This window comes from Paenibacillus sp. A3 (assembly GCF_001399685.1).
Taxonomy (GTDB): Bacteria; Bacillota; Bacilli; order Paenibacillales; family NBRC-103111; genus Paenibacillus_G.
The window spans coordinates 1-57,671 of record NZ_JTHN01000084.1; the positions used below are offsets into that span (position 1 = coordinate 1).

The following is a 57,671-nucleotide window of genomic DNA, read 5'->3' on the forward strand; positions in this document are numbered from 1 at the left end:
AATTATAGCGGAGGAGTGCTGGCCACCAAACTGCTTCTTAGCAAAAAGTGCAGAAAAATCGCTTATTTAAGCGGAAACTTGCGGCTAAATCTGTTGGCCAAACAGCGGCATGACGCATTCATTGAACAAGTGAGCGGCAAAGACGTCGGTTTTGTGGTTAAACAAACGGATTTGAACGGTTTTAAATATAAGGAATACGAAAATTTGGTTCGTGCATTATTTGAAGAACATCCCGATATTGACGGCGTATTTGCAAGCAGCGATATTCTGGCGCTGCAGGTCATCAAGGAATGCCGGAGACGCGGCAAGGCCGTACCCGAGCATGTGAAGGTCGTAGGCTATGACGGAATTCAAATTGGCGGTACGGACGATTTGTCGACGGTAGAGCAGCCGGTCAAGAAGATGGGGGAATTGGCGGTCAAATACCTGCTTCGGCAAATTGCTGGCGAAGATATACCTCTGGAAACGATTCTTCCGGTTAAATTGTTGGAAAAGGGAACAACATAGGTTCTTTTCTGAAAGAAGTGGACTCGGTGTTTCCCGCAATTAAATTAACGTAGCCGCAGGAGGAAGTTATTGTGTTTGAATTTAAGCAGGTCTTGGATTTTGAGGATAGACAGAATGATGTTTTGATGGCCGGGGAGCTTCTGATCGATCTGATTTCCGCAGATTACGATGATGCTTTTGAAGGAGCTGCGTACCATAAGTTTTTTGGCGGATCGCCGGCGAATATCGCGATGAACGTCAAAAAATTAGGGGGCCGTTCGCAGATTGCAGCAGCCGTAGGAGAAGACAGATTAGGCATGTTTCTGATCAACCAATTGCGCATAGCGGGGATTGAGCCGGAGTACGTTGAAACCGTTGAAAATTCAACGAGTCTGGTCCTTCTTACAAAAAGCCAGTCGACTCCGGTTCCCGTCTTTTATCGAAGTGCGGACTATCAAATTTCCTATACTTCTAAGCTTGAAGAAGCCCTGCTCCGGTCAAAGATCTTGCATTTCTCTTGCTGGCCCATTTCCATGCTCCCGGCCCGCGATACGATCGAAAAAATGCTGGACCTTGCCGCAAAGCAAAACGTGCTGATCGGTTTTGACCCTAACTATCATCCGGTATTATGGCAAAAGGGCGAAGATGGCGCAGCCTATGTAAAATCCATCATCGGTAAGGCCGATATCATTAAGCCGTCGGGCGACGATGCGGAAAGATTATTCGGCAAAGATACGCCCTATAACCACATTAAGAAGTTTTTGAGTCTCGGCGCCAAGCTGGTGATCCTGACCTTGGGAAAGTACGGCGCTATAGTATCCAACGGAAGCGAGACCGTTACCTTCAAGACTCTGGCTACGGAGGTAGCGGATACGACCGGAGCGGGAGATGCGTTCTGGTCCGGATTTTATACGGCGCTGGTGAAAGGATATTCCATTCATGAAGCCATTTCTCTCGGATTCGCCGTTAGCGCTTATAAGCTGAAATATACCGGCGCGGTGGTAGATTTGCCTGAACTCGAAGCGATAAAAAACTTATACGAACTGTAGGAGGTTCCATATGTCCGTCAAAAATCAAGTGCAGCTGATTACGTATCCCGACTCCCTTGGCGGAGATTTAAAAACGCTCCATCGCGTGCTGAATACGTATTTTTCGGACGTCTTCAAAGGTGGTATTCACATTTTGCCGCCTTTCCCCTCCACCGGAGACAGGGGATTCGCGCCGCAAACTTATCTGGAAATTGATCCGAGCTTTGGCACGTGGGAAGATATGAAGGCCATCGGCGAAGAGTTCGATGTTTTGGTTGATTTGATGGTTAACCATATTTCCCGGCAATCGTCATACTTTCAAGACTTCCTTGAAAAGGGGAGGGAGTCCGAGTACGCGGACTTATTTATCACATTAGATAAAATTTGGCCGGATGGTCAGCCAGTGCAGCAAGACATCGATAAAATGTTCCTGCGCCGGCCGCTGCCTTATTCGACCTTCACTATTGCGAAGACCGGTGAAGAGGAAAAGGTATGGACCACATTTGGCAAAACGGACCCATCCGAGCAGATTGATCTCGATATGAAGTCGGAGAAGGTTAAGCAGCTTTTGACGGACTTCTTTCTAAACTTTAAGAAGAACAATGTAAAAATTGTCAGGCTTGATGCTGTCGGTTATGTGATCAAAAAGCTCGGCACCAGTTGCTTTTTCGTGGAGCCGGAAATATATGAGTTTCTGGACTGGGTGATGAAGCTTGCCGCATCGCTTGAAATTGAGCTGCTGCCGGAGGTTCATGCGCACTATACTACGCAATACAAGCTCGCCGAGCATGGCTGCTGGATTTATGATTTTATCCTGCCATACCAAATTCTTGAAGCTTTGATCAACCAAAACAGCGGGGATTTGGTTCATTATTTAAAGACCCGGCCGAAGAACCAGTTTACGATGCTGGATTGCCATGACGGTATTCCGGTAAAGCCGGATTTGGATGATTTGATCGATACGAGAGAAGCGAGAAAAATTGTGGATGTATGCGTGGCTCGGGGAGCCAACCTCAGTCTGATCTTGTCGGATGAACATAAAGCGGCGGATGGATTTGATGTCCATCAAATCCGGTGTACCTATTATTCCGCATTAAATAGCGATGACGACGCCTATTTGACGGCACGCGCCATTCAGTTCTTTACGCCCGGCATTCCGCAGGTGTATTATGTGGGGCTGTTGGCCGGCGAGAACGATTATGAACGTGTAAAGAATACCGGAGAAGGCCGGGAAATCAACCGCCACAACTTCTCTCTGGAAGAGATCGAGCGGTCTCTGGAGAAGGAAGCGGTGCAGCGGCTTTTGAGGCTGATCCGTTTCAGGAACGAATATGAAGCTTTCCAGGGAGAATTTGAGGTTCTTGATTCGCCGGCGGATGAGCTTCGTCTCAAGTGGACAAAGGACGATAAGAGTTGTATGTTGCTAGTCGACTTGAGAGCAAGCCTTGCCGAGATTTCCTATGTCGATGAAAGAGGATTTGCCGATCATTTTGCAGTGTGATTAAGCTTGGGGAAATTTCATCATAATTGGAGGTATGGATATTGGACTTCATAAACAGAGTGGCTCCGGAATTAAAGCAAGGGGTAGAGCTTTTAACGCCTCTTCATTTGCCCGATGATCTGGCTATGGAGAGGCAGCGCCCTTTGTCTCCCACGAAAAGCTCGAAATCCGTTCAAATTACGGAATGTTATATATCCGGCGGAGATTCAAAGGAAATGCTGGTCAAGATTTATGAACCGGTCCGGAGAGAGGATCAAAAGCTGCCTGCTTTTCTTTGGATCCATGGCGGGGGATATGTGTTGGGTCACCCGAGTTCCGATGACGTTCTCTGCGAATGCTTTGTAAAAGCGGCCAATTGCATCGTTATTTCGCCCGACTATCGCCTTGCCCCCGAGCATCCGTTTCCGGCGGCCATTGAAGACTGCTACGCTGCATTGGAATGGATAACAAACCGCGCGGAGGAAATGAATATCGATTTGTCGCGGATTGCGATTGGCGGGGCAAGTGCGGGAGGGGGGTTGACGGCGGCATTGGCGCTGATGGCTCGAGATAAAGGCGGACCGGCCATTTGTTTTCAAATGCCGTTATATCCGATGATCGACGATCGTAACGTTACGCCCTCAAGCCATGAAATTACGCATCAAGCGGTTTGGAACAGGGCCAATAACCTGGCGGCCTGGAAGATGTATCTTGGCGAGCATGCCCAAGGAGACATTTCCCCTTATGCGGCGCCAAGCCGCGCGAAGAGCTTGGCCGGTCTGCCTCCGGTCTATACTTGCGTAGGGCAGCTTGATCCGTTCCGCGACGAGACGATCGACTATGTTGCGCGTCTTGCGCAGGCAGGAGTTGATGTCGAATTTCAGCTTTATCCTGGATGCTATCACGGCTTCGAACACGTTGTTCCGGATGCGGAGATCAGTCAACGCGCCAGAAACGGATACTTGGATGCTTTGGCGAGAGCTTTTAAGCGTTGATTCCTTAGGGAGAGCAGCAGCGCTAGTTTGGACGTAATCTTAACGAGAGAAGGGATTAGAAATGAAGGTTCAACAAGTGATTGATGCCATTTTGACGGATTCGTGTGGCGATTTTAGATTGCCCGAAACCGGAGACAGGATCATGAGCGGCAGTCCCGACACGGAGGTCACCGGAATTGTAACGACATTTATGGCAACGGTTGACGTTATCAAGCAGGCAATCGCTTGCGGGGCGAATATGATTATTACCCATGAGCCTACCTACTATACGGGAAGTGATGAAACGGACTGGCTTCAGGACGACCCTGTATATGCGGCTAAGAAAAAATTGATAGATGAGAATCGGATCGTGATCTGGCGGTTTCACGATTACATGCACATGGGGAAAACAGACAGAATCTATGACGGCCTCCTAAAAGAAATTGGCTGGGAAAACAATATGCTTGACGGAAATCCTCACACCTACCAAATTGAGGAGGTCAGTTTGGCGGAGCTGGCGAGCTTTTTTAAACGGAAGCTATCCATGGATGTGATTCAAATCATCGGCAAACCCGAAATGAAATGTTCGAGAGTCGGCATTTTAGTGGGCGGGGGCAGCTTGGGCCTGGGAAGAGAACAAATGCCGATGGAATTGATGCGAAATATGAATTTGGATGTCATGGTTTGCGGCGAAATAATGGAGTGGACGCTCTGCGCCTATATCAACGACGCCCAAATGCTTGGACTTAACAAAGCCATGATCGTTATAGGGCATGAACGCAGCGAAGAATGGGGCATGAAATTTATGGCGGAATGGCTGCAGCCTTTGGTCCATGGGATTCCGGTTGTCTTTATTGATGCAAGAGAGCCGTTTACTTATTTATAAGATAAGGGGGAAAAGATATTGAAAATCAAAGCGGGTATCAAGCTCGGAATTTGTACGGCTTTGCTGCTATCTACGTTGGCCGCTTGTTCCAATAAGGATGCATCGCCGGGAGCGGCTCAATCGGAGAAGGGCGTCAAGATTACTTTTTATACGGTGGATCAGAACAACGCTTTTACCGATTTGGTGAAGGCGTATCAGCAAGAGCGCCCGGAAGTAAAAATTGAATTATTGAATGCGCAAGCAGGAACCGATTATATACAAAAATACGAAGCGCTTCAGGCTTCCAGCAATCCGCCTACGGCCGCCATGCTGGAACAGCAAACGGTATTAAAGTTCAAAGACACATTGCTGGATTTGGAGTCGGAGAAAGCAAAATACGAAAAGTTGACGCTGCCGGGCACGATTGAAAGAAACTTATTTGAAGGCAAATTTGTGGGCGTGCCATGGACTACGCAGGGTTACGGCTTATTGTACAATAAACGGGTAGTTGAGGAAGCGATCGGAGGAACTTTTGATCCCGCATCGGTGAAAACCCGCAATGATTTGGAAGCTTTGTTCAAAAAAGTGGAAGCCGCCGGCAAGGCGCCGGTATTGATTCATGGATCGGACTGGTCTTTAGGCTCCCATTATTTATCGTTAGCCTACGGCCTGCAATCCAAAAAGGTTGAAGATAATCGTAATTTTTTGGAGGGCTTGAAAAAGGGAAGCGTGGATTTATCCGGCAATCCCCAATTCAATGGTTTGCTGGATACCTTCGACTTGCTTAAAAAGTATAATCTTCGCAAGAACGATCCGATTGTCGCCGACTTCAATAAAGACACGATAGATTTTGCCAAAGGTAACGCGGCATTCTACTTTATGGGAGATTGGGCTTGGTCCGTAATGGACCCTGTGGAAGGCCGGGACAAACAATTTGGAATCATGCCGCTTCCAATCAGCAACAACCCGGATGACTACGGGAACCAGGAGATTCCGGTTTTGGAACCGTTTCTGTACACCATCGATAAAACAAGAGCAACACCGGAGCAGCAGGAAGCAGCCAAACAATTTTTTGAGTGGATGGTCACAAGTGAACAGGGACAAAATTCCATTATTTCCAAAATGGGATTAATCATGCCTTATAAAGATTTAAAGGTAAAGGGGACGAATGCCATTTCTCCTTCAATAAGTAATTATGTTAAAGAAGGCAAGGTTATTAATCTCGGAATGTTCAAATTCCTTCCCGGGGATCATTACGCTAAGCTGGGCGCCTCCATGCAGAAATATTTAATTAACAAGATTGATCGTAAAGGGTTCATTAAAGAGATGGAGAGCTATTGGAAGTCGCAGGCTGTTAATTAAAGTTGCGGGCTGAAAAATAAAATCATGGGCGAAGGTGCATACCTTTGCCCATTAAAACAAACGACAGGTTTCTGATCTGCTTTTTCTGGCAGAGCAGGAACCTTTTTATTTTAAGCTGGTGCTTAATTTGACATCGATAGACTACAAGTGTAGTATAATATTACGAATGTAATCAAAATTAGAGAGGAGTAACAGAGTATAGGATAGAAAAAACAGCTTTTTCGTTTTCAGCTTACATAATATTTTTTGAAATGAGGTTAAATATCTTGAGTAAATCTAAACATTCTATAGTAAAAATTTGCAATAAAATTGCATTACCTCTATTGTTTGTACCCATCTTGCTCATTGGTTGTGCGAAGGCTGTCAATCCCCCTGTTACCCAGTCGACAGAGAAGACCCAGGCAGTAGTTACATCCGAGTCTGACGAGTTTATTCAACTCGAGAACAAATTTGGCGCTAGACTTGGTGTGTACGCAATAGATACCGGTACGAGTCGGACGATTGCTTACAGACCTGAGGAACGGTTCGCTTTTGCATCCACCTATAAGGCTTTGGCGGCAGGCGCAGTGCTTCAGCAAAGCTCTATTGCCAATCTCGATAAAGTAATCACCTACACCAAGGAAGACTTGGTCACTTATTCACCCATAACAGAAAAACACGTGGAAACAGGGATGACCCTTAGGGATATCTGCGACGCTGCTATCCGTTATAGCGACAACACCGCGGGGAATCTCTTACTAAAAGAATTGGGTGGCCCTAAGGGTTTTGAAACAGTACTGAAAAAGATCGGCGATAACGTTACTACGTCTGCACGTTTTGAAACAGAGTTGAACCAAGCCATCCCGGGAGACACACGAGATACAAGTACACCTATAGCACTTGCCACAACCCTTCAGGCTTTCACGGTCGGCGACGTGCTTTCTACTGACAAACGTAAGCTCCTTACAGATTGGCTGCGGGGGAACACGACTGGGGCTAAACTGATCCGTGCGGGCGCACCCGAAGGCTGGCAGGTTGGAGATAAAACCGGTGCCGCCAGTTATGGAACGCGAAACGACATTGCTATTGTTTGGCCACCGAACAGAGACCCTATCATTATCGCAATTCTCTCCAGCCGCGATAAGCAGGATTCCGCTTATAATGACGACCTTATCGCGCAGGCTGCGAAAATAGCAATGGACGCCTTCAAGTAAACTGCAATGATCAACCGTAGCGTCTAAACTCTCTCAAGGCATGGAATAAGTTGGCTTATTTACGAGCCAGCCTATTCCAAATCAGTTTGATGGTAGTTGATAAAATGACAGTCAACTGCTAAAATTCAGGCTACAAGTTTTGCTTTAATGATTTCAACCGAAAGGTTGAGAGATGGAGACGAAAAGCATGTTCTTTACTCATTTCGTTATTAGCTTCATTGTGTCGTCTTTTACCATTGCCGCTATTATGCTGATTAAAAAATTGTTCCAAAAGCAACTTTCAGCGAAATGGCACTATAATCTATGGTTTCTATTGTTTATTGCATTGCTGCTTCCTTTTATATCAAGTCATTTATTTAGTTTCGGAAACAATTTCCATTTATTCAGTGTTAACCAAAGCGATGGAATAAGTCCTTCTGCTATGACCACCGGAGATCAGGAATTTGGAAATGTGAATTGGCTGCAGGACTTTTCGATATCTATAAACCGTGCTAGTCCAGCATACCTGAATATCATTTTAGCTTTGACCTGGATCGCAGGGATACTCGTAATGGCCGGTTTGACCATGCATGCCTGGCTAAAGGTAAAAAATATTAAACGCACTACGTCTAACCTGAAAAACAAAGAAGTTCTCGTGTTATTTGAACAGTGCATGCAGGATTTAAAGATATCGAGACATTTAATTGTAGGGGAATCTCCGCTTGTCAGTTCGCCGATGACGTTTGGCCTTCTGAAAACCTATGTTGTATTTCCGACTCATTTTGACGAATGGTTGTCATTGAAGGATATCAGATATATTATTTTGCATGAACTCAATCACATTAAATATAAAGATATTGTGTCGAATTACCTAATCGTTATTTATCAAGTCGTATACTGGTTCAATCCACTTGTTTGGCTTGCTTTTAGGGAAATGAGATCAGATCGTGAAATAGCTTGTGACATGGCTGTTTTACATTCATTAGATGAACGCTGCTATGCCGAATATGGGAATACCATCATTAAAGTTGTGGACAGAGCATCACATTTGAAAAATTTTGCTTTGACTAATCAGTTCAATGGTCCTAAACAGCAAATAAGGAAACGTATAGAAAGGATTGCTTCGTTTACGGCTGATTCAAAGTTATTGAAGCTGAAGAGTATCGCTATCTTTATGCTTGTGGGAATAGTTGTTGCAAGTCAGGCTCCACTCGTTTCTGTGATGGCGGATGATCATAACCGATACGATTTTACCAGTGATCGGACTATGCACGAGGATTTAAGTGATTATTTTTCAGGATATAAAGGGAGCTTTGTGTTATATGATTTGAAAGCAGATCAATATCGTATCTATAACGAAAATCAAAGCAAATTAAGAGTTTCTCCGGATTCAACTTACAAAATTTATCTTGCGTTGTTTGGATTGGATTCCAATGTCATAACGAGAGAAAATTCCTCCATGCCATGGAATGGCATACATTATCCTTTTAATTCATGGAATAAGGATCAAAACTTATTTAAAGCAATGCAAAATTCAGTGAATTGGTATTTTCAGGACTTGGATAAAATAATCCAACAGGATAAAATACAAACTTATCTGAACCAAATAGGCTATGGTAATCGCAATCTTTCAGGAGGAATCGGACAATATTGGTTAGAATCTTCATTAGAGATATCCCCCGTAGAGCAGGTACAATTATTAAAAGCTTTTTATACAAACCAATTTGAATTTAAAGAGAAGAATGTACAGACCGTCAAAGATTCGATTAGATTGGAAGAAAAAGATGGTGCGCTACTATCCGGAAAAACAGCTACAGGTACTGTAAATAAAAAAATGATAAATGGTTGGTTCATTGGATATGTAGAGACTAAGGACGACGTTTATTTCTTTGCAACAAATATACAAAATGAAGAGAACGCCAACGGAAGTAAGGCAGCAGAAATAACGTTATCTATTTTGAAGGATAAAGGCATATATGAAGGAGGATAAGAGTGTCTAATAAAGTCCCCAATATTTCAGAAGCAGAATGGGAAGTCATGAACGTGCTATGGGAAAAGGCTCCGCAAACGGCTAACGAAATTATTCTTTCTCTACAGGAGAAAACGGATTGGAAGCCGAAGACGGTACGCACTCTGTTAGATCGTCTAGTCCAAAAAAAGGTAGCAGGTGTAAATCAAAATCAGAAACTCTATACATTCTTTCCGCTTTATTCGCAGGATGAATGTCGGCAAGCCGAAACACAGTCTTTTATTAAGCGAATTTATGGAGGAGCCCTGAAGTCTATGCTGGTTCACTTCATCGAGGAGCAATCTTTGTCCGATGACGATATTAAGGAACTACGATTTATTTTGGATAATAAGCCGAAGAAAAATTAGGAGAGAGGATGCGCCGGTTAATCATGTTATAGAAGATTTTATGCTTGACATAGGGTAAGCGATCGTTATATAATTCCATTTGTCGGTTCGAAATCAATCGAATCGCGGCGAAATATGCGGTCGTGGCGGAATTGGCAGACGCGCTAGATTCAGGTTCTAGTGGTGTAACAGCCGTGGAGGTTCGAGTCCTCTCGACCGCATCATAGTAAAGAATAATAGGCTCATAAATTACTTTTTAGTAATTTATGGGCTTATTTTTATGCCGTCAGTATGTACAGAGAATTTGCTTATCATTTGAACGAAGAAATTTTCGAGATGTAGCTGATTTTTATTTGAATTGCTTTGAGGAAGACAAGGCTGTTAAAATGATAATGAAAATCATTATTAATTAGGAGGCTGTGAAACCAACCAATGGCCGCTCCGGCAATCGTCATCAGGGGCCGGGAGACCCGTCTGCCGGGCCAAGTTCGAAAGCTTCAAATCTATTGAACGGAGGAAATTTGAATGTACGTTGCATCGATCCCGAAAGAAAAAAGCTTCCTTGTTACCGTAGCGATACTGCTCATTTTGCTGCTTACTGCTTGCGGCAATTCGGAGAAAAAAAACGCGGCGGATGTGCAGAACGCAGCCGTGAATGAGGCCGCCAAAACGAGCGAGGCCGCTGGCTTTCCAAGGACCATTAAGCATGCCAAGGGAGAAACTCTTCTCAAATCCAAACCCCAGAACATCGTAGTGACCTATTTCCCGTATGCGGACCATTTGTACGCAATCGGTGAGGCGTCTGCCGTAAGCGGCGTTGTCGGCCTGCAATCGCTTCGCAACTTTCCCGTTTATGATGCCTACACCAAAGAAGGCGGAGCAAAAGATCTCGGCAGCGAGGCGAATATTGAGAAATTACTCGATTTGAAACCCGATGTGATCATCGGTTGGGGAGAGGACGCGAAAATCTACGATGAGTTGTCGAAGATCGCACCTACCATACTTATCCCGGAATCGGAGAACTGGCAGGACACGATCGGCAAAGTCGCCGAGGTGATCGGGGAAGAAGGCAAGGCGCAGCAATATGTCGAAAAGTATAACGACAGGCTGCTCAAACTTGCAGGCAAATTTGAGCAGTCAGGAGTGAAAGGCAAGACCGCCATCTTTATGATGACGTGGGGCAAAGGTTTTAATTATTACGGAGGGGTTCGCATGGAACCTTATTATAAAGGACTTGGATTTGCGAAGTTTGACGGCATGAAGGACTGGGGCGAGATTAGCCTTGAAGGGGTAGCCGCTGTCGACCCGGATTATATTTTTCTCGGGAAGGATTTCACTGGAAAGGCTGAAATGACTTTGAAGGAACTGGAAACGAATAAAGTCTGGAATAGTCTTACCGCCGTGAAAACAGGCAAACTTTTTATCATCGATACAGAGATTGTCGGACCGCTTGCTATGGGCCAGATGAAAGGCTTGGAAGTGATGGAATCGATCATGCAAAAGCTCTGATTCATTCGAACACGAAGGTCGGATTTCCGGTTCCGTTTTACCATGCAATGGAGCCGGCAGCCTTCCTTGGCGTTATTGTCAACCCGCGTGATGTATGATACAATTTCATCAGATACTTTAGTGATGAGCAAAATCCTTTTAGACAATTTAGCGTATAGTCGGGTCGATACAAGGCAAGTCTTATGGGAGCGGGAAGAAGCTTTCCCATTTGCTGTTGTAGCGTCTTTTTTATTTTTATTGTGGCTTTTCTGCAGGAAAGGGGCATGCAAGTGACGGGCCAGCAGGGGATTCCTTCTACGATCGGCAAATTAACCGCCTTATTGACGATGATGCACGATCATGCGATGGGGGCGGACATCGTACGAAAGCTGGAAGCGGACGGATACCGGCATACCGTCGGGAAGGTCGGCTCCATGGACAGCGCGAAAGTCATTGCGGCCATCGAAACCGCTGCCAAAAACAATCGGGTCATCGACGAAAAGCGGTACCGGGAAACGCACGGCTTGTACCATGCGATCCTGGAGGCTCTGCAAGGGGTGAGCCGGGGAACCCCGCAGATTCGGGACGTATTGCGCACGGTAGGGCTGACCTTCGCCATTGTTCGCGGCCCTTTGTCGACCGAACAAGGTCAACCGGACGAAGGGGAATGGATCTGCGTATGCATGTACGGCACGATCGGCGCCCCGAAAAAAGGCTTCGAGCATGAAGTTTTGGGTTTCGGCATCAATCACATTTGATGACCGGACGTTTCAATTTAATAACTTTAGACCATAGTCTTATAGTTGCGTTTAGAGGTCACGACCATTGATTTGGTGTGGCCTCTTTTTTTGTGTCCATTTCATAAGGAGAGTGATTCGTGATGATTAAAACGGCACCTATTACGATCGGCGGCGGCAAGCTGACCTTGCAGGAGGTTGTGCTTGTGGCGCGCCACGGTTACGAAGTCGAGCTTGATGTTTCGGTCAAGGCGAAGGTAACGAATAGCAGACAATATGTGGAAAAGCTGCTGGCGGAGAAAAAAGTCGTCTACGGCTTGACCACGGGCTTCGGCAAATTCAGCGACACGTACATTTCGAGCGAAGACGCGAAGATGCTGCAAGTGAATCTGATCCGCAGCCACGCTTGCGGGATCGGCGATCCGTTCCCGGCGGAAGTGGCGAGAGCGATCGTGCTGCTTCGCATCAATGCCTTGATTCAAGGTTATTCCGGCATACGCTACTCCGTTGTGGAAACGATGGTCGAGATGCTGAACAAAGGCGTCGTTCCGCTGATTCCGGAGAAAGGCTCGCTCGGCGCCAGCGGAGACTTGGCCCCGCTGTCCCATTTGGCGCTGGTCATGATGGGGGAAGGGGAAGCGTTGTTCCGGGGAGAGAAGCTGGATGGCAAAACGGCGATGGACAAGGCGGGAATCGTACCGGTGTCGCTTGAAGCGAAAGAGGGCCTGGCTCTGATCAACGGTACGCAAGTGATGACCGCCGTCGGCGCTTTGGCTTGCTGGGACGCGCTGCAGCTGGCCAAATGGGCCGATTGCGCCGCCGCGTTGACCACCGAGACTCTGCAGGGCGTAAGGCAGGCGTTCGACCCGGAAACGCACGACATCCGCCCGCATGCCGGCCAGCAGCAGGTCGCTTCGAATATCCGCAAGCTGACCCAAGACAGCCGCCTGATGACGAACCAAGGCGAGCTGCGCGTCCAAGACGCTTATTCGCTGCGCTGCGTACCGCAGGTTCACGGCGCTTCGGCCGACGCGCTTCAATATATTCACGATAAATTAGTGATCGAGATGAATTCGGTAACGGATAACCCGCTCATTTTCACCGAGCAGGAGAAAGTGATCTCGGGCGGCAATTTTCACGGTCAACCGATTGCGCTGGCGATGGATTTCCTCTCCATTGCGGTGGCGGAGCTGGCGAATATATCGGAGCGGCGGATCGAGCGGCTGGTCAATCCCCAGCTGAGCGGAGGACTGCCTCCATTTCTGACGAAGTACGGCGGCACGAACTCGGGCTTCATGATTGCGCAGTATGCGGCGGCTTCACTCGTTTCTGAAAACAAGTCGCTGGCGCATCCGGCCAGTGTCGATTCGATTCCAAGCTCGGCGAATCAAGAGGATCACGTGAGCATGGGAACGATCGGGGCGAGAAAAGCGGCCAAAATCGTCGAAAATGCGTACAACGTCGTCGCCATCGAGCTGCTCTGTGGCTCGCAAGCGGCCGATTACCGCGGGGCCGACGGGCTGGGCAAGGGAACGGCTTGGGTGTACGCGCAGTGCCGCAAGCAGGTGCCTTTTCTGGACGAAGACCGCGTAATGTACACGGACTTCCGTAAAGCCGTGCACATGATGAAGGATGCGGCGGTGCTGAAGGATATGACCGAGACGCTTGGTTTGTAATAGACGGCTTTCCGGTTCGAGTCTTGCATTTCTCCCGAAACCTTGCTATAGTAGGCGAAAAAATCGCTAGGATGGCGTGAGAGGGAGCGGGCTTTGAATGGAGATCAGACGGGCCGGACATGCGGATGTACCGCACATTTTGGATATTTATAATGAAGCTGTCCTAACGACGGTAGCGACGTTCGATACGGTTCCGCGCACGCTGGAGCAGCAGCTGGAATGGTTCGAACAGCACGGCGAAGCTTACCCTGTCGTCGTCGCCGAGGATGCCGGTCTGATTCTCGGCTGGGCCGCCGCGAACCGCTATTCCGACCGGCTGGCCTATGCGCGCACGGCGGAGCTGTCCTTATATATCCGGGACGGGCACCGCGGTCAGGGACTTGGGAAAAAGCTGCTGGAGGCCGTATTGGCCGAAGGGAAAAAGGCCGGGCTGCATACGGTGCTATCGCGGATCGTGGAGGGCAACGACAGCAGCATTCATATTCATAGGCAGTTCGGGTTCGATACCGTGGGCACAATGCGCGAGGTCGGCTTCAAATTCGGCAAGCTGCTGGACGTCGTCATGCTGCAAAAAATGCTTTAAACTCGTAAACCGGAGTGGAACCGGCGGCAGCCGGAAGCTCCGGTTTTTTGCTTTTCGCGAAAAAAAGCGACCCGCAAGCAACGGGCAGCGGGCCAAGAGAGAATCTATATGAAAAAGGGGGTCGAGCTTTATTATAGAAGCTTTACATTAAGGGAAGATGAAAAGCATATTTCAATTGGATTACAGTTGGATGACGTCTATTAATGAAATTCCACGTCGATCCGCTTTCTGGCATTGTTCAGAGCCTTGGGCATTTTCACTTCGAGAATGCCATTCTTATACGTAGCGACCGTGCCCTCGGCCTGCACTTCCGCCGGCAGCGCAACGGTGCGCTGGAAGCGGCCGGTATAACGCTCCTTGCGGTGAAATTGCTCTTCCTTCGCTTCCTGTACTCTGTGTACGGAGCCGACGATCGTGAGCGTCTGCTGCTCCACTTGGATGTCTACATCTTCTTTTTTCTCCAGGCCCGGAATCTCGCAGTGGGCGATAACCTCATTTTCGGTTTCGTAGACGTCCATGCGCGGCGCGCCGAATTCCTGCTGGAATCCGAACGCGGAAGGCAGCCCCTCGTTAAAAAACTTGTCCATTTCTTTTTTCCAATGATCCACGCGTCTGAACGGTTCAAACGGAACCAACGGCATAAACATACGCCTCCTTAATGAAAGTTTGTTTTAAATTTCCTCCCTTATTTTTTCATCAGTCTCCAAAATTCATGCAAAAATCGCGCGCATGCCGGAACGAAGCACCGCCAGACCGCCAAAATCCTTGGTCTGACGCAGCAAACCCGGCTTGACTCGGTTTTTCGCGCCCGATATAATGGAACATATGCAAAGGCTGGCAAAACCTACGTGCGACGTTGAAAAACGGCACCCCGACCGGGGTGCTTTCTTGTATGAAAGCGTACTGCGGGATGGCGGCGTTCGTTCGAAGAAAGGGGCACATCGTGTATGAATTACAAACAATGGTTGGCCGGACAGCTGGCGGCAAAACTTGAGGGAATATCGCAGGAAGCGCTGGCGGAGCTGATCGAGTATCCGCCGAATCCGCAGATGGGGGATTTGTCACTGCCCTGCTTCAAGCTTAGCAAGCAGCTCCGGAAGGCGCCGCAGGCGATTGCGGAAGAGCTGAAGGCGGGTTGGAGCGACAATGCGTCGGTTCAGCGGGTCGATGCGGTGTCCGGTTATTTTAACGTATTTTTGAACCCGGCCGCTTTCGCCAATGAAGTCGTGGGTGAAGTATTGGCGCGCCAAGACCGTTACGGCTCGCAGGAATACGGTCAAGGACGGAACATCGTCATCGACTTCTCTTCGCCGAACATTGCGAAGACGTTCCATATCGGTCATCTCCGCTCGACGGTTATCGGGAATGCGCTTTATAACATTTTCAACTTTATGGGATACAACAGCGTAGGCGTCAATCATCTCGGCGATTGGGGCACACAGTTCGGCAAGCTGATCGTCGCTTACAAGCTGTGGGGGGATCAGGCTGCCGTCGAAGCGGAAGGCATCGACGAGCTGCAGCGCATTTACGTCAAGTTCCATGACGAAGCCGACGTGAAGCCGGAGCTGGAGGACGAGGCGCGCGCCTGGTTCGTAAAGCTGGAGCAGGGGGACGAGGAGGCGCACAAGCTGTGGCGCTGGTTTGTGGACATCAGCTTGAAGGAGTTCCACAAGATGTACGATCTGCTCGGCGTCAAGTTCGATTCGTATGCCGGCGAAAGCTTCTATAACGATAAAATGGCGGAAGTATTGGACGAGCTTAAGGCGAAAAACCTGCTGGAAGAAGACGGCGGAGCGCTTCTCGTCCGGCTCGACCAGTTCAATATGCCTCCGGCGCTCATGGTGAAGAAGGACGGCGGAACGCTGTACCATACGCGCGACGTGGCGGCGGCCAAGTACCGCAAGAACACGTACGATTTTGACAAAGGCGTCTATGTGACCGATGCGGGGCAAAGCCTGCATTTTAACCAGCTGTTCAAAGTGATTGAGCTGATGGGCTACGATTGGTCGAAGCAAATGCTGCATGTGCCGTTCGGCAAAGTCAGTCTGGAAGGCGCGAAGCTGTCGACCCGGAAGGGCAACGTTATCAACCTGGAGGATCTGCTCGGCAAAGCGATCGAGAAGACCCGCGAAATTATCGAAGAGAAAAATCCGAATCTTGAAAATAAAGACGAAGTCGCCCGCAAGGTCGGCGTAGGGGCGATTATTTTCAACGATCTGAGCAACAACCGGATTAAGGATATCGTCTTCTCCTGGGACGAGGCGCTGAATTTCGAAGGTGAAACCGGTCCTTACGTGCAGTACACGCATGCGCGGGCGTGCAGCGTACTGGCGAAAGCCGATCCGTCAGAGACGCAGTCGTTCGAAGGCTTCGATCCGAAGCACCTGGAGAATGAAGAGGCGCAAGGCGTGCTGAAGCAGCTGTACCTGTTCAAGGAACGGGTCGAGCAGGCGATGCATAAGCTGGAGCCTTCCATTATCAGCCGGTATTTGGTCGATCTGGCGCAAAGCTTCAACCGTTTTTATCATGAATGCAAGATATTGAAGGCGGAGGATGCCGAGGTGCGCGAAGCGCGTCTTGCGCTCGTGGAGTCCGTAAGGATTACGCTGAAGAACGGCCTGGCGCTGATTGGTATCGAGGCGCCGGAGAAGATTTAAACCTCCTGACTATGGCAAAAACACCCGATTGTCGGACTGTCCTATAGACAGCCCGGCATCTGGGTGTTTTTTTGCACGCGATCGTTACCGGCCGCGGTGCTTGGCTTTCGCTTTTTGAATGGCGATTTCGCGTTTGCGTTCCTTCTCGGCTTCACGCTGCTCCCGGGAGACGATCTTGCGCGACTTCTTGCGGTGCTCCAGATCGAGCTTCAGCGCTTCCTGTGCTGCGCTGCGGATGCCTTTGCGATCCATCTCGCGGGCGGCTTCGCGGGCGAGCCGCTTCGGATTGACGCGGCCCCGCCGGGCCATGGCATCGAAGCTGACGCCCACCGACGTTTGCGCGAGCAGCGGCAGCATACGAAACTGCACGAACTCCATCACCTCGGCGTCGTACGGCTCCGAGCCGAACACGTGACGAGTGGCTTTGACCTTGCCGTCCGTTTCGTGTTCCGTCACACCTACCCAAAATTCACCTTCAAAATAAACAGTAAGCTTCATGCTTTCCCCTCCTTACGTCTTGCGAGCGATGGACATCCCGAGGGGGGAAGGATATGACACGGGCTTGCATCTCCGAAAAGCGGGGAGATCCCGTGCATCCGGGCTACCAACCGGACCGCGATTTTACGCTCGACTTCATTATAGGACGAAGACAGGTTTGCCGCAACCGGGTGCGGTTCATACTGGGATGTAGAGGTGAACGGCAAATGGCGAAAAGCGACGAACTTGTGAAATATGTAACGGAGCGGTTCGTCCGGTACATCGAGATGCCGAAGGAAGTGCGCAGGCAGGTGCGGGCGGACCGGAGGGAAGGCAAGGAACCATGGCAGTACCGCTGGTTTGGCATGCTGCCGGTGGCGATCGGCATGTGGACGAAGCCATTGCGCGAGGGCGCCCGGCGTCTCGGGAGAAGCCTGGGCAAGAGAGCGGAGCGGTGAAAACCGTTAAAACTAAGGAATCCGACATAAAAAAAGGAAAAGCTTCTTGCCGTCAGGCGGGAAGCTTTTCGATATAGGGAAGAGGAGAAAACCGTAGGTTAAGGGTAAAAGCTGCCGAGACGCTGCAGCGCCTCGTAGGGAAGAAAGCGGTCGTCGTCCTGCCGGAATTGCACGAAGCGATCCCCGCTGGACCACACTTGAAAGCCTGCGACGGGAAGCGGCACGGTGACGCTGCCCTCGTAAAGCTCGGCGGCATACACCGGCTTGCTGCCTTGAGCGATCAACTGCTTCAGATCGTCGAAGGGCAGCGGCTTGCCCGATTTGCTTTGTACCCATGGCAGCCGGGCATAAGGCTCCGCGGGCTCCGCTTGCCCGCTTTCCTTTATGGTATGCTTGGCATCGGTATTGGTGAATGCCTGGACATTCGGCGCGGCCGCCGCTTTGCTCTTCGGCAGCTTAGCGTCGCCGGCGAAAGGCATTTCCTCGCCGGTTTTCGCGTCGATATACCAGATGCGGTCCGCGTTCTGCACGGTAATTTTCCAGAGAGCCTGCAGCGGACCGAAATATAATCTCTCGATTTGATGCGGATATTCGATAAGTTCAAGCTGCACCAAGCTTCGATGCAGCGTTTGCAAGCTGAATAACGGGTAGGCGCCTTTGCCGTACTCGGTCAGCCGGTACGTATCCGGCTCTCCGGCGTGGATAACCAGATAGCCCGCTTCCGAGCCTTCGGCGCTTACGATGATGACCCAGCCGTGCATGCCCGGACCGAGTGGATAGCTTGTCCAGGACGCCTGCTGCCACGGCTCGAAGCCGGGCTGGAGCGCGAGCTGCTTCATAAACCGCTCCACGGCCGCTTGCAGCGTCGGAGCGGCAATGTCGGTAGCGGGTTCCGTCAGCGCGGCGGATGTAGGAGCCGATGGCTTCGTTTCCTCCACCGCATGCGCGGGAGGCGATTCGAGCGGCCAGGCCGCAAGCAGGCTTGTGCCGAGCAGCAGCGAGACGAGCGCGAACGTAAGTTTTTTCATAGTTTCACCTGCTTCGCTTAGGAGTCGTTGGCCTGAGATCGGCATTATGCGCATTCCGCTGCGAATATGCCTTTATTGTACAAGGTATGCGCCGAAAAGATTGTTAGAACCTGTAGTCTGTCCAAAAATACTTTCCCCTGAAAAACGCACCGTTTCGCGCCCGTTCGTCAGTACGCGGGCGGTTTCGCAGAGGAAACATGGAACAATCCGCAGTTGATGGCGGATATTCGGATGCGCGGGCGGTACTGCCATTCGATCTCCCGGGAACGGCCGGCGTACTGTGACTCGATGTCCGGTCTTTGATCGGGCTCGGCGGTCTTGAGCAGCGCCTCGTAATAATCGCGGATGCGGGCTTGTTCATCCAAGAGCCGAAGCTGCGCTTCCTTCGCCCAGCGATGGTCGTACTTGGCGAGCTTGCTTTCCAGATGCTCCTCCAGGTAAAGCACCGCGCGGGGCAGCGCAATCCGGTCCGGGGTAATGTAGACGTGGGCGGGCAGCTGCGGCGTAAAAGCAACCGGAGCGATCCAATCCATGAACCGCTCGCGGATTACCCCGGTTTGCAACTGGATGCCAAGAGAGTGAATTTCGCTGCGCTTCATATCGCAGGCCAGTTCCACCTTGTAATTGACGGCGAGCCAAGTATCGTAAGGTACGGTTGCGGATCGCCGGGGCTGCTCCGGCACATGCTGCTCGAACAGCCGGACATACTTGCCCTTGGCCCGGACGGCGGTAAAAAGCTGCTCCAGCCGCCGGCTGCCATAGGTCACTTCGTCCCGCGGAATGCGTGCGGTAAAAGACGTCGGCACGAAGCCGAAATAGCGGCCGAGGATGCTGTCTCCCTGCGGCGCCTGCCCCCCGCCGGGCGCTGTGCCCGTCTGCGCCGGAGCTCCTGCGGAGCTTCCGGCAGAGGGCTGGCCGGCCGTGCCCGCGAGCCCGGGAGCGGCGGTGCTGACGCCGGGCTGAGGCCCGCCGGGAGGGCCGTGCGGCTGCAGCTCGCGGTAGGTCTCCGGGTCGAAGACGAAGGTGCACGTCATCGTCTCCGGGGTGACGCCGGTCCGTTCGACGAAGCTCCAATAATAAGGGCGGTGGTTCAAATCCTTGTCGGCGGAGGGAGACAGTTTCACGGTCACATAGGCCGGATGCTTCTCCATAATGTAGCACTGCTCCGCTTCCAGATAGCGCAGCACGAAGGAGCGGATTTGGTCCGCCGTCATGGTCATAACCGGGCCTCCTCCCCGCCGTGGTCCTGCCCGGGGATGGGGCTGCCTACCGCGTTCAGCACGCTTTGCAGCCGTATGTTCTCCTGCGACTCATGCTCCACCTCGGAGCGGACGACGGTGAAAGAGCGTCCCAGTTCGTCGAGCTGCCGGCGAATGTCCTCCTGGCTGCGCGAAGACAAAATCATTTTGGCCAGATGCGATTCGAGCGACGTTTTTTTCTCGAACCGCTCCAAAATTGTATCCAGCTCGCCGATGACCAGCTCGAACATGTTGATTTTCTCGTGCAGCAGCGACAGGATATGCTCCTCGATGGTACCTAGAGTGGACAGGTTGTAGATTTTGACGTCCTCCTGCTGACCGAGCCGGTGCACGCGGCCGATCCGCTGCTCCACCCGCATCGGGTTCCACGGAAGGTCGAAGTTGATCATATGGTGGCAAAATTGCAGATTGATGCCTTCGCCCCCGGCTTCGGTGGCGATCAGCACTTGGGCCCGGTTGCGGAACAAGTCCATCATCCAGTCCTTTTTGCCCCGATTCATGCCGCCCCGGTAAGGGACGGCCGAAATTTTCCGATCTTTCAAATATTGCAGCAAATATTCCTGAGACGCACGGTACTCCGTGAAAATAATCACTTTTTCCCCGATGTCGCCGATCAGCTCCATCACTTTTTCGGCCTTCGTATTCGCTTTGATGCTGCGGATCAGCTCGACGAGCTCCCAGATTTTGGCGCGGAGCGGCGAGTTCTCTTCGGTTTTCTTGAACAGGTTGACGAGCGTGATGAATACCGCATCCCTGCTGGAACACACCTCGCGCTGGAGCGTAACAAGCGACAAAATGCTGCCGATATCGCCCCCGGACTCCTCATAACGCCCCCGGACGAAGTTGGTCACACCGTCGTACAGCGCCTGCTCTTCGGGCGAGAGCTGCAAAGGAATATTGCGCACGATACGCTTGGTGAAATTCACATTGCCGTCACTGCGCCGGTTGCGGATCATGACCTTACTCAGCTCGTGCTGAAGCTGCTCTTCGTTCTTCGGAATCCGTTTGTCCACGACGAAGTTTGCCTGAAAGCTGCCCTGGCCGCCAAGCTGTCCCGGCTTGAGCAGGGTAATCAGGTTATACAGCTCTTTCAGGTCGTTCTGCACCGGCGTCGCCGTCAGCAGCAGGCAGTACTTTTTGCGCAGCTCGTTGATGAACTGGTAGTTGGTCGTCTTTTTGTTCTTCAGCTTGTGCGCCTCGTCTACGATCAGCATATCGTATTCCAGCCCAAGCACGATGTCCCGGTGCGGGTCGCGCTTGGCCGTATCCATCGAGGCGACGACGACATCGTTCGCGGCCCACATGTATTCTTTCTTCTGGGCGACGGCCGAAATGCCGAATTTCTGGTTCAGCTCGCGCACCCACTGCAGCACCAGCGATGCGGGCACGAGAATGAGCACCTTGCGGACAAGTCCGCGGATCATGTACTCCTTGAGAATGAGTCCGGCCTCGATCGTTTTGCCGAGCCCGACCTCGTCCGCGAGAATGGCCCGTCCGCGCATTTCGGTCAGTACTTTTTTGGCGGTATCGACCTGATGGTCCATCGGCACCAGATTCGGCAAATGCGACAAGCATTGAAGCTCGTCGAAGCTGCGGATCAGCCCCGACTTCTCGGCCTCTTCGGCCAACCGGAACATCGTCCAGTCATCCCACGGACCGTTGCGCTGCGCCCGGTCGTGCAGCTCCTCGAACCAATCCCGTTCAAAATACAGCTGAACATGCTCATTCAATTGACGCACGTGTTCTTTTTGCTCGGTGGATTGCATCGGACGCGCTCCTTTTCCATCGGGTAACGAATCGAGTCAATTTTTAGTAGTATGCACGAAAATAAAGTCTTTCAAACGAACCGGCAATGCTATATGATGAAAGGGATGGGGCCTGGCTGACGGATGCCGGGCTCTCGATTTCCGCGGTGACAGGACGGTAAAGAAAGGGAGAGCTATCTTTGAGCAGACGCTTTCGTATCTGCCTCGCGCTTCTGTTGACTGCGGCCTGCGCCGGATGCTCTATCTTCGGTTCGGACGCCAAGCCCCGCACGACGCCGGTTGATGCGGAAGCGTCCAAAGCTATAGATGAGACGGGCGATCTGCTCGTAGCCGGAGATAACCGGGTATTCAGCGTCAACAGCAAAACGAACGAGGCCCGAGAAGTGCTGCAGACGGAGCAGCCGGTCAGTTCGCTCAGCTATACGGGAGAGCATATGGTGATCACCGTATTTCCGCCGTCCGATCCGAAGGCGTCCCGAGGCTTTTACTTGCGGGACAGCAGGAGTGACAGCTTCACGATGTATCCGACGCCGGGCTTCTCGCCCAAGCTCAGCTACATTTACGGGGACCTGATGTTTCTCGCTTCCGCCGATAAATCGGCGCAGAAAGACGGCGACCATGCCAAGGTCGGCATTTATCAGTTGAAGGAACACAAGTGGCTCAAGGAATGGACGCTGCCGGGCGGCATCGAGGACCTTACCGGACGGGGCAAAGACCTGTGGCTTGTGACGTCGAACAATGCGGCGACAAGCTCGAATGTGTATAAGGTCGACTTGGAGACGGGGGAATGGGGCAAGCTCATTGCCGAGGCCCGGCGGTATCCGCTCGACCAGGTGGAAGCCGATTCCGGCGGCGACCTATATATAATGATTTCGCAGCGTAACAAGACCGAATGGTCGAATAAAATTTACCGCTGGGACCCGCAGCAGGAGCCTTATGAGCTGACGCACAATTTTGTTTCCAATACCCGGCCGTACTCGTACGCAATGCAAGCGCTGAACGGGAAAATGCTGATCGCGCGCTTCGATGCGACCGGAGCTCATCCGGATATCGAGAAGCCGTTGTCTGTGCTGGACTTAAAAACGCGCAAGCAGACGCATCTGGCTTGGGATCACCGGCCGGTGGCGCTGGATAAGAGCGGGGACGAATTTGTAGCGCTCGGGGAAGACGGCGCGATTGCGTTCGTGAAGCCCGGCGGGGCGGATCAACCCGGCCGGGAGATGCAGGTTCCCGGTTTGCGGGCGGCAAAATGCTTGGCCGTTAAACGGTAAAGTGAGCCGGATTTACGGCCGGTTGCGACAGAAAAAGGGAGGGATCGCGGATGACGCAGGAATGGCGATGGATTCGGTCCGGCTATGGTTCGCCGGCTTACAATATGGCGGTAGACGAAGCGATACTGACCGCGCACGGTGAAGGAGCGGCGCCGCCTACCGTGCGGTTTTACGGCTGGAATCCTCCGACGCTGTCGATCGGTTATTTTCAGAAGGCGAAGGAAGAGATCGATTTCGATGCGCTGGAGCGCGAAGGCATCGGCTTCGTCCGCCGGGCGACCGGAGGAAGGGCGGTACTCCATGACAAGGAGCTGACGTACAGCATCATCGTGTCCGAGGACTATCCCGGCATTCCGCGAAGCGTGACGGAAGCGTATCGGATACTGAGCGAAGGGCTGCTGCTCGGGTTCCGCAAGCTCGGACTGGCGGCCGATATGGTACAGCTCGAAAGCGAGGAGGACAAGAGCAAGTACGAGTCGATGGGCTCGGCGGCCTGCTTCGACTCGCCTTCCTGGTACGAGCTTGTCGTGGAGGGGCGCAAGGTGGCCGGCAGCGCGCAGACCCGGCAGAAGGGCGTTGTGCTGCAGCACGGGTCGATTTTGCTCGATCTCGATGCGGATCAGCTGTTCCGGCTGCTGAGGTTCAAGAACGAACGGATCATGGAACGGATGAAGCAGCAATTTTTGCGGAAGGCAGTCGCGATCAACGATCTGCTTCGCAGCGTCGGACAATCGCCGGCTGGGCTGGCGCAGACGGAAGAAGCGTTTCTGGCCGGCATGGCTGAGGGATTGGGCGTAAAGCTGGTTCCGGGAGAGCTGACCACGTACGAGCAGGAGCTGGCGGAACGGCTGGCGGAAGAAAAATACGGCAATGAAGAGTGGAACCTTCGGAGATAGCGCTCCGAAGGTTTTTTGATATTTATTGAGGGATGCAGGAGGTAATGGCCTGCTCGAAGGCTTGCTGCAGGCGGCGTGTGACCGGACCCGGATTGCCCGAGGCAACGGGAATGCCGTCGACAGAGATGACGGGCGTTACTTCAATGGTCGTACCGGTGACGAACACTTCCTCCGCATGCCGGAGATCCTCCAGCGTGAACGGCGTTTCGGCAACCGGGATGCCGAGCTCGCGTACCAGACGCAGCGTGACGGCGCGCGTGATCCCGTGCAGGATCAGGTTGTCGGCGGGATGGGTAATGATCGCGCCTTCTTTCACGATCATCACGTTGGAGGCGCTGCACTCCGTGACCAATCCGCTGCGATGCAAAACGACGTCGTCCGCGCCTTGATCGAGCGCGTACTGCTTCGCCAACGTGTTGGGCAGCAGGTTAAGCGTCTTCAGATCGCAGCGCAGCCACCGGATATCCTCCATCGTGACGACCGCGATGCCCTGCTGCATCATGTGAACTGGACGCTTCACCTCGGTCGTATAAGCCATAAGGACAGGCTCGGCTTGAGCGGGAAGTGCATGGGCTCTGGGCGCTGTACCGCGGGTAATTTGGAGGTAGACGGTACCTTCTATCAGCGAGTTGGCGGCGATTAATTGTTCCAGCTGCTTTTTCAATTCGCTTGAGGCAGCGGGCAGGTCTATGCGGACGGCGGCCGCCGTGCGCTCCAGCCGTTTGAAATGCGCCTCGGCTTCGAATAATTTGCCTCCGTAGACGCGGAATACTTCATAGATGCCGTCGCCGAAATAGTACCCGCGGTCGTCCGGCGAGACGCGAACTTCTTCCTTGGGAACGAGTGTGTCTTGGATCAGGTAAATCGGAGTCATGGGTACACCTCCCGTGTCATGTAGGTTTTGGAAATGGGAACATACGTTTGATAATGCTGTTGAATTCGGTTATACTATTACTAGACTAACAATCGGCTGATTCATTGTCAAAACGAAGCAAAGGACGGATTTTCAAGGTTAGGTTCAACTTGTTTTTGAGCGTACATAGTTCCAATTTTCCGTCAACTTAGGGTCGGCTTTGTCGAAAAAGATGAAGATTTCGTCAACGAAAAAGAGAGCCTGACCGCGAAAAAAGAAGCTAGCGGGCTTGTATTCCACACTACGCCGTTAAATCCGCTTTTTGCCTATTCGTAACACAATATATTGTATTGTATAATGAATTTCGCATACCAGATATTGTGATTGATCTTTGAAAATATTTCCGGGAGGTTGTTGTTTTGAAGACCGTGCAGCAGACCAAATTGGAAGGCTTAAGCGAAAAAATATTTCTTGACCGTTATGCGATGAAGGATGCCGATACCCGCAATACGAAAGTGGGAGATACGGTATTGGTGCTGACGAAGGACGATCCGAAGTTTCCGGCCAAGGAAGTAGGGGAAGTCATTGAACGTCAAGGAAACCGGGTCAAAGTCAAGCTGCGGAGCGGAGACGTTGTCGATTCCTCCGTCGAGAAGCTGACGCTGACGCTGGAAAAAACACCGCAGCAAATGTGGGACCGCTTGGCCGCTGCCATGGCTTCCGTGGAAGCAACTCCGGAGAAACGCAAGGAATGGACGGACAAGTTCCGTTACGTGCTCGACGATTGGAAGCTTGTGCCCGGCGGACGGATCGCCGCAGGAGCGGACGCAAGCGACGAATTGACGCTGTTCAACTGCTACGTCATCCCGTCCCCGCATGACAGCCGCGGAGGCATCATGGCGACGCTGTCCGAAATGACGGAAATTATGGCGCGCGGAGGCGGCGTCGGTATTAACCTGTCCTCGCTTCGTCCGCGGCGTTCCGTTGTCAAGGGCGTCAACGGTTCTTCGAGCGGCGCGGTGTCATGGGGCGGACTGTTCAGCTATACGACCGGCTTGATCGAACAGGGCGGAAGCCGCCGCGGCGCGCTGATGCTGATGATCAACGACTGGCATCCGGATGTGGTCGATTTTATTACCGTGAAACAAACGATGGGCCAGATCACAAACGCCAACTTGTCCGTATGCGTCAGCAACGGCTTTATGAAGGCGGTCAAAGAGGATCTGGATTGGGAATTGGTCTATCCGGATACGACCGACCCCGAATATGACGAGCTGTGGGACGGCGATTTGGACAAGTGGAGAAAGACCGGCAAAAAAATAAACCATTACCGCACGGTCAAAGCGCGCGACGTGTGGCATACGATTATCGAATCCGCATGGAAATCGGCGGAGCCCGGAGTCGTGTTCATGGAATACTATAACCAGATGTCCAACAGCTGGTATTTCAACCCTATCATCTGCACGAACCCTTGCGGCGAGCAGGGATTGCCGGCATGGGGCGTATGCAATCTGTCCGCGATCAATCTGTCCAAGTTTTACGACGAGCATAATCACGATGTGGCTTGGGACGAGCTTGCGAAGGTCGTCCGTTTTTCCACGCGTTTCCTGGATAACGTTATTGACAAAACGCCGTATCACTTCGAACAAAACCGGGTGAATCAACAGGGCGAGCGCCGTGTCGGACTCGGCTCCATGGGCCTTGCCGAGCTGATGATTAAGCTGGGCATCCGCTACGGCAGTCCGGAATCGCTCGAATTCCTAGATAAGCTGTACGGTTTCATGGCGAAGGAAGCGTACTTGGCTTCTGCCGATATCGCGGAAGAGAAAGGCTCCTTCAAGCAGTTCCAAGCGGAACCGTTCCTGCAGAGCGGCTTCATGAAGCATATGACGTCCGTCTTCCCGGAAGTGGGCGCCACCATCCAGAAGAAGGGCATGCGCAACGTCACGGTCATTACCCAAGCGCCGACAGGCAGCACGGGAACGATGGTAGGCACCTCGACGGGGATCGAGCCGTACTTTGCGTTCGAGTACTACCGTCAAAGCCGTCTCGGCTTCGACAAGCAGTACGTGCCGATCGCTCAGGAATGGAAGGATCGGCATCCGAACGAAGAGCTGCCGGACTATTTCGTAACGGCCATGGATTTGTCCGCGGAAGATCATATTCGCGCACAGGCCGCCATTCAAAAATGGGTGGACAGCTCGATCTCCAAGACGGCGAACTGCCCGTCCGACTTTACGGTTGAAGAAACGAAGCAGTTGTACGAGCTTGCCTTCGATCTGGGCTGCAAAGGCGTGACGATCTATCGGGACGGCAGCCGCGACGTGCAGGTGCTGAGCACGGAGAAGAAGGAAGAGAAGGCTGCGGAAGCGAAGCCGGCGGCACAACCGGTGGCAGCCGAGCCATCCGCTGCGGGCGAGGAGAACTCTCTTACCAACCTGTCCCAATCGTTGGCAGTCAACATTGACGCCAAGACAGAGCAGGTGTTCGACAAGGAATACAAGCGCCGGCCGCAGGCTCTGCGTGGGGCGACGTATAAATTCAACACCCCGTTCGGGATGGCTTACATTACGATCAACGATATGAACGGCAGCCCGAGCGAAATATTCTTGAACGTCGGCAAAGCGGGTTCCGATGTCTTCGCGATGTCCGAAGCGCTCGGACGCGTCTGCTCGCTGTTCCTGCGCTACGGCGATCATGGCAACAAGGTGCAGCTGCTGATCAAGCACCTCAAGGGCATCGGAGGCTCCGGCGCGATCGGCTTCGGCGCGAACCGCGTCGAATCGATTGCCGACGCTGTCGCCAAGGCGCTCGAAATGCACGGCGATTTCTCCCATAGCGCGGATGACTACATCACTGCCACGCAGGAGGTCGTGATGGAAACGACCGCTCAATACGCGGTAACACGCAGCGCGGCCATGTCTCTTGACCTGTGCCCGTCCTGCGGCTCGGCTTCGCTGATTAACAGCGAAGGTTGTAAAAATTGCAGCAACTGCGGATACAGCCGCTGCAGCTAGGGAAAGAGGCCCTCGGGCCTCTTTTTTGTGTGTTGTGTTGTTGTTGTTGTTGGCGGACCGTTGTAGGTCTAGGGACGGGTCAAGGGATCACACTACCAGACACGAGTGGATGGCGAGGACGGGGATGTGGGGTCACGGCGACCGTGTCGAGCGCGAGCGTCAGACGCCGCGCGAGTTGCTCCATGTCGGTGTCCTTGACGACCAGCGCGTTGTAGAGCAGGTGGCCGGTCAGCGACTACTGGGTGCAGTAGACCTGCACGTCCACCGTGGACGCGCCCGACCACAGCCCGTGTCGTGCTCGGCGACGTGCTGCAGCGATTAAATCGGCGGAGACGGTCTGAATCCCAAACCTGCCGATTGTGATATCGGCTCAGTACAGCTCGAATCCGTTCGCTTCCTTCTTGAAGAGATGAATCTATTGTCATTCGAGTTATTCGACGTTATAGTTGCCTTTTATGAGGCAAATCAAGGCTGTGGGCGGTCAATTTGTTAGCTTTCTCAAAATGTTTGTAGAAAGCCTCCCAAACGTGGAAAATTAGGATGAAATTCAAGGGATTTTTGAAACCATTTGTGTGTTGGAAAACTTCGCCCTAGCCGCGCGGCGATTCTACATTTCCTATTGAAAGCAGGTACAGAACATGAGCAATGCCAAGGAAACCCCCATACATAAGCTGATTGCCGATATTTTCAATACACTGGCTTTTACTTACAGGCAAGTTTTCATTTTCGAGCTGTTGTATAAGGCACTCACGCTATTCATATTTATTCCGGCGATTTCTTTCATTTTCCACAGGCTTCTCCGCTTGGGCGGATATGTCGGTGCGACGAATTATGAGCTGCTGAATTTCGTTGTGAGCCGATACGGTTTACTATGCATGCTTATTTTGATTCCGGCCGCTACGGTATTGATATTTTTGGAATTTTCGGTTTTGGTGATCATTTCGTACTACGGGCAAAAGAAACAAAGAATCGGGCTTACCCCGGCATTTCTGCAATCCGTGGCCTATCTTCCGTCGCTTTTCAAATATGGCTTTGTTGGCTGGGCCTTTTACTTACTGCTGGTCCTCCCTTTGCTAAGTTCGGGCGGCGGATCCACCCTGTTGCCTACCCTGCAAATTCCGAATTTTATTTCGGGAGAGCTGTTGAAAACGGGCTGGGGCACGCTGCTCTATATAGGGCTGTTCGCCGTCATGACCTTTTTCAATATCCGGTGGATCTTCCTGCTTCATGTAATCGTCATTGAGGGAACAAGCAGCTTCCGGCAAGCCGCTAAAAAAAGCGCAGCTATCCTGAAAAAAAGCTATATCCGAATGTTTGTGGTGCTGCTGTGCATTTCTCTTTTGTTTGCAGTCGTCGTTGTCTTGATTCTGGCCGCGGTGATTCTCATTTATATCGTGCTGCCTCAAGAGACAGCTTTTGCTGAAATTGCGTGGTTCATCGTATCGAAGAGCGCCGTCATTTCTTTGTACCTTGCTACCTTGTTTGTAACGCCGCTTTACATTACAACGCTCACCAGAATCTACATAGCCAAAGCGGACCCGGATCATACCGTCCTGCAAATGCCCAACTGGAGTGCCATTGAAAACCGCTCCTACCAAAGCTGCGGTCTGTTTCACAAGCATAAACGAAAGCTGATCGTACTCGGACTGATCATCGCCTTCGCAACGGCACTCGTTCTGGTTCCGGCCCTCAGCGATATCCAGCCAAGCGATCAAAAAGTAACGGTGATGGCCCATCGCGGCTATATTTCGAAAGGCCCCGAGAATACGATCAAAGCGATGCAAGGTGCTATAGACGCCCATGCGGATTATGCGGAAATCGACATATTGGAAACGAAGGACGGGGAGCTCGCAGTCATTCACGACACCAATCTGAAAAGACTGACAGGCAGCGACACGGAAGTGTACGATCTGACGATGGCTGAACTACGGAAGCTGGAAGTGAAACAAGGGAATTTCACAAGCCAAATCAGCAGTCTTGCGGAAGTAATGAACGCCGCTCGCGGAAAAATCAAGCTGAATATTGAAGTAAAAACGCACGGAAAAGAACGTAATTTAGTAAATACGTTCATTAAGACCATTCGCGAAAATGATTTTCAGACGCATTGTGTCGTGCAATCGCTGGATTATGAAATCGTGCAAAAGATCAAAGCCGCGGAGCCGACGCTTCAGGTCGGCTTCATCATGTTCGCCGGAGTCCCCGATATAGGACAGATCCGCGCCGATTTTGTCGTGATGGAAGAATATATGGTCAACGAATCGATTGTCGCTTCGGCCAAGCTGCATAACAAACCGATCTATGTATGGACGGTGAACGACAGGGATAGTATGGAACGATTTATCGGCATGGGGGTTGACGGGATCATTACGGATTATCCGGAAGATGCGATCTCCGTTGTGGAAGAACTGCGCAGCGGATATCTTGTTCCCCTCCTAAGGTGGCTCAACATCTTGCGGATTTAAACAGGAGACGGAAGTCAGGGGGCGGCGGCGCGTATTGCGGACAGGTTGTGTCAAGGACATAGCTCTTGACAGCCAGAAAGCCCACTTCACCTCACGAGTGGGCTTTCTTTCGTTTGGAACGTTGCTCGTCCGCTCCGATATTGACCGCGGCTCCTTGCACTCTTTTGCGTCTGGTTTTAGTGCGTTCTTCCCCTGGTAAAAAGCCAGCCACCGGCCACGAAAACGAAATAAAGTATAAGATTAAATCCGACGCCCGCCGGCAGCGAGCTGTTGAATAACAGTGCTTTGAAAAAAAAGACGACATGAACGCGCAGCGAAGGAATCGCCGTTCCGATCGGGATCGCCGCAATGAGCAGCGCCCACAGCAGCCAACCGACAGGGTGGTAGGAACCGGAGATCAGCATGCTCAGAAGCGCCATCACCATCAAATAAAAGGCGGTTTGGTAAAGAAAAGAACCTGCCAAGCCAAAGTCAACCCAATGAAACGCTTCAATCAGATCAACGGTATTCGTATAATTCCGGATCACGCCCACTTCAAGCTCAAACCATAAAGAATTGAACAAAGCGATGGCTGCTGCCCAGATGGCAAAGACGAATTGAAGTCCCTTAAAATATTGCTCTCGGCTTGCGCCCAAATGTACGATGCGTTTGTAATAACTGAGCGGCAGCACGATAGCGATAAGGAGCAAAATGAGGATTAGCATGTTGCCGTCCGAAAGGATGGTATTTTGGCTGCTGTCTATAAAGAGGCTAACAATGAATTCTGCCAGCCTTCCAAGCAGGATAAGAATAATGACGCCCCAGATGTAAATCCTCATTTGCAAATAGGTTGCCTTTAAATGAACGGCCCATGCGCCCAATTTAGTGACCTCCTTCGATCAAATACGAGAAAAACTTTTGAAGTGTCAGATTTTCAATCGAAATGTCCATCTCGCGCGCCTGTTGCATGTCCCCATCGTCCAACTTTTCGTAAATAGCGGCAAGTGTGCCGCGGCCATAGGTTTCCGTATATAATACTCGCTTTCCGGCTGTAAACGAAGCCACCGCTTCCGAATTTCCCCGGATCAGATGAGCTGCCATACGTATCCGATCCATTTCATCATGAAGCAGGAGGGAGCCGGCTTCAATAATGTAAACTTTTTCGGCGACTGTGGCGATTTCGTCAATCAAATGCGTAGACAGTAAAATCGTGCGAGGGTGATTGGCATAATCCTCCAGAAGCGCCTTGTAAAATCTTTCCCGCATCAAGACATCGAGTCCGAGCACCGGCTCGTCGTATAACGTCAGCGATGCCCGGCTGGCCAGACCGATGATATTTCCTACGAGCGATTCCGTGCCTCTTGATAGCTGTCTGATTTTTTTGTGCGGATCAAGCCGAAACGTCTCGAGCAGCTCGTGAGCGAACGTCCAGTCCCAATTTGGATGAAAATTCGCAGCAAACTGCAAAACCTCGATAACCCGCGCTCCTCCGAAGTGTTTGTTTTTCTCGCGTACGAAACAGAAATCCTTCGGAAGTTCTCCTTTGCCCAGCTTTTTTCCTCTTACCTCGATTGTGCCGCAGTTCGGGAAGATTCCGCCTGCGATCATGTTAAGCAACGTCGTTTTGCCGGCGCCGTTTCGCCCGAGCAAGCCGTAAATGACGTTTTCCTCGAGCTGCAGATCCAGATTCCGCAATGCGTATGTACGACCGTATTTTTTGTTTAAATTGCCGCAAGTCAATGCTATGCTCACGGTTTGCTCATTCCTTTCTCAACTGTTTGATCATGTCCATGATCTCTTCGGTTGTCAGCCCGAGCTTATCGGCTTCATTCAGCAGATTGGACAACAGTTCCTTGTAGAAACGATCTCTTCGCCTCATCTGAATCTTCTGCTTCGCTTCAGTCGCGACATACATACCAAGGCCTCTTTTTTTATACAGGATACCTTCATTGACGAGCAGGCCGATCCCCTTCACTACGGTCGCCGGATTAATTTGAAACAGTTGAGAAAATTGCGCCACAGAAAGAATTTGCTCGTCCACACGGAAAGTGCCGTTCAGAATATCGTCCTCAATGATGTTGGCTACTTGTTGAAAAATAGGTTGCTTATCGTCGAAAGTGATGTTCATTGCCCCACCTTCAGTGTATCGGTATGTTATCCATCCAGCATACCATAATTTATATGCAAACCATTGTCAATAACCGATCGTTCGATCGAGAAGAGGGGGGCGAATCGGGCAGTATTTTATTGACAATGATTTGAGCATGCATTATAGTATGCTACATTAGTAACATACTAGTATGCTAAGCGAAGAAAAATTGGCAAATGAGAACTTACGAAGTTTCAATAATTGTTATACGAGGAGATGTAAAAAGTGAAAAAGTTAATCGAATTCAAAAAAGTAACGAAACAATACAAAATAGGAGAAGTGCCAATCAAGGCGCTTGACGGTGTTGATTTTTCTATTTCAGAAGGGGAATTCGTCGTTATTTTGGGCGCAAGCGGCGCCGGTAAAAGTACGATTTTGAATATCCTTGGCGGTATGGATACGGCTACCTCAGGCCAAGTGTTTGTCGGCGATCAAGAAATAACAAGATTCAACGAAAAAAAATTAACCGAATATCGCGGTGAGAAGGTTGGTTTTGTCTTTCAATTCTACAATTTGATTCCGAATTTAAACGCATTGGAAAATGTTGAATTTGCCGCTGAAGTATGTAAAAACCATCTGGATGCTCAAGATATTTTACATCGAGTCGGATTAAAGGATCGAATCAAAAACTTCCCTTCCCAGCTCTCCGGAGGAGAACAACAAAGAGTGGCAATCGCTAGAGCTGTCGCCAAAAATCCTTTACTTTTGCTCTGTGATGAACCAACAGGAGCTTTGGATTATGTTACCGGTAAATCCGTCTTAAAGCTTCTTCAAGATTTGAACAGGGAAACGAAAAAATGCGTTGTATTGGTCACACATAATTCCGCAATCGCTCCGATGGCCGATAAAATTATTAAGGTGAAAAGCGGAAGGATAGAAAGCGTGACACTTAATGATGAAAAACAAAGTGTGGAAGGGATTGAGTGGTGATGATGAAATTATTACTAAAATTAGTAAGGGATATTAGACAATCGATAGGGCAATTCATAGCCATTGTTTCGGTTATTGCAGTAGGAGCTTTTTTCTATGCGGGGCTTATCACGTATAGTGATACCCTTAGCGCTTATACGAAGGCATACTTTAAAGAACATAATTTAAGCGATTTGAACGTGTATTACAGTCAAATTTCCAAAGATGAAGTGGCCGGATTAAGCAAAATTGAAGGGATAAATAAAATAGAAGGACGTTATACGTTGGACGCCACGCAAGCGTTTGAAGGGTATAAAGCTTCAATTAAAATGCATTCGATCCCAGTGAACAATGAAATCAATACGCCTACTATGGTGGAGGGCAGAATCCCGTCAAAAAAAGATGAGATCTTATTAGATTCCCATTATGCCAAAGAACATCAGGTTCGTGTCGGCGATAAAATCAGGATAAGTTCGAATAAAAAAGACTACAGCTTTACGATCAGCGGTTTGTGTGAGAATGTTGAATATGCCAAAAAGAACGAAATACAAGACCATAAAACCTACGGAATAGCTTATATGGCCGAAGAGGCGATCCCTGAAATGGTAGACAGCTTTTCCTACAATGAAGTCCTGATTGATGCCAAAGAAGGCTACGATCTTGACCAATTAGGCAAATCCATTGAAGCACATTCCAAACTGCTTTCCTATTTAAACCAAGTAAGTAAAGAAAGGACTTTCAGTTATTCGAAACTAACGGAAACGATCCATAATAATAACTTGATGAGCAAGGTTATCCCTTTCGTTCTCTTTTTGATAGGAGCTATTATCCTGTTCCTTACCATGTCGAGGATGATCGATTCTCAAAGAAATCAAGTAGGTATTATGAAGGCTTTGGGTGTAAAAAACAGGACGATCATGCTTCATTACATGGGATACCCTTTGCTGGTAGGGATTATAGGCTCAATTCTAGGTTGCTCCATAGCCGCTATTGTATTTATTCCTTTAGTAACTGCGTCGAGTTCTAGGGCTTACTCTCTGCCAGGAATAAAATTCGCCCTTGATTTGTATTCGATCCTTCCTCCCATTCTATTCTCTAGTGCCTTTGGACTTCTTTCGTGTTACTTAAGCGGCAGAACCGTATTAAAAGAACGTGCGGCTCAAGCTATGCGTCCTAAACCGCCAAAGAAGATGAAAATGCTTCTCATCGAAAGAATTCCGGGTCTTTGGAGTCGTATTTCCTACAGTTACAAACTGATTTTAAGAAATATACTGCTGAATAAACAAAAAGCTTTCGTGAGCTCGGTTGGTGTTGTTGCAAGCACGGTTTTATTGATAACTGCCTTCGGCACGCACACGGCTTTGCTAAAAGTGGCTGACCAGATTGAAGAGGTTTATGCTTATGATTTAAGAGTAGATTATGCGATAGGAGCATCTTCCGATGCGTCAAACCTCCCCTCCGGTATTAAACAAAAATTTCATCTATCTGCCTTTCCTGTTGAATTCATCAAAGATGATAAAAAAGAAAAGGCCACTTTAACGGTTACTGAAAAAGAAAACAATCTCATTCATTTCTTTGACGAAAATAACAATAAACTATTTCTGGAGAATAACGGGGTCTTGGTGCCCAAATCTTACGCCGACAAATACCATATTGTAGAAGGGGATCTCATCCAGATCAAGTTCACAGCACCGGAGTTTAAAAATAAGATGATCGAAATGAAGGTTTTAAATATATCTACCCAGTATTCGAATCCGTCGTTTTATAGCACGCCAGCCTACTTAAATAGCTTTGGCATAGACTACAATCCATCCTCGCTTTTAGTTGAAGCCAATAGCTCTGCAGATCTTGTAAGCGTTCGTAACTTTATTGAGCAAGATCCTCACGTAGATAAGATTACAGATAAGAACGATCTTAAGAAATCAGCTCAGTATATTGTGAAGCAAAACAGCTTTGTTTTTATCATGTTTATCATTTGTGCCGTCATTCTCTCCTTTGGCGCCATTTATACGATATCTTCCATAAACATTTATGAAAGGAATCGTGAGCTTGCCACACTTAAGGTATTAGGCTATGCAAAATATAAAATCAACAGACTCATATTTTTTGAAAACATCATCCTAACCACATTTGCGGTAATTGTTGCTTTACCGATTAGTGGCTATATGTATACCATTATTGTAAAGGCGCTCTCTAGCGCCCATCAACAAATCCCGGATCAATTAAACGTTTTCGTATTGCTGGCAGCTGTTATTCTTGCATTCTTACTTACCATTCTGGCAAACCTGCTACTTAGGAGAAAAGTAACCCAAATCAATATGATTGAATCCTTAAAAAGTATAGAATAATGGGGAGTTCGGCCCAACTTATCCAATGTATGGTGGATTGTAGTCGTCCATAGCACTGCGTGCTCATTTATATAAAAGGTTACGAAAAATGTGAGAACTTGATTTTAGTGATACAATATAACATAATAATCACTCTGCATGCTTAATGGAAAAACTGGGGATCATGACGAAGTATGCAGCCATTATATCAATGAGGAGAGGTTATCATGGATTTGAAAAATAGAACAGCGATTATTACCGGAGCGGGAAAGGGCATCGGCAAAGCGATCGCCGTGGAGCTTGCCAAAGAAGGAGTTAATCTCGGTCTGACGGCCAGAACTTCGTCCGATCTGGAATCGCTTCGCGCGGAGCTGGAAAGTACATATAGCGTCAAAGTATATACCGCAGCCGCAGACATTGCCAAACGAGGAGAGGCCGAGCAAGCCGTCGGATCGCTAATTAGCAGCCTTGGTTCACTTGACATTTTGATCAATAATGCAGGGATCGCACAGTTCGGCACCGTGGCCGATATGGAACCCGAGTTATGGGAGAGCATCATTCAAACGAACCTGATGGGTACTTATTATGTCACTCGTGCCGCGCTGCCGACGATGCTGGCGCAAGCGAGCGGCAGTATCATCAACATCTCGTCCACGGCTGGAGAGCGGGGCTTCGCGACCGGCTCCGCTTATTGTGCGTCCAAGCATGCGGTGATGGGTTTTACGGAAGCGCTGATGCAGGAGGTCCGCAAATCCAACATTCGCGTAACGGCGCTCACGCCAAGTACGGTCAACACCGAACTCGCAACGAACGCCGGCCTCAAAATCGGTGACGAAGACCGCATGATGCAGCCGGAGGACGTAGCGGAACTTGTGCTCGCCACGTTGAAGCTGCCGGCACGTGTTTTCATCAAAAACGCCGGGATTTGGACGACCAATCCGCAATAGATCTGGTCGCGGTGACCGCGGTATGATGCGGAGTCCGTATCTTCGAAATGGTGAATATGTTATACAAAACGGAGTCTCGCGGGTTTGCGGGCTCTGTTTTTTTATTATTAATTATGGAAATAAATACATGGTTTGGACTATAGTAGAGTAATAGGGAAAACATTTCTAAAATCCCTCTTTTTATTGGAACTCATTTTCACGAGGGTAGATTTGCAGAAACAAAGAGAGGAGATGAAGAACCGATGACACCTGCTGACGGAACAGCCCTGAATGATACTTTGGGCGGCAGCCGATGTTGCTTGCCGCTGTTTTCGAATAACAGGGGCCAGGGCGAACCCGTGGGCGATTACGTTTTCCATAAGATCCGTTTGGGGAACCGACAATTCAAAGTAATGACGGAATTTGTCCGTCGGCATCAGCTTTGCATGCCAACTTTTCTAACGGCGGTATGGTCTGTCTTGCTATCCCATTATGCCAATCAATACGAGGTGCCCGTTTTGTATTCCGTTGTGCCGGACGAAGCCGGGAGCGAAAGCTATCAGCACTATCCGCTGTTCGTCAACATTCGGAAGGAAGATTGTCTTCTTGATTTGGTGTGTAGGGTCAAAACGCAAATGGATGATCGGAAAACAGGCGGCGGTTCTTGGAGCGAAACGTTGGCGCAGCAAGCGGAAGGGGGGCTTTCTGCACCGGGGCGCGAGGGCTATTTTAATGTAGGAATCTTGGAAGCGCATGGAAGGAGTCTGCTACCGACTGCCAATTCGGAGGCATCAGATCGTCGTGGCATGAACCAGCCGGAGATTGCACTCCGTTATCGTTACAGCCTCAACGAACTCGAATGTGCGGTTCAGTATGACGGCAAGCGCTTCGGCAAAACGCAGATCTCCCGACTCGCGGGGCAGTTCCGGGTGCTTCTGACCAACGTATTGAATGACCCGGAGAAGCCTGTGCTTTTCCATCCGTTCCTGACTGCAAGCGAAGGGAAGCAATTCAGCCGATGGAACGATACGGACAGGGAATATCCCGCGCATAAAACCGTTCATCAATGGGTCGAGGAACAGGCGGCCAGGACGCCGGAGGCGGTCGCTTTGGAGTTTCGTCAGCAGAGGCTGACCTACTCCGAATTAAACCGCCGGGCTAACCGAATTGCCCGCGTCATTGTGGATGCGTATCAGAGGAAAGAGCAGGACGATCTGCCGCGAGGGATGCTGATTCCCATTATGATGGAGCGAAGCGCGGATGTGATACCGGCTATGCTGGGAGTCATGAAGACGGGAGGGGCTTACCTTCCGGTTGATCCCCAGTATCCGGAGGAGCGCATTCGGTTTATTTTGGAGGACGCTCAGGCCCAAATCATTGTGACAACGTGCCAATTGGCCGCCAAGCTGAAGCCGGTCATTTCTCAAGCCGGGATGGAGGCGGAGGCGCTTATATGTATCGACGAGCAGCTTGCGCAGCCCTGCGATTCCGATGAAAATTTGAACGTTGAGGTCAAGCAGGACGATCTGGCATACGTCATCTATACGTCCGGCTCTACAGGAAAACCGAAGGGCGCGCTCATCGAACACGCCGGACTTGTTGCGCTGATTCCTTACCTTATCGACAGGTTTGGGCTGACTTCGGAAACGCGAGTACTGCAATTTGCTTCCATCAGCTTTGACGCGTCGGTGTACGAATGGATCGGCACGCTTACGGTCGGCGGAACGCTCGTTGTCTTGTCGGACGAGGAACTGCCTCCCTATGCCGATATTTCGGATGTACTCGAGCAAAAAAACATTCATCTTGCCATGCTGCCGCCGGCCGTCTTACGAACGATGAGTAAGCGGGACTTGCCCGGCTTGCGGACGATCGTGTCGGCGGGGGAGGCTTGTACTCCGGATATTGTGAACGATTGGGGAAAAGAACGGTTATTTCTGAACGCCTACGGTCCGACGGAAGTAACGATTATTTGTTCCGTAGGGCTCTGCCGTCCGGGGAAAATAGTGACGATCGGGCAGCCCGTTTACAACAAACGCCTGTTCGTCCTGAATCCGTTCGGCCAACCGGTTCCGGTCGGCGTTCCCGGCGAGCTGTGGGTGGGCGGCGTCGGACTGGCCAGAGGCTACCTGAACCGCGAAGAGCTGACCAAGGAACGGTTCGTCCACAAAGAGCTTGTGATGGGGGACGGGCATGCTCCGCAAATCGAGAGGTTATATAAAACCGGAGATATCGTCAAATGGACGCCGGGCGGGGAATTGATATTTATCGGCCGCAGCGACGATCAGGTCAAAATTAGAGGCTACCGCATTGAACTGGGGGAAATCGAGCATCGGCTCCGGCAGTATCCCGGCATTGATCAATGCTTGGTCAGGGCGTGGCACGACGGGCATTATCAGAAATTGGCGGCTTACTACACCTCCGCCCAAGAGCTGGAAGAGGCCGAACTGACGCGGCACTTGACCTCCGTGTTACCGGCTTACATGATTCCGTCTTACTTTTGCCGACTGGAAGCGTTTCCTTTAAATACAAACGGTAAAGTGGACCGGTCGGCGCTTCCTCATCCGAATACGGTGTGGAAACACTCCTCCGAAAAGGCGTCGGAAACGGGCGAAGACGAAATGGAAAAGCGGCTGCTTCACATTTGGCGGCACCTGCTCAAGCGGCAAAATATCGGGGTCAACGATCATTTTTATGCGGTTGGGGGAGACTCGATCCTTGCTATTCAGACGGTATCCATGGCCAGGGATCACGGAATTATCGTGACGCCCAGACAAGTGGCGGAGCATCCGACCGTGAAGGATCTGGCAGCCGTAGCCGCTTGGGTGGATGGAGGGAAGGAAAAGGAGCAGGCCGTCGATTTGGCGGGCGAATTCGGGCTGACGCCGATTCAACACTGGTTTTTCGAGCAGCGGTTCGAAGAGCCGAACTATTTCAATCAGTCGCATATGCTGCTGCTCAATCATTGCGACCCTGCGAGGCTGGAGACGGCTCTTAACCGGCTGGTCCGGCTGCATCCGGAGCTGGCGGCGCAATTCGTAAGGCGCGGGCATGCCTATGTGCAGCGCTACCGAACGGATGCCGTCGTACGGCTTGCTTCTTACACCATTCAAGAGACAAACCGCCCCGATCCGGAAATTGCCGCCATCTGCGCGAAGTGGCACGGACAATTAGATTACGAGTCGGGAACGATGCTTCGTGCCGGGTTGATCGAAGGCCACCCTGACGGTAAAATTCGTCTGTTCCTTTCCGTTCATCATCTGGTCATCGACGGGGTTTCTTGGAGAATTTTGCTTCAAGAGCTGTATCCGTTGTATCTCGGCGCCGAGCTGCCCCCGGTTCCAAGCCCATTCAAAAAATGGCAGGCTGCGATCGCGGACTATGCTCAAAAAGAGGAGTTGCGCGACCATATCAGCTATTGGAGTGACGTGCTGACCCGTTCCACCGCATTCCAGTTGCCCGTAGACTGTTGCGCGGATAACCGAAGCAGCGCCGAATCCGCGGAGCTCATTGCAACGCTGCCGCCAAGCGATACGCAGCGGCTGCTGCACCGGTGCGCTCACGCTTACCATACGCAGATCAACGATCTGCTGCTTACCGCCTGGTCCCTGATGCTGTCCGCCTGGTCCGGACAGGGGACGGTCGCCTTCCGGCTGGAGGGTCATGGACGGGAGCACTCCGTATCCGACATGAACTTGACCCGGACGATCGGCTGGTTCACGTCGATGTTTCCCGTGTGCATCCGGTTGTCGGCTGAAACTCCTTTGGGAGAAACGATCAAATCCGTCAAGGAGCAGCTGCGCCGCATTCCTGACCGGGGCATCTCGTTCGGGGCTCTGCGGTACTGCCATCCGGACGAGGCGGTCCGAACGGCCTTGACCGCTTCCGAGCCGCAGGCGCTGTTCAACTATTTGGGCCAGTTCGATCAGACCGAAGCCGGGGAAGTGAACGAATGGCTGAGCTTCACGCGCGATGCCGCACAGGATCATAGCTCGCCGCAAAACCACGGAACGAGTCTGTTGGAGCTTAACTGCTCAGTCGTTCAGGGCCAGCTGCATTTGTTCATGAAATACAGCAGACGTCATTACGAGGAAACGACGATTGCCCGGTTGACCGAATCCTTCATCTCCTGTCTGCTTTCCATTATCGAACACTGCGATGGGAAAGAGAGCGAAGAATTTACGCCGGGCGATTTTCCACTGGTTTCCGTCGAACAGCTTTCACTGGACCGGATGGTAAACACGTACCATGCGCAATGCGGTCTGGATAAAATCATGCCGCTTAGCCCGCTGCAGAAAGGACTTTTGTTCCATTATTTGGATCATCCATCCTCCGACCAATATTTCGTGCAGACGAGCTGGAAATATGAAGGCAGGCTCGATGTCACCCGTTATCGGGAGGCGTGGCAGCGTGTCGTTGCTGAAAACGATTGTTTGCGGACGTGCTTCGTCTGGGAAGCGCTGGACGAGCCGGTACAGTGTGTCGTCCAAACAGCGGAACCGGATTGGACGGTAGAGGATATCAGCTCGCAGCCTGCGGATCGGCAGCAAGAGTACTTCGAACAGTGGATCACGCTGGACCGCGAGCGCCGCTTCGACCTGCGACGGCCGGCGTACCGCCTTGCGCTGATTCGCAGCGGTCCGGAGGAATGGACGGTGGTTTGGAGCTACTATCATATTTTGCTGGATGGATGGAGCCTTCCGCTGCTGCTCAATCGGGTTCACGACCTCTATGAATGCAGCTTGCAGAACATAGCGCCTCCCCGCAATCCGTCGCTCCCTTTTGAACCTTACATCCGGTGGCTGATGACGAAGGAACGGACGGAGGCCGAAACCTTCTGGAAGGCTTATTTGGCTGACGTTACCGAGCCGACCCCGCTGCCGATGGAGAAAAGCGGCTTGCGCTTCGATGCGCACCAGCCCATCCGCAGGCAGCAGACCGAGACGCTGCAATTGGATGCAAGCTTTACCGGGCGCATGACGGCGTTTGTGCAGCAAACGCAAATATCGCTGAATACCTTGGTACAGTTCGCTTGGGGAAAAGTACTGCAAGTGCTTCATGATGCGGATATAACCGTCTTCGGCATGGTCGTGTCCGGCCGTGGGTCCGATCTTGCCAAAGCGGACCGTATCACCGGCTTGCTGATTAATACGCTTCCTTTGGTGATGCATTGGAATACGGAGCAGTCTGTCGCTGACTATGTAAAGGAGCTTCATCATACGATTCAAAAGCTGAACGATTACTGCTACGTCAGCCTGAACGAATTGAAGGACTGGAGCTCCGTGCAAGACCATACGCTGTTTCACAGCATCGTCGCTTTCGAAAATTATTTGAACGACTACCGTCAGCCGGCAAGCGGACTGAACATGTCGGCGATGGAGGAACGCGAGAAAACGAATTATCCGCTGACGATCACCATCACGAGCGACGGAGACCGAATCGTCATCAAGCTGATTTACGATGCGGACCGATTGGAGCAGGAAACGGTTCGCGGGTTGACGGAGCATCTGCTTCAGGCTTTGCATTTTGCGGTCGAGCATCCGGATAGCGCTGTCGGAGACATTAGCCTAATGGCCGAAGACGAATACGACCGGATCGTCTACGATTGGAATCGTACGTTCACGGAGTATCCCCGGGAGAGTTCGGTTCCCGAGCTGTTCGGGGAGCAGGTCCGGCACCGGCCATCTCAAACGGCGGTAATCGCATACGACCGGGTCGTGACTTACGAACGGCTCGACCAATTGTCCCGGCATGTGGGGAGCTTGCTCGCGGAGGATGCGCCGGTTCGCGGGAAGCTCATCGGCGTCTGTCTGCCGCGCTCGCTCGGCTTTATCGTTTCCATCCTGGGCATCTTGAAGGCGGGCTGCGCCTATGTGCCGATCGATCCCGATTTCCCGGCGGAACGCACGCGCGACATGATCCGGGACGCCGGACTGGACACGATCATCACCTCGCGCAGTGGAGCGGAAAGCCTGGCGGAAACGTGTCGGGGTGTGAGCTTAAGGCTGATCTGCGCCGATGATTTCGACACCGTGACATTTATGGGGCAGGAAGAGAAAGGGACATGTCCCGCGGACGCCTCCGATCTTGCTTATCTGATGTATACGTCCGGTTCGACGGGCAAGCCGAAAGGCGTAATGGTCGAGCATCGTAGCATCGTCCGTCTGGTGAAGCATACGAACTATTTCCCGTTTTCCCCGGATATCAAGCTGCTTTATACCGGTTCGCCGGTCTTTGACGCTTCCACGTTTGAAATTTGGGGCACGCTGCTGAACGGGGGCCGACTGTTCGTCGTTTCCAAAGACGATCTGATGAACGTCCGCCTGCTGGAGCAGCGGATGAAGGCATGGGGCATCAACGCGTTATGGCTCAGTGCCGCATTATGCAACCAGTGGACCCAGGAGAACGAAACGATGTTCGCCGGACTCCGTTGGCTGCTCGTAGGCGGGGAAGCGTTATCGCCGAAGCCGATCAATCGTTTGCGGCTCGCGTATCCGTCGCTGACCATTCTCAACGCCTACGGTCCGACGGAGAACACCACCTTTTCGACGAGCTATCCGATCGAGCGGACTTTTGAGCGCGACATCCCTATCGGCAAGCCGATCAGCAATACGACCTGTTACATTCTGGACAAAAGGGGACGTATCCAGCCTGTCGGAGCCGTCGGAGAAATCTACTTGGGAGGAGACGGCGTCGCGCTCGGCTATTGGAAGCAGGAGGAGCTGACGCGGAAGGCGTTTGTTCCGAATCCGTACGTCTCCGCCGAGGATCGCGAAAAAGGAAGAAATTTGGTGCTGTACCGGACAGGAGATCGCGGGAGATGGCTTCCGGATGGCAACATCCAGTATATCGGGCGGAGCGACGGCCAGTTGAAGCTTCGCGGCTTCCGGATCGAACTGGGAGAGATCGAGCACCGCCTTGGCTGCTATCCCGCCGTCAAGCAATGCCTCGTCGTCGCCCGCGAGCTCCATGGGGAACTGCGGCTGATCGCTTATTATACATCGGAAATCGATGAACAGGATGTTCAAGAAGAACGGCTTCGAGCTTTTATGGCTGACGGCCTGCCTTCGTACATGCTTCCTTTCCGGTACGTTCGGCTGGAGTCGTTTCCGTTAACGGTGAACGGGAAAATCGACCGGGCAAGACTGCCTCTGCCGGAAGCGCGCCGTACCGGACAGACGTCCGAACCCGGTGCCGCAACCGAGCTGGAACAACGGATGGAGCAGATCTGGCGCACTGTGCTGAAGCTCGATCACATCCGCAAGGATGAAGAATTTCACGCGTTGGGAGGCCATTCGCTTCATGCGCTGCGCATCGTCAGCCTGCTGCAAAAGGACGGTTACCCGGTGACAGTCAACCAAATCTTCCGGGAGCAAACGATCGAACGTTTGGCCCAATCCTTGAGCGGAACGCTTCCGGCTTCGGATTCGGTTTCGATGGCCCGCTCGGATACGGAAATGACGTTGAGACAGCAGACGTACCCGAATAATGGATTTCCGCTGTCGGCGGTGCAGAGACGTTTTTTCAACCGTGATTTGAAGAACCGCAACATGTTCAACGTGCCTTATCTGGCTTTGCTCAAGCTGCGGATCACGAAGCCAGAGATGAACCGTGCGCTGCAACTGCTGGTCGATCGGCATGCGGCGCTGCGGCTAACCTTTGCCCGACTCGATCACGGGGAATGGTACCAATATGAGCGGGACATCGATATGGACCGGGTGTTTTCCTATGTGGATCTGGGGGAGGCTGCGGCGTCCCATGACACCTTTATCTCGGACTACTGCTCGAAGCTTCAGCATGAATTTGACATCGGGGAAGGTCCTTTGTGGAAAGCCGTATTGTTTGACCATTATGGCGGCGGAAGCGGGCAGGTGCTGCTGCTCTTGTTCCATCATCTGATTTTTGACGGGATGTCGATGAACATCTGTCTGGATGAATTCAGACAGCTTCTCTTCACGTGGGCTGATGGGGGGCTCGACAAGGAAGCGGGAAGCAGCTACCGCGATTGGTGCCTGGCGTTGACGCAATATGCAGCCGGGGGCATACCGGCCGAGGCGGCAGCCTATTGGAGGGACGTTGTCGGAGGCGGCAAGTCTTTGCAGGTCGATTGGGAAGCGCAGGAATGGCCGGTTCATCGTCATATGGCGACGATCACCTATGATTTACTGGAAGACAACGAGCAGATTGGCCTGTTGAAAGCGTTGGCGGCACAGCGGCAAACCACCCCGCTCGGCGTCCTGCTAGCGGCATTGTCCCGGGCTTGCTTCGACTTGAAAAAGCAGCCCGACCTGCTGCTGCATCTGATGTCCTACCAGCGCGAGTCCTTTTTGCCGAACGTTGCCATTGACCGCACGATCGGATTTTTTGCCGGGGCTTATCCCGTACGAATCCGCATCGGGAAGCAGGAGCTTGCGGGCGATACCGAGGCGTTGCTGGAGCATGTCAAGCAGATGCTGCACGATATTCCCAAGGAAGGCATGGACTATTTTGCTCTGCGGCATATCATCCCGGAGCTTCATCCGGAGGCGGAGCCGCTTATCGATGAAAGCCGCATGCTGTTCCATTATCAATCGGAGGAAACGGCTTGGCAAGCCGACGATTTCTACGAGCCGTTGACCCTTCCGTACGGAAATACCAACGCGCCGGACAACCCTTCCGCTTATTGGTTAAACATGACGGCTTGCTTAAAGCGGGACAGGTTGAGCTTGACTTGTTACTACAGCATGCTGCACTACGAAGAACAAACGATTGTCGGGCTGGTGCGCCGGTTTGCCGGGAATTTGCGCCATTGCATTGAGGTTCATACGCTCACACCTACGGGAGAAGGGAGTTTCCGGTCATGAAAATTTATGAATTTTGCCCGTTTTTCAACGAAAACCGGGTGGCGGAAATCAAATTGAAAGAAGATGCCCGCTGGATCGACGAGCTTCACGTGATCGAAGCCAATAAGACATTCAGCTATGCTGACAAGCCGAGAAACTTCGATCCTGCTTATCTCGGTCCGAAGGTGATTTACCATTCGCTTCATGCCGACAACGCGTTTCGCAAGCCGGAGCGGCACCAGTTGTATTTTAACCCGGAAACTTGCCAAGCGGCGAACTTTGACCGCTGGTATTGGCGCTTGCTGAGCTACAACAGCGCATTTCATAACGAAGCGTATCAGAGAAGCCGGTGCTCCGACATTTTGCGGGAGCGGGTCGAGGATGACGATGTCATCATTCTGGCCGACTTCGACGAGATCATCGACAGCCGAATGGCGGACCGGATTGTCTCCGAGGTGAAAAGACGTCAAGTCATTACCGTCAAAATGCACTATTCCGTCTTTTTCCTAAATCTATTCTGCCGCTCCAATCACGGTGCTCCTCACTGGAGCTATCGCGTATTCGCGATGACCGGACGATTTTTCAGAAGCATGCCTTTCTCGGCGGATTATCTAAGGAAGAAAGGGATTGCCGAAGGGCTCTATCCAGACATCTACTGCCTGGAGGAATCGGCCGGGTTTCATCATTCGTGGCTGGACTATCGTCAAACCGCACGGCCCAAGCTTCAAGCGTTTGCGGCCAATGTCAAGGACAAAAGAATCGTGAACGAGGATTACATCAAGCAGTGTCTGGAGGATAAAAAGCTGTACTATCTCGATACCGAGCTGTACGTCGATAACGAAAAATCGTTTTTGACCGCGCTGCAGGACATCCAAGCGGCGGATCTATGGTATTGAAATCATTGAACAGCAAGCCTATGAACCCGAAGCCTTTCGGGTTCTTTTTTATAGTTACAAAAAAAGAATTGACAACGCTTACATTTTAGTGAATGATGGATGTAGAAAACAAACCTGAAACAAACCAGAAGTCTTTACTTGTTTGATGATCTTAATGTTTTGTAAACCAATATGGAACCAGAATGAAAAGTTCAAATCGGAAAACGGATATCCGGCGAAAAGGAGCTGTTGAACGATGTTCTACTCAGAAAATGGAACAAACGGTAAGGCGAACGAAGCGATCAGCAGACGAAAAGTGCTGAAAACCTTGGGAATCGGAGGGGCGATTCTGGCCGGCAGCGCCTTCGGCGGCACGCGGTTTGCCTCGGCGGAAAGTCTGGAATCGAACGGCAAAGGGGATCGTCAAGTGATATGGGTCGCCAGCGTGGAGGAGCTGACGTCGCTCCCGCCCGGCCAGCTCAAGGACGGCTTGCATGTGTTCGTTGGCGGCTACTACAAGAGCGGCGACGGGGGAGGCAAGCTGGTTCGCTATATGGCAGGCAGTGCCAAAACCGATAACGGCGGCACGGTACACAAGCCGGCGAAAGGTCAAGGCTGCTTTGAAGTGGTGCATAACGGGGTGGGAGATTTTCGCTGGTTCGGCATTTTCGATGCGAAGACGAATGCGGACGGGGCGCTGGACGCGCTGGTCAACGATCTGTCGATCCGCCGCGTCGAAGCGTACTCGGATCTGAATTTCGTCAAGCGCCATGTGTTTCACCGCAGCGACATCGAGATTGATTTTCAGGGACACACCGTAACGACCGAGGGGATCGAGCTGAACAAGGTAGACAACCCGTTTGGCGCCGTTATATTTTTCCAGGGGGTCAAAACCGACATGGTCCACACCGTGACGCTGAGTGAAGAGCTGCCGGAGTACTCGGATATTTTCGAGGTCGCCGATTCGTCTATTTTCGTGGTAGATAGCTGGTGGCATGCGCAAATCAAGAACAATCCGGGCGGAAACGCGCAGCGTGAGCTCGACTACCTGATCCAAGTAACGGAAATTCTCGATGCCACCCATGTCCGGTGCAATTATAAGCTCGGCTGGCCGCTGGCGAAGGGACGCCAGTTGACCTACAGGAAGATCAACCCCGTTTTCCGATGCCATGTGCGGAACATGAGCTTTATCGGTATCCCGGTGCCGCCTAACGGCACGAGCACCCGTCCGTTCCCGACTTGGGACCAGATCGGCTCGAATCCGGTCGCGTACGAATTCGCGGTTGAATGCGACGCATCGGGCATCAAGGCGACCAAAGTGTTTTGGCCGGTCGTCATGCGCAGGTACAACACCCATTATGTGACGGAGCGCTGTCAACTGATGAACCCGGAAGAACGCGATTGGGGCGGTACCGGCTATTTGACGCAGCAGATCAACGTGCTGTACGGCCACGTCAGGGATTGCAACACGAGCAATGCCCGTCACTTGAACGATTTTACGTGCGCGGCCTACTGCATGGTTGAGAACTGTCACGGAGATGGCGACGAGTACGGCCCGTTCGTGACACACGGTCAATTCGAGCACGATCTGACGTATATCAACAACTCCGGCCTGTTGTCGTTCGCGAACAGCGGCTCGACTTGGGGCGACAGCGCCAAGCGGGTGACCGTCAAGAAGCATATCGCATCGCGGATCGTCGCGCACAAGCGGCTTACCGACCTGACGCTTGAGGATTGCCATGCCGTCGTGACGTATACGAAGCCCGGCGTGAAAATGGCGAATTCAGGCTCGTTCTGGGTCAACATGGACGGGTTGCAGATGAGAGGCTGTACGGCGCAAGAGATGGTAACGATTTCGAAAAGCTCCTCCCGGGGCACAAGGAAAAATATGATCGACAGCTGCTCCTTCGGCATGCTGACGGGCTATGAAATCGCCCGTCCGATCCGCTCGGGAACGAACCAAGTCGGTTATATGCCGTGCAGCGGGGATTTGACGATTCTCAACAGTGAGTTTTACAACGTCGAGGATGTCAATTTGGGGAGCATCGATAAGCTGACCCTTATCAATACTTGGTTTAAGGGACTGCCACAGGCAGGAGGTACGGTTAAGGTCGGCGCGCGTGAAATCGTCATGCAGGGCGGCGGACTTGTGGATTGCTGCTTCTTGTTCACCGGCGCATGGGACAAGGTCGGCGACGTCAACAATCCGAAAAATAAACCAGACCAGTGGATCGCAATCGACGGCGGCACGGTATTCAGCGGAACGAACGGCGAGAAGGCGTTCCTGAAGAGCATCGATCCGACGAACGTCATCACGTGGAATTTCGGAAACTGCAGGAGCGCCGCAGTGGACGCGGACACGGCACATTTCCAGATCCAAGGCGGGACGAACAAGCTGAAGGCCGTCGGCGCTCACTTCACGGGCGGTAAGTATGAAGCGGCGGACGGCGCTTTCGGAAGCGGAGGTTACTTCTTCATGACATCGTGCCTGGAAGAGAAGGTCAACCGGACGGCGCTGCCGGCGGAAAACGATACGGTAAAACACAGCGCCGGCAACTTTTCGCTTTCTTAAGCGTGACGGGATTCACGGTATAGCGGCATCGTTATGCCGTGAATCCTTCGTATGTTGACATGGAATATTGGGACCTTGTTATAATAACAACGAATAGAGCGGATACAGGATTCGTCCCTGTTTCCTGTTTTTTACCGTGTATCGGATGGAAATGAGGTCTAAGGATGGTAGAAAGGACAAGTCGCAAAAAGCCCCGTGAGCGGCTGAGCGAATTCGTCAGCACGCTGCGGGAAGACATATTGACAGGAAAGCGGCCGGTAGGAGACTATTTGCCTTCCGAAAAATCTTTCGCCGCGCAGTTCCAGTTGAGCAATCAATCGGTGCGAAAAGGGCTGGAGGTTCTCGTTTCGGAGGGACTGATCGAAAAAATACCGCGCGTCGGTACGAAGGTTATCGGTCCTCTGGACGGGGATTTCGTCACGGTAAAGCTGGGCTTTCACAGCTCCGTCACCGGAGAAGCGGGGATTCATCAGCTGTTGTCCATCTTTCAGGAGGAAAACCCGCATATTCGCGTACAAGCCGTGCCTACATCCAGCACCAACTTCAGGTATATCAGCGAGTACTTGTCCGGCGGCATCCTTGATGTGGTCATGATGAACTTTATGAATTTTCAGGAATGTGTGGAGAACGGAGCCGAAGGGCTGCTGGAGCCGATGGAACGCAATCCGGATTTGTATTCCTTCCTGTCGGACGCGTTTAAGGTGAATGGCCGCCAGCTCGTGCAGCCGTTTATTTTTTCTCCGCTCATTCTTTGTTATAACCGGGAGCACTTTCGTGCGGCCCATTTATCCGAACCGGATAGCAGCTGGCAGTGGAACGATCTGATCGACTATTCGTCGCGGCTTGCCATTTCGGGCGAACGGCTTGGTTTTCATTGCGACTTGTATTCGTCGAACCGCTGGCCTCTTTTGCTGCTGCAGACCGGAGGAAAGTTCGAGCGGCACGAAGACGGCCGGCTTAAGCTTGCCGGTACGCCGATGATGGACGCGCTTCGCTACTGCGGGGAGATGAAGCATAGTATTCCCTTACTATCAGAAGGGGTGACGACCGGCGAATCGGAGCTGCTTCTGGCCAAGGGCAAAGCGTCGATGATCATGACCAGTTATTTTTATTTGAATTATTTGCTTGGCGAGCAGGTATCCTTTGACATCGCACCTGTACCGCATCTGGGTACGCCGATGACGATGCTGCTGAACATCGGGCTTGCGATCAATCGTCAGTCGCGCGTCAAAGCCGCCGCCGCCAAGCTGGTGGAATTTTTGACCGGCTACAAAGCTCAGCTTTTCGTTCGGCAGAACACGTACAGTCTTCCTGCGAGAAAATCCGCCGCCGAGTGGGTAGGGGAAGAGAAACGGTATCTTCCGTCGCGGTTTTCGCTATTTCGCGAAACGATTCCCGGCTTTCGATATTTTACGGACTTGGCGGTCAGCGCAAGAGAGCTGTCCGTCATCAATCAGGAGCTCAAGATGTATTGGGCGGGCTTGGAAACCGAGGAGGCAATGTGCTCCCAAATCGAGGAGCGCCTGGCGGTTGGTTACTCGTCCTAACAACAAAAAAAACGGAGTCACGCAGGTTTGCGGGCTCCGTTTTCTGATTTAGACGTTGGTGCAAGCATTTTTAAGCAAAGAAGGATACAAAGTAAACATGCAAATCCTGCGAAAAGGAGACAGGATAGCCGCAGTGAAGTAAGATCGGCTAACAGACCGACTAAAAGTGTGATCATAATTTGAATAGTACCTTGAATCATATCGGCTATGCTGGCGAATCTCCCCATCATTTCGGGAGGGACGTGATTTTGAAAACATGTGGCATATCCCGCGCTTGCAAAAGACATAAAAAAACCCAACAATGCAAATGATAGCGCTGCGGTTATAAAACTGGAAGATGCATAAAATAGGATATAAAAAAAAGTAGTCAGTAATATGCCATAACTCATAAACCAACGATAAGATATTTTTTGTGAAATTAATGCCGCTAAAAAAGATCCCAGTAACGATCCCACGCCAGTGATACTTATGATATTGCCGTAATCCATATCCGATAATTTCAAAACCATTTTAATGAAAGCAGCTTCCTGCGAGTCAATCGCATATCCTATTAGCGCAGCAGCTTGAAATAAAATATAGATAGAGATGAAAAATGTTGATGAATTTGAAAATTTAACCACTGTCCTTAGATCATTGGCCAATATGTGGAAAGAGATTTTTCCGCGAACCTGTTCACTATTATTTTCTACGTCAGGAAGCAGGAAAATGATAAAAGCGCATATAATGAAACTTATCGCATTAAATACGATGCAAAAATGAACACCGACTGTCATAATTAGCAAACCGGAAATGGCCGGTCCTAACAGAAATGCGCTGGAATTAGTCATACTAATCAAAGAATTAAATCGTTGTCGTTTTTCTGTTGGAATAAGCTTTGTTATATATACGGAGGAACTTGGGCCAAAAAATGAACCGAATAAATTAATGACAAACATTAAGGCGTAAATAACGAACAACGAAGGAGCGAAAAGAATCAAGCCGATTAAGATGCCTCTAATGACATCAACAAATATCATGAGTTTCCTAACATTGATACGGTCGATAATACTGCCGGACCAGAAATTGGTTACAAGCATAGCAATAGGTCTAATGACGAATAGACCTGCAAGTGCAGTCGCCGATCCCGTAATATTCAAAACCATAATGTTAATTGCGACAAAATAAATCCAATTCCCCAAGTTGGAAAAGCCAAGTCCAAATATTAATAAAATTGCTTTAAGCCGTCCGTTCATTATTCACCTCACCTTAAATTGTCAATTGAATTGTAAATATATTACTTAACTTATAATATAATTAATTTCCTTTCAATAAAAAGCCGGGTTTCCCAAAAATAAGGGAAGCTGAAACGGCTCTTTTTCTTTTTGAAGCACCGGGTTAGTCAACGGGTTGACATTCGATCAAGTGAAGGATACAATGAAGTTGCTATTTAGTAATTTAGTAATTTAGTAATTTATTAAATTATTGATTTGATAAATGAAAAGAGGTCATAACATGAAATTACCGACTACGTTAAAGCATAAGCCAGTTGTTGTTTCCGAAAATTATGAGCAGGTTGACGGCCGATTCGCCCGCAATACGGATGCCAAAGGTCTTTCCTTGGGATTGGCCCAATGGAATGACAGGGGGAAAGTCGATATTTCGGCGAAGGTGTGGCGATACACGGGGGAAAAATGGTCCCGGCAATCGGAGGAGCTCCCGCTCCATCGCGTTCTTGATTTGTCCATTCTGATTTGCCGGACGATGGCGCATTTTCGCGAAGCTTACCGGTATGAGCATTTGTATGATCCGCAGGAGCCGGTCATCGACCGGGTCGGTCTGCAAGGGGATGCCATGACCGTGGCCATCTGTACGGACAATGAGCGAATCAATGAAGATATCAAGCTGTTCAATCAGGCTCTGAGCGATGACGACGAGCTGATCGGGGAACGGCTGCGCACGTTATCCAGAATTTTGAAGGATATGGGGTATTAACTTGGATTAGGGGAAGTGGATAGGAATGAATCAGGAATATGTGTTGTCTCCTGCAAGACAACTGACCGATGCGGAACAAGCGCTTGTGTGGCAAAAGCCGTCAACGCATAAGGCCAGCGAAGAAGAACGGCGCATCTGTGCGGAAGTCAAGCGCAACTGGCACCGCGGGGAAATGAAAATCGCCAACATTTTGTTGGAGGGCGACGCCGGCTCGGGCAAAACGCAGCTCGCCAAAGCATTATCGGCGAATTTCGGGCTGCCGTATACAAAGGTCACCTGCTTTGCAGATATGGATAAATCGGACATTATCGGCGCGATTTTGCCCGTAATTTCCTCGGAACGGCTCGAGAAGCTGGAGCCTGCGGACCGGGCGGCTTTGAAGGCGTTGTACGAGAGCGACGGTTTTCAAAGCGCAGCCGGAGTTTTGACCGACGTCCTGGGAATCGCCCCGGAGCAGGCTGCCTTAAAGATGAAGCAGCTGCTGAAGCTGGCCGCGGAAAACGCTGACGGCGAAGCGGTAGAGTATCGTTTCTACCCTTCCGAGATTGTCCGGGCTTATCAGAAGGGGTACGTCCTGGAAATCCAAGAGCCGAACGTCGTTCGGGATGCCGCGGTGTTAATGGCATTGAATTCTGCCCTGGAGCTGGACGGTAGCCTCAATCTTCCTACGGAAATCGTGCGCAGACATCCGGATTTTATCGCGGTCATCACGACAAACCGCAGCTACGCAGGGGCCAGGCCGTTAAACGAGGCATTGCGCGACAGAGTTCAGCACTCGGAAAAGATGGATCTGCCGACGAAAGGAGTGATGATGGAACGCGCCATGGCCAAAACCGGTTACAGAAATGAACGGGTACTGGACGTTTTGGCAGACACCATTATTATTTTGGACAAAACCGCCCGGGCCAATGCCATTAAAGGGGTAGCCGGAATGCGCTCCTATTTCTACTGGGCCGATGCGGTCGCCGAAGGGGCTCCTGTGAATGAATCCCTTTATCATAAAGTCATCTACAAGATCACAACCGATTCCGAGGAAATCAAGCTGCTGGAAGATGCGCTTGCAAGCCATGGCTTGACGGCAAGCTTGGAGGAGGTTGAAGCTCAAGTAAAAAAAAACGGGATTCTGACGCCCTAGAGATCAGGACATGGGGAGATGTCGACAGTTCCCGCTTGGATCTGGATCATCCTACGGACGATGACGCGATCGCATTGAAAAAAAGCGCGGACAGCGACGAAAGCTCGTCCGATCGCGCCGATGATTCCGATGGTTCCGAGGATGATACCGGAATGGAAAGTTCGGATTTGGGGGAAAGCAACGCCCCCGCTTATCATCCGGCTGACCCTGAACCCGCGTCAGAGGAGGCGAAGCGGCAAGAGCGCGATTTCCGCAAAAAGCTGAACCAAGACGCGCGGGAAGTGGTGTCCCATTCCATTCATCATAGGGTAAAGCTTGTCGTTCACCGTCCGGATTACGATCAGGCAAGCCAGCAGGAATATATCCGTCTAAGCAAAGGACTGATGCCCATCGTGCGGGAAATTGCAAGAAAGACGCTTCCGCTGCTGGAGCACGAGGCTTCTTTTGACTTTGCCAGGAATCATTATTATGGCAGCAAATTTCAAGCGGACAGCGTGGCTTACCGGGATTTCAGGTATTTTGCCAAAAAACGTCCTCCGACGGAATCGCCTTCGCTTGTGGTCGGTCTGAGGGTGGACGAATCGGCATCAATGACGGCTTTTGGCAGATTGGAAGCGGCCAAGCGCGCAGTGATCGCCGTATATGAATTTTGCCAGCTGTGTCATATCCCCGTTTTGATCTATGGCGATACGGCAGATACTTCCAGACTGGAGCAAATGTCGGTTTATGCCTATACCGACTTTGATCGAACCGATGCGAATGACCGTTTCCGACTGATGGGAATTCGGGCCAGAAGCAACAATCGTGATGGCATGGCTTTAAGAATTATTGCGGAACGGCTGGCTGTCACGCCGCAAAAGACGAAGCTCTTGATCAGCATTAGCGACGGGCAGCCGAAATCCATGGACGATTATACCGGAAGTTACGCGATTCAAGACATGCATCAGACAATTGCCGAATATGAACGGAAAGGAATTACATTTCTTGCCGCCGCGATCGGCCAAGACAAGGACGTTATTAGTCAAATCTACGGGAATGAGCGATTCCTGGATATTACGAATTTAAATGAATTTCCGGCCAAGCTGGTTCGGATTATCGCCCGGTATTTATGATTTACGGGCCCGGAAGGAGAAGCAAAACAATGGATAAGAGCAAACGCAAGGAGCTGCTGGAGGAATTTAAGCAGATTAAGACTTACATGGGTGTCATCCAAATTACAAACAAAGTCAGCGGCAAAATTTACGTGGACAGCTATCCGAACTTGAAAAACAAATGGATGACCATCAAGATGCAGCTGGATATGGGGAGATTCGCCAATTTAGAGCTGCAAAAGGATTGGAAGGAGCTCGGGGCCGAAGCCTTCACCTATGAGGTGCTGGAGGAGCAGAAAACGGATGATGTGACGGATATGAAGTGGGAGCTCAAAATGATGGAAAAACCGTGGCTGGAGAAATTGCAGCCCTACGGGGACAGAGGATATAACAAGCCGCCAAGACAGTGAATCCGCTTCCGGTCGCTGCACCGCCCCGCAAAGCAAGGTTGAGAAGGTGAATCCGGGCGCTTTGCGGGGAGCCCGGGAAGGCAGGAAATTTTAACTGGGTCCTAAGTATTTATGTATAAATTGGAGGAATTAGGAATTGAGCATCGAATCCTAAATTATGGTGTTTTATTCATGAAATAGGAGGGTGTTCATGAGCGAAAAGGCCGAAGTCCGTCAAATTAGCTCCTTATCGGAGGGACATGAGGAACAAAAGCCGACTTTTATGCAAGCTATACAAGAAGAGATAAGTTTCCCTTTCCCGATCGATAAATTCAGATTTTTAATTAATGAACTATCTGTTCAACAAAAACGAGCAATAGCCCATTTCTTACATTTCCCCATCGTTTTCTCCAAGTATAAGAAATTTCCCGATGCACTCTTTCATAAACTACTCTTCCAGCTACAAAAACATTATCTCACTTCTGATCGAGAACGACTTTGTTGGGTTATCATATTCGCCGTGTTCGATTTGTTAAAAAACGAATCTCCCAGCTCCCTGGAAACATTTCTGGCTGCGAAAGAGGATAACATCTTAAAATTTGGACGATGGCACGTTTATTGGGCGCTCCGGTTTCATCCTGGCCGCGCGTCAGACAGACCATCTTGGGAAGAGGCCATAAGAGAGTTTGAAGAAGGCATAAAAGAGAAGGCTCCGGAAGCGAAGAGCCCGCAAGATGACCGTTCCAACGACGATAAGCATACTGTTATGGAGCAAAGGCTAAAGAACGAGGTTGCTTTACGCCAGACAAGGGAAAAGGAAGCCGAGCAGCTGCGCAAGGAGCTTGGAGCTCAAACGAAAAAGCTGGAACAAATCGAAAGCGAAAAGAAGCAATTAGCGGCGGAATTCATGATATTGAAAGAAGAAGCGCTGAAGGAAAAATCGGAGGCGGAAGCCTGCCGGATTCAGCTGGAAGCTCGGCTGGATGGTTTGAATAAGGATAAAAACGTTCTGCTGGATCTGGTGAAAGATGCCGAATTGAAAGTCGAAGAAATGAAAGCCAATGTGGTAAAAATGGAAGGTGAATTGGAACAATGGAAACAACGGCATGAGAGGAAGGGACAGAATAGCACGGAAGAGCTTATCCCGCTTCTTTTAAATTCCTTGTTGCCGGAATCGGACAAGCTTTACCAGGAGCTTCGGCAAGTCAATCTGGAGAACGGATCTGTTCTTCGGGCTCGGATAAGGAAAATTTTTGACTTGATGGATCTTTTGGAGCAGTTTCAGCAAGGAAATGGGCAGATGCGATCTCAAGATCATGTACAGATAAGCGATAATTCGATTGAATCAGCACCAAGCGTACCGGAGGTGAGTCGGGATTCTTATGTTGGTACGTTCTATCGTCGCGATCATGGCGGTTACATCGTGCTGGAGGACGGAACAACGTTTAACGTAACGGAATCGATGGTCCATCAACATGGGCTTGAGCATGAAGCCGAAGTGCACTGCACGCCAGGCAAGCAACAAAACGGCATGACGCTATATGAAATCGAGCTCCTGCTTCAAGGAGACGATACCTATGCTCCCGTCCGCCAATTTGATGGATATGTCGAGCTCGGAGATCATTTCACCTGGTACTGTGTGGACATCAACAATTCACAAAACCGATATCCATTGCACCGACGGGATATTGAAATTCAACAGCCTAACCACGGTGATCCATGTCTATTCAATGTTGCTCACGAAGGGCGATTTGCCCGATTATCCCGACTGTACCGGAAAACAAAACAGTCTGCGATCGAGCAGGAATTCAAAGCGAATAAGCCATCTTTGCTCAAAAGGCCAGCCGAGAAGACGAAGCCGGATCCATTCTTGGATCAATGTAAAATCGTAATTGTCGGCGGTCTGCGGAAATGGTTCGAGGGGGTGGTAGCGGAGACTGGTGCAATACTCATACATGATAGCGGCGATGCCCCGGAACGAATTCACTCGGATTTAAGCAAAGCCGATGCCTTATTTTTTCTACTGACGGCAACATCGCATCGAGCTACCTGGAGCTGCGTTGAAATTGCAAAGCAAAGACGAATTCCGCATTTTGTTATTCAAGGGTCAAAATCAAACTTGCGCATGCTTCTATGGGAAAATCGGGAGTTAATTAAACGGAAGCAAAAAATATGATTTAAGACGATTACGAGATGAAATGCAATTTGAAACCAAAATGAAGAGAACGTTATCTAATGAATATCATCCGGAAGGAGGACAAGACACGCACCGATGGACAGGACAGAAATAGGATTTTTTAACGCTTGGACTTTAAGTTTATAACCCGTCAAATCAATTGGCGGGTTTCCCTGTTTTTTGAAAGAAATAAAACCGTTGCCGATCAGTTGGAAAATGTGGACTCAGATTTGAAAAGCTTTTCAAATATTTCTCCGCTAACAGCGGGAAAAACAGCGGCTTCTCTCGATAGTGGCTAAATAAAATGATCATACGGCAAAACACGTCAAAAAGTAAAGCGAAATCAGCGAAAAAAACCACTTTACAACTACCTGAAATCTCACTAATAATAGAGTGGAATGGTTCAATAGGCTAGAAGCTATGCTTTGATTAAAATTGAAAAGCTTTTCAAATTTA

At 50.8% G+C, this 57,671-nt stretch carries 43 protein-coding genes and 1 tRNA gene; 34 read left to right on the forward strand and 10 right to left on the reverse strand.

Translation table 11 applies throughout. The features are described from left to right. The 15 genes from QJ48_RS12825 to QJ48_RS12890 form a co-directional block, all read left to right on the forward strand. Positions 1 to 507: substrate-binding domain-containing protein (locus tag QJ48_RS12825; RefSeq protein WP_162238487.1), on the forward strand; the 507-nt coding region annotated here is incomplete at its 5' end. Between the two features lie 71 nt (positions 508 to 578). Beyond that, positions 579 to 1,535: a carbohydrate kinase family protein gene (locus QJ48_RS12830; protein WP_054973972.1), complete on the forward strand. Its 957-nt coding sequence runs from the start codon at positions 579 to 581 to the stop codon at positions 1,533 to 1,535. A gap of 10 nt (positions 1,536 to 1,545) precedes the next feature. Next, positions 1,546 to 3,015 (forward strand): sucrose phosphorylase, encoded by a 1,470-nt coding sequence (gene gtfA / locus QJ48_RS12835; RefSeq protein ID WP_054973973.1) that lies wholly within the window; start codon positions 1,546 to 1,548, stop codon positions 3,013 to 3,015. Between the two features lie 125 nt (positions 3,016 to 3,140). After that, entirely contained in the window at positions 3,141 to 3,989 is an 849-nt protein-coding gene (locus QJ48_RS12840; protein ID WP_237762898.1) for an alpha/beta hydrolase, read from the forward strand. 61 nt (positions 3,990 to 4,050) lie between these two features. After that, positions 4,051 to 4,854 carry a Nif3-like dinuclear metal center hexameric protein gene (locus QJ48_RS12845; RefSeq protein ID WP_054973975.1) on the forward strand — a complete coding sequence of 268 codons (804 nt, stop codon included), beginning with the start codon at positions 4,051 to 4,053 and terminating at the stop codon, positions 4,852 to 4,854. 18 nt (positions 4,855 to 4,872) lie between these two features. After that, on the forward strand, positions 4,873 to 6,195 hold the full coding sequence (locus tag QJ48_RS12850; RefSeq protein ID WP_054973976.1) for an ABC transporter substrate-binding protein: 1,323 nt from the start codon (positions 4,873 to 4,875) through the stop codon (positions 6,193 to 6,195). Between the two features lie 251 nt (positions 6,196 to 6,446). After that, complete coding sequence (gene bla / locus QJ48_RS12855; RefSeq protein WP_063858080.1) at positions 6,447 to 7,388, forward strand: class A beta-lactamase; 942 nt, start codon at positions 6,447 to 6,449, stop codon at positions 7,386 to 7,388. Positions 7,389 to 7,575: 187 nt separating this feature from the next. Then, positions 7,576 to 9,357, forward strand: a complete 1,782-nt coding sequence (locus QJ48_RS12860; protein WP_082420484.1) for a BlaR1 family beta-lactam sensor/signal transducer — start codon at positions 7,576 to 7,578, stop codon at positions 9,355 to 9,357. Positions 9,358 to 9,359: 2 nt separating this feature from the next. Continuing rightward, the gene (gene blaI / locus QJ48_RS12865) at positions 9,360 to 9,743 is read left to right on the forward strand and encodes a penicillinase repressor BlaI (RefSeq protein WP_063858081.1); all 384 of its coding nucleotides are present in this window, start codon (positions 9,360 to 9,362) and stop codon (positions 9,741 to 9,743) included. 116 nt (positions 9,744 to 9,859) lie between these two features. Further along, positions 9,860 to 9,943: transfer RNA gene (locus tag QJ48_RS12870), tRNA-Leu, on the forward strand. Between the two features lie 198 nt (positions 9,944 to 10,141). Beyond that, the gene (locus tag QJ48_RS38685; RefSeq protein ID WP_237762889.1) at positions 10,142 to 10,381 is read left to right on the forward strand and encodes a hypothetical protein; all 240 of its coding nucleotides are present in this window, start codon (positions 10,142 to 10,144) and stop codon (positions 10,379 to 10,381) included. After that, a complete protein-coding gene (locus tag QJ48_RS12875; RefSeq protein WP_237762890.1) occupies positions 10,374 to 11,231 on the forward strand; it encodes an ABC transporter substrate-binding protein in 858 nt (285 codons plus the stop codon). The genes QJ48_RS38685 and QJ48_RS12875 overlap by 8 nt, the downstream gene beginning before the upstream one ends. Before the next feature lie 263 nt (positions 11,232 to 11,494). After that, entirely contained in the window at positions 11,495 to 11,968 is a 474-nt protein-coding gene (gene hutP, locus QJ48_RS12880; protein ID WP_054974032.1) for a hut operon transcriptional regulator HutP, read from the forward strand. 122 nt (positions 11,969 to 12,090) lie between these two features. Next, on the forward strand, positions 12,091 to 13,623 hold the full coding sequence (gene hutH / locus QJ48_RS12885) for a histidine ammonia-lyase (protein WP_054973980.1): 1,533 nt from the start codon (positions 12,091 to 12,093) through the stop codon (positions 13,621 to 13,623). Between the two features lie 97 nt (positions 13,624 to 13,720). Next, entirely contained in the window at positions 13,721 to 14,206 is a 486-nt protein-coding gene (locus QJ48_RS12890) for a GNAT family N-acetyltransferase (RefSeq protein ID WP_054973981.1), read from the forward strand. Positions 14,207 to 14,406: 200 nt separating this feature from the next. Here the strand turns inward: QJ48_RS12890 and QJ48_RS12895 are convergent, their stop codons facing one another. Then, the gene (locus QJ48_RS12895) at positions 14,407 to 14,847 is read right to left on the reverse strand and encodes an Hsp20/alpha crystallin family protein (protein WP_054973982.1); all 441 of its coding nucleotides are present in this window, start codon (positions 14,845 to 14,847) and stop codon (positions 14,407 to 14,409) included. A gap of 306 nt (positions 14,848 to 15,153) precedes the next feature. Here QJ48_RS12895 and argS point away from each other — a divergent pair, with 306 nt between their 5' ends. Beyond that, positions 15,154 to 16,863 (forward strand): arginine--tRNA ligase, encoded by a 1,710-nt coding sequence (gene argS / locus QJ48_RS12900; RefSeq protein ID WP_054973983.1) that lies wholly within the window; start codon positions 15,154 to 15,156, stop codon positions 16,861 to 16,863. 84 nt (positions 16,864 to 16,947) lie between these two features. Here argS and QJ48_RS12905 read toward each other — a convergent pair whose 3' ends face one another. Continuing rightward, the gene (locus QJ48_RS12905; RefSeq protein ID WP_054973984.1) at positions 16,948 to 17,361 is read right to left on the reverse strand and encodes a YjdF family protein; all 414 of its coding nucleotides are present in this window, start codon (positions 17,359 to 17,361) and stop codon (positions 16,948 to 16,950) included. 206 nt (positions 17,362 to 17,567) lie between these two features. Here QJ48_RS12905 and QJ48_RS12910 point away from each other — a divergent pair, with 206 nt between their 5' ends. Beyond that, complete coding sequence (locus QJ48_RS12910) at positions 17,568 to 17,798, forward strand: YqzE family protein (protein WP_036684191.1); 231 nt, start codon at positions 17,568 to 17,570, stop codon at positions 17,796 to 17,798. 98 nt (positions 17,799 to 17,896) lie between these two features. Here QJ48_RS12910 and QJ48_RS12915 read toward each other — a convergent pair whose 3' ends face one another. From QJ48_RS12915 to QJ48_RS12925, 3 genes are all read right to left on the reverse strand, one after another. Beyond that, the gene (locus QJ48_RS12915; RefSeq protein ID WP_054973985.1) at positions 17,897 to 18,826 is read right to left on the reverse strand and encodes a hypothetical protein; all 930 of its coding nucleotides are present in this window, start codon (positions 18,824 to 18,826) and stop codon (positions 17,897 to 17,899) included. A 167-nt stretch (positions 18,827 to 18,993) separates the two neighbouring features. Then, positions 18,994 to 20,046, reverse strand: coding sequence for a YqhG family protein (locus QJ48_RS12920; RefSeq protein WP_237762891.1), 1,053 nt, complete (start codon positions 20,044 to 20,046; stop codon positions 18,994 to 18,996). Then, positions 20,043 to 21,851, reverse strand: coding sequence for a DEAD/DEAH box helicase (locus QJ48_RS12925; protein WP_054973986.1), 1,809 nt, complete (start codon positions 21,849 to 21,851; stop codon positions 20,043 to 20,045). The genes QJ48_RS12920 and QJ48_RS12925 overlap by 4 nt, the downstream gene beginning before the upstream one ends. Before the next feature lie 179 nt (positions 21,852 to 22,030). On the opposite strand from QJ48_RS12925, the gene QJ48_RS12930 reads away from it, so the two are divergent. Both QJ48_RS12930 and QJ48_RS12935 read left to right on the forward strand, forming a co-directional pair. Continuing rightward, positions 22,031 to 23,122, forward strand: coding sequence for a hypothetical protein (locus QJ48_RS12930; RefSeq protein ID WP_054973987.1), 1,092 nt, complete (start codon positions 22,031 to 22,033; stop codon positions 23,120 to 23,122). Between the two features lie 50 nt (positions 23,123 to 23,172). Then, on the forward strand, positions 23,173 to 24,018 hold the full coding sequence (locus QJ48_RS12935; RefSeq protein ID WP_054973988.1) for a biotin/lipoate A/B protein ligase family protein: 846 nt from the start codon (positions 23,173 to 23,175) through the stop codon (positions 24,016 to 24,018). A gap of 22 nt (positions 24,019 to 24,040) precedes the next feature. On the opposite strand, the gene dat is transcribed toward QJ48_RS12935, so the two are convergent. Continuing rightward, positions 24,041 to 24,892: a D-amino-acid transaminase gene (gene dat / locus QJ48_RS12940; RefSeq protein WP_054973989.1), complete on the reverse strand. Its 852-nt coding sequence runs from the start codon at positions 24,890 to 24,892 to the stop codon at positions 24,041 to 24,043. Positions 24,893 to 25,290: 398 nt separating this feature from the next. Here dat and QJ48_RS12945 point away from each other — a divergent pair, with 398 nt between their 5' ends. Beyond that, positions 25,291 to 27,888 (forward strand): adenosylcobalamin-dependent ribonucleoside-diphosphate reductase, encoded by a 2,598-nt coding sequence (locus tag QJ48_RS12945; protein ID WP_054973990.1) that lies wholly within the window; start codon positions 25,291 to 25,293, stop codon positions 27,886 to 27,888. Positions 27,889 to 28,526: 638 nt separating this feature from the next. After that, positions 28,527 to 30,350: a glycerophosphoryl diester phosphodiesterase membrane domain-containing protein gene (locus QJ48_RS12950; RefSeq protein WP_054973991.1), complete on the forward strand. Its 1,824-nt coding sequence runs from the start codon at positions 28,527 to 28,529 to the stop codon at positions 30,348 to 30,350. Between the two features lie 176 nt (positions 30,351 to 30,526). Here QJ48_RS12950 and QJ48_RS12955 read toward each other — a convergent pair whose 3' ends face one another. Genes QJ48_RS12955 through QJ48_RS12965 form a run of 3 tightly spaced genes read right to left on the reverse strand, consistent with a single transcriptional unit; the run spans position 30,527 to position 32,457 of the window. Beyond that, the gene (locus QJ48_RS12955; protein WP_054973992.1) at positions 30,527 to 31,210 is read right to left on the reverse strand and encodes a hypothetical protein; all 684 of its coding nucleotides are present in this window, start codon (positions 31,208 to 31,210) and stop codon (positions 30,527 to 30,529) included. A 1-nt stretch (position 31,211) separates the two neighbouring features. After that, positions 31,212 to 32,081: an ATP-binding cassette domain-containing protein gene (locus QJ48_RS12960; RefSeq protein WP_054973993.1), complete on the reverse strand. Its 870-nt coding sequence runs from the start codon at positions 32,079 to 32,081 to the stop codon at positions 31,212 to 31,214. Positions 32,082 to 32,088: 7 nt separating this feature from the next. After that, positions 32,089 to 32,457, reverse strand: coding sequence for a GntR family transcriptional regulator (locus QJ48_RS12965; protein ID WP_054973994.1), 369 nt, complete (start codon positions 32,455 to 32,457; stop codon positions 32,089 to 32,091). Positions 32,458 to 32,703: 246 nt separating this feature from the next. Here QJ48_RS12965 and QJ48_RS12970 point away from each other — a divergent pair, with 246 nt between their 5' ends. The 7 genes from QJ48_RS12970 to QJ48_RS13000 all read left to right on the forward strand — a co-directional run bounded on the left by QJ48_RS12970 (position 32,704) and on the right by QJ48_RS13000 (position 50,453). Next, a complete protein-coding gene (locus QJ48_RS12970; RefSeq protein ID WP_054973995.1) occupies positions 32,704 to 33,408 on the forward strand; it encodes an ABC transporter ATP-binding protein in 705 nt (234 codons plus the stop codon). Positions 33,409 to 33,410: 2 nt separating this feature from the next. Continuing rightward, positions 33,411 to 35,735 carry an ABC transporter permease gene (locus QJ48_RS12975; RefSeq protein ID WP_054974034.1) on the forward strand — a complete coding sequence of 775 codons (2,325 nt, stop codon included), beginning with the start codon at positions 33,411 to 33,413 and terminating at the stop codon, positions 35,733 to 35,735. A 206-nt stretch (positions 35,736 to 35,941) separates the two neighbouring features. Then, positions 35,942 to 36,661: a 3-ketoacyl-ACP reductase gene (locus QJ48_RS12980; RefSeq protein WP_054973996.1), complete on the forward strand. Its 720-nt coding sequence runs from the start codon at positions 35,942 to 35,944 to the stop codon at positions 36,659 to 36,661. Positions 36,662 to 37,119: 458 nt separating this feature from the next. Further along, positions 37,120 to 45,480 carry a non-ribosomal peptide synthetase gene (locus tag QJ48_RS12985; RefSeq protein ID WP_237762892.1) on the forward strand — a complete coding sequence of 2,787 codons (8,361 nt, stop codon included), beginning with the start codon at positions 37,120 to 37,122 and terminating at the stop codon, positions 45,478 to 45,480. Continuing rightward, positions 45,477 to 46,355 (forward strand): hypothetical protein, encoded by an 879-nt coding sequence (locus tag QJ48_RS12990; protein WP_054973998.1) that lies wholly within the window; start codon positions 45,477 to 45,479, stop codon positions 46,353 to 46,355. Before QJ48_RS12985 ends, QJ48_RS12990 begins: the two co-directional genes overlap by 4 nt. Positions 46,356 to 46,590: 235 nt before the next feature. Further along, the gene (locus QJ48_RS12995) at positions 46,591 to 48,906 is read left to right on the forward strand and encodes a hypothetical protein (protein WP_054973999.1); all 2,316 of its coding nucleotides are present in this window, start codon (positions 46,591 to 46,593) and stop codon (positions 48,904 to 48,906) included. A gap of 164 nt (positions 48,907 to 49,070) precedes the next feature. Next, entirely contained in the window at positions 49,071 to 50,453 is a 1,383-nt protein-coding gene (locus QJ48_RS13000; protein WP_054974000.1) for an extracellular solute-binding protein, read from the forward strand. A 17-nt stretch (positions 50,454 to 50,470) separates the two neighbouring features. Here the strand turns inward: QJ48_RS13000 and QJ48_RS13005 are convergent, their stop codons facing one another. Further along, positions 50,471 to 51,685: an MFS transporter gene (locus tag QJ48_RS13005; RefSeq protein ID WP_054974001.1), complete on the reverse strand. Its 1,215-nt coding sequence runs from the start codon at positions 51,683 to 51,685 to the stop codon at positions 50,471 to 50,473. Positions 51,686 to 51,944: 259 nt separating this feature from the next. On the opposite strand from QJ48_RS13005, the gene QJ48_RS13010 reads away from it, so the two are divergent. The 6 genes from QJ48_RS13010 to QJ48_RS36875 all read left to right on the forward strand — a co-directional run bounded on the left by QJ48_RS13010 (position 51,945) and on the right by QJ48_RS36875 (position 57,514). After that, on the forward strand, positions 51,945 to 52,424 hold the full coding sequence (locus tag QJ48_RS13010; RefSeq protein WP_054974002.1) for a DUF6530 family protein: 480 nt from the start codon (positions 51,945 to 51,947) through the stop codon (positions 52,422 to 52,424). A gap of 19 nt (positions 52,425 to 52,443) precedes the next feature. Then, the gene (locus QJ48_RS36865) at positions 52,444 to 53,559 is read left to right on the forward strand and encodes an AAA family ATPase (protein WP_202813832.1); all 1,116 of its coding nucleotides are present in this window, start codon (positions 52,444 to 52,446) and stop codon (positions 53,557 to 53,559) included. Positions 53,560 to 53,711: 152 nt separating this feature from the next. Continuing rightward, the gene (locus QJ48_RS36870) at positions 53,712 to 54,671 is read left to right on the forward strand and encodes a nitric oxide reductase activation protein NorD (protein WP_237762893.1); all 960 of its coding nucleotides are present in this window, start codon (positions 53,712 to 53,714) and stop codon (positions 54,669 to 54,671) included. Positions 54,672 to 54,700: 29 nt separating this feature from the next. Then, positions 54,701 to 55,060, forward strand: coding sequence for a GIY-YIG nuclease family protein (locus tag QJ48_RS13025; protein ID WP_054974004.1), 360 nt, complete (start codon positions 54,701 to 54,703; stop codon positions 55,058 to 55,060). A gap of 190 nt (positions 55,061 to 55,250) precedes the next feature. Continuing rightward, on the forward strand, positions 55,251 to 57,215 hold the full coding sequence (locus QJ48_RS13030; RefSeq protein WP_054974005.1) for a DUF2325 domain-containing protein: 1,965 nt from the start codon (positions 55,251 to 55,253) through the stop codon (positions 57,213 to 57,215). Positions 57,216 to 57,343: 128 nt separating this feature from the next. Beyond that, positions 57,344 to 57,514, forward strand: a complete 171-nt coding sequence (locus QJ48_RS36875) for a hypothetical protein (protein ID WP_157261616.1) — start codon at positions 57,344 to 57,346, stop codon at positions 57,512 to 57,514. Positions 57,515 to 57,671: the final 157 nt, after the last annotated feature.

Coding starts and splice junctions, on each gene's coding strand:
- QJ48_RS12935 (WP_054973988.1), top strand. CDS start 23,173: ATGACGCAGGAATGGCGATGGATTCGGTCCGGCTATGGTTCGCCGGCT.
- QJ48_RS12980 (WP_054973996.1), top strand. CDS start 35,942: ATGGATTTGAAAAATAGAACAGCGATTATTACCGGAGCGGGAAAGGGC.
- gtfA (WP_054973973.1), top strand. CDS start 1,546: ATGTCCGTCAAAAATCAAGTGCAGCTGATTACGTATCCCGACTCCCTT.
- QJ48_RS12925 (WP_054973986.1), bottom strand. CDS start 21,851: ATGCAATCCACCGAGCAAAAAGAACACGTGCGTCAATTGAATGAGCAT.
- QJ48_RS12990 (WP_054973998.1), top strand. CDS start 45,477: ATGAAAATTTATGAATTTTGCCCGTTTTTCAACGAAAACCGGGTGGCG.
- QJ48_RS13005 (WP_054974001.1), bottom strand. CDS start 51,685: ATGAACGGACGGCTTAAAGCAATTTTATTAATATTTGGACTTGGCTTT.
- QJ48_RS13000 (WP_054974000.1), top strand. CDS start 49,071: ATGGTAGAAAGGACAAGTCGCAAAAAGCCCCGTGAGCGGCTGAGCGAA.
- bla (WP_063858080.1), top strand. CDS start 6,447: ATGAGGTTAAATATCTTGAGTAAATCTAAACATTCTATAGTAAAAATT.
- QJ48_RS12905 (WP_054973984.1), bottom strand. CDS start 17,361: ATGAAGCTTACTGTTTATTTTGAAGGTGAATTTTGGGTAGGTGTGACG.
- QJ48_RS12975 (WP_054974034.1), top strand. CDS start 33,411: ATGAAATTATTACTAAAATTAGTAAGGGATATTAGACAATCGATAGGG.
- QJ48_RS12845 (WP_054973975.1), top strand. CDS start 4,051: ATGAAGGTTCAACAAGTGATTGATGCCATTTTGACGGATTCGTGTGGC.
- QJ48_RS13025 (WP_054974004.1), top strand. CDS start 54,701: ATGGATAAGAGCAAACGCAAGGAGCTGCTGGAGGAATTTAAGCAGATT.
- dat (WP_054973989.1), bottom strand. CDS start 24,892: ATGACTCCGATTTACCTGATCCAAGACACACTCGTTCCCAAGGAAGAA.
- argS (WP_054973983.1), top strand. CDS start 15,154: ATGAATTACAAACAATGGTTGGCCGGACAGCTGGCGGCAAAACTTGAG.
- QJ48_RS12920 (WP_237762891.1), bottom strand. CDS start 20,046: ATGACCATGACGGCGGACCAAATCCGCTCCTTCGTGCTGCGCTATCTG.
- QJ48_RS13030 (WP_054974005.1), top strand. CDS start 55,251: ATGAGCGAAAAGGCCGAAGTCCGTCAAATTAGCTCCTTATCGGAGGGA.
- hutP (WP_054974032.1), top strand. CDS start 11,495: ATGCAAGTGACGGGCCAGCAGGGGATTCCTTCTACGATCGGCAAATTA.
- QJ48_RS12915 (WP_054973985.1), bottom strand. CDS start 18,826: ATGAAAAAACTTACGTTCGCGCTCGTCTCGCTGCTGCTCGGCACAAGC.
- QJ48_RS12890 (WP_054973981.1), top strand. CDS start 13,721: ATGGAGATCAGACGGGCCGGACATGCGGATGTACCGCACATTTTGGAT.
- QJ48_RS12840 (WP_237762898.1), top strand. CDS start 3,141: ATGGAGAGGCAGCGCCCTTTGTCTCCCACGAAAAGCTCGAAATCCGTT.
- QJ48_RS12995 (WP_054973999.1), top strand. CDS start 46,591: ATGTTCTACTCAGAAAATGGAACAAACGGTAAGGCGAACGAAGCGATC.
- QJ48_RS12965 (WP_054973994.1), bottom strand. CDS start 32,457: ATGAACATCACTTTCGACGATAAGCAACCTATTTTTCAACAAGTAGCC.
- QJ48_RS12860 (WP_082420484.1), top strand. CDS start 7,576: ATGTTCTTTACTCATTTCGTTATTAGCTTCATTGTGTCGTCTTTTACC.
- QJ48_RS12910 (WP_036684191.1), top strand. CDS start 17,568: ATGGCGAAAAGCGACGAACTTGTGAAATATGTAACGGAGCGGTTCGTC.
- hutH (WP_054973980.1), top strand. CDS start 12,091: ATGATTAAAACGGCACCTATTACGATCGGCGGCGGCAAGCTGACCTTG.
- QJ48_RS12950 (WP_054973991.1), top strand. CDS start 28,527: ATGAGCAATGCCAAGGAAACCCCCATACATAAGCTGATTGCCGATATT.
- QJ48_RS36870 (WP_237762893.1), top strand. CDS start 53,712: ATGGAAAGTTCGGATTTGGGGGAAAGCAACGCCCCCGCTTATCATCCG.
- QJ48_RS13010 (WP_054974002.1), top strand. CDS start 51,945: ATGAAATTACCGACTACGTTAAAGCATAAGCCAGTTGTTGTTTCCGAA.
- QJ48_RS12895 (WP_054973982.1), bottom strand. CDS start 14,847: ATGCCGTTGGTTCCGTTTGAACCGTTCAGACGCGTGGATCATTGGAAA.